Annotated in this window: 51 protein-coding genes; 16 read left to right on the top strand and 35 right to left on the bottom strand. The window is 53.1% G+C overall.

Going from position 1 to position 52,413, the window contains the following annotated elements:
• Positions 1-177: 177 nt before the first annotated feature.
• The 20 genes from fliR to ACUHMQ_RS10740 form a co-directional block, all read right to left on the bottom strand.
• Entirely contained in the window at positions 178-966 is a 789-nt protein-coding gene (gene fliR, locus ACUHMQ_RS10645) for a flagellar biosynthetic protein FliR (protein ID WP_445295444.1), read from the bottom strand.
• 14 nt (positions 967-980) lie between these two features.
• Complete coding sequence (gene fliQ, locus ACUHMQ_RS10650) at positions 981-1,250, bottom strand: flagellar biosynthesis protein FliQ (protein WP_445295445.1); 270 nt, start codon at positions 1,248-1,250, stop codon at positions 981-983.
• Positions 1,251-1,260: 10 nt separating this feature from the next.
• Positions 1,261-1,998 carry a flagellar type III secretion system pore protein FliP gene (fliP, locus tag ACUHMQ_RS10655; protein ID WP_445295446.1) on the bottom strand — a complete coding sequence of 246 codons (738 nt, stop codon included), beginning with the start codon at positions 1,996-1,998 and terminating at the stop codon, positions 1,261-1,263.
• Entirely contained in the window at positions 1,995-2,477 is a 483-nt protein-coding gene (gene fliO / locus ACUHMQ_RS10660; protein ID WP_445295447.1) for a flagellar biosynthetic protein FliO, read from the bottom strand. Before fliO ends, fliP begins: the two co-directional genes overlap by 4 nt.
• Positions 2,478-2,512: 35 nt before the next feature.
• Entirely contained in the window at positions 2,513-2,974 is a 462-nt protein-coding gene (gene fliN / locus ACUHMQ_RS10665) for a flagellar motor switch protein FliN (protein WP_445295448.1), read from the bottom strand.
• Entirely contained in the window at positions 2,964-3,983 is a 1,020-nt protein-coding gene (gene fliM, locus ACUHMQ_RS10670; RefSeq protein ID WP_445295449.1) for a flagellar motor switch protein FliM, read from the bottom strand. Before fliM ends, fliN begins: the two co-directional genes overlap by 11 nt.
• Before the next feature lie 37 nt (positions 3,984-4,020).
• Entirely contained in the window at positions 4,021-4,596 is a 576-nt protein-coding gene (locus ACUHMQ_RS10675; RefSeq protein ID WP_445295450.1) for a flagellar basal body-associated FliL family protein, read from the bottom strand.
• Positions 4,597-4,741: 145 nt separating this feature from the next.
• On the bottom strand, positions 4,742-5,893 hold the full coding sequence (locus ACUHMQ_RS10680; protein ID WP_445295451.1) for a flagellar hook-length control protein FliK: 1,152 nt from the start codon (positions 5,891-5,893) through the stop codon (positions 4,742-4,744).
• 92 nt (positions 5,894-5,985) lie between these two features.
• Positions 5,986-6,432 (bottom strand): flagellar export protein FliJ, encoded by a 447-nt coding sequence (gene fliJ / locus ACUHMQ_RS10685; RefSeq protein ID WP_445295452.1) that lies wholly within the window; start codon positions 6,430-6,432, stop codon positions 5,986-5,988.
• Between the two features lie 42 nt (positions 6,433-6,474).
• Positions 6,475-7,923: a flagellar protein export ATPase FliI gene (gene fliI, locus ACUHMQ_RS10690; protein ID WP_445295453.1), complete on the bottom strand. Its 1,449-nt coding sequence runs from the start codon at positions 7,921-7,923 to the stop codon at positions 6,475-6,477.
• Positions 7,907-8,752 (bottom strand): flagellar assembly protein FliH, encoded by an 846-nt coding sequence (fliH, locus tag ACUHMQ_RS10695; RefSeq protein ID WP_445295454.1) that lies wholly within the window; start codon positions 8,750-8,752, stop codon positions 7,907-7,909. Before fliH ends, fliI begins: the two co-directional genes overlap by 17 nt.
• A gap of 14 nt (positions 8,753-8,766) precedes the next feature.
• On the bottom strand, positions 8,767-9,768 hold the full coding sequence (gene fliG / locus ACUHMQ_RS10700; protein WP_445295455.1) for a flagellar motor switch protein FliG: 1,002 nt from the start codon (positions 9,766-9,768) through the stop codon (positions 8,767-8,769).
• Between the two features lie 8 nt (positions 9,769-9,776).
• A complete protein-coding gene (locus ACUHMQ_RS10705) occupies positions 9,777-9,926 on the bottom strand; it encodes a hypothetical protein (RefSeq protein ID WP_445295456.1) in 150 nt (49 codons plus the stop codon).
• Between the two features lie 18 nt (positions 9,927-9,944).
• Positions 9,945-11,672 (bottom strand): flagellar basal-body MS-ring/collar protein FliF, encoded by a 1,728-nt coding sequence (gene fliF / locus ACUHMQ_RS10710; protein WP_445295457.1) that lies wholly within the window; start codon positions 11,670-11,672, stop codon positions 9,945-9,947.
• 13 nt (positions 11,673-11,685) lie between these two features.
• Positions 11,686-12,009, bottom strand: coding sequence for a flagellar hook-basal body complex protein FliE (fliE, locus tag ACUHMQ_RS10715; RefSeq protein ID WP_445295458.1), 324 nt, complete (start codon positions 12,007-12,009; stop codon positions 11,686-11,688).
• A 74-nt stretch (positions 12,010-12,083) separates the two neighbouring features.
• Positions 12,084-13,490 (bottom strand): sigma-54-dependent transcriptional regulator, encoded by a 1,407-nt coding sequence (locus ACUHMQ_RS10720; protein WP_445295459.1) that lies wholly within the window; start codon positions 13,488-13,490, stop codon positions 12,084-12,086.
• Between the two features lie 131 nt (positions 13,491-13,621).
• Complete coding sequence (locus ACUHMQ_RS10725) at positions 13,622-14,317, bottom strand: chemotaxis protein CheB (RefSeq protein WP_445295460.1); 696 nt, start codon at positions 14,315-14,317, stop codon at positions 13,622-13,624.
• On the bottom strand, positions 14,304-15,992 hold the full coding sequence (locus ACUHMQ_RS10730; RefSeq protein ID WP_445295461.1) for a PP2C family protein-serine/threonine phosphatase: 1,689 nt from the start codon (positions 15,990-15,992) through the stop codon (positions 14,304-14,306). Before ACUHMQ_RS10730 ends, ACUHMQ_RS10725 begins: the two co-directional genes overlap by 14 nt.
• Before the next feature lie 24 nt (positions 15,993-16,016).
• Positions 16,017-16,322 (bottom strand): STAS domain-containing protein, encoded by a 306-nt coding sequence (locus tag ACUHMQ_RS10735; RefSeq protein WP_445295462.1) that lies wholly within the window; start codon positions 16,320-16,322, stop codon positions 16,017-16,019.
• A 62-nt stretch (positions 16,323-16,384) separates the two neighbouring features.
• Positions 16,385-17,566, bottom strand: a complete 1,182-nt coding sequence (locus ACUHMQ_RS10740) for a sensor histidine kinase (protein ID WP_445295463.1) — start codon at positions 17,564-17,566, stop codon at positions 16,385-16,387.
• 259 nt (positions 17,567-17,825) lie between these two features.
• On the opposite strand from ACUHMQ_RS10740, the gene ACUHMQ_RS10745 reads away from it, so the two are divergent.
• The 6 genes from ACUHMQ_RS10745 to ACUHMQ_RS10770 all read left to right on the top strand — a co-directional run bounded on the left by ACUHMQ_RS10745 (position 17,826) and on the right by ACUHMQ_RS10770 (position 24,269).
• A complete protein-coding gene (locus ACUHMQ_RS10745; RefSeq protein ID WP_445295464.1) occupies positions 17,826-18,779 on the top strand; it encodes a chemotaxis protein in 954 nt (317 codons plus the stop codon).
• A 30-nt stretch (positions 18,780-18,809) separates the two neighbouring features.
• Positions 18,810-19,745, top strand: coding sequence for a chemotaxis protein (locus tag ACUHMQ_RS10750; RefSeq protein ID WP_445295465.1), 936 nt, complete (start codon positions 18,810-18,812; stop codon positions 19,743-19,745).
• A 60-nt stretch (positions 19,746-19,805) separates the two neighbouring features.
• Positions 19,806-20,195, top strand: coding sequence for a chemotaxis response regulator CheY (cheY, locus tag ACUHMQ_RS10755; RefSeq protein WP_445295466.1), 390 nt, complete (start codon positions 19,806-19,808; stop codon positions 20,193-20,195).
• Positions 20,196-20,210: 15 nt separating this feature from the next.
• A complete protein-coding gene (cheZ, locus tag ACUHMQ_RS10760) occupies positions 20,211-21,008 on the top strand; it encodes a protein phosphatase CheZ (protein WP_445295467.1) in 798 nt (265 codons plus the stop codon).
• Between the two features lie 31 nt (positions 21,009-21,039).
• Positions 21,040-22,965, top strand: a complete 1,926-nt coding sequence (locus ACUHMQ_RS10765) for a chemotaxis protein CheA (RefSeq protein WP_445295468.1) — start codon at positions 21,040-21,042, stop codon at positions 22,963-22,965.
• A gap of 86 nt (positions 22,966-23,051) precedes the next feature.
• Complete coding sequence (locus ACUHMQ_RS10770; RefSeq protein WP_445295469.1) at positions 23,052-24,269, top strand: EAL and HDOD domain-containing protein; 1,218 nt, start codon at positions 23,052-23,054, stop codon at positions 24,267-24,269.
• A gap of 437 nt (positions 24,270-24,706) precedes the next feature.
• Here ACUHMQ_RS10770 and ACUHMQ_RS10775 read toward each other — a convergent pair whose 3' ends face one another.
• Positions 24,707-25,282 carry a GNAT family N-acetyltransferase gene (locus ACUHMQ_RS10775; RefSeq protein ID WP_445295470.1) on the bottom strand — a complete coding sequence of 192 codons (576 nt, stop codon included), beginning with the start codon at positions 25,280-25,282 and terminating at the stop codon, positions 24,707-24,709.
• A gap of 101 nt (positions 25,283-25,383) precedes the next feature.
• Here ACUHMQ_RS10775 and ACUHMQ_RS10780 point away from each other — a divergent pair, with 101 nt between their 5' ends.
• Positions 25,384-26,319 carry a LysR family transcriptional regulator gene (locus tag ACUHMQ_RS10780; protein ID WP_445295471.1) on the top strand — a complete coding sequence of 312 codons (936 nt, stop codon included), beginning with the start codon at positions 25,384-25,386 and terminating at the stop codon, positions 26,317-26,319.
• A gap of 110 nt (positions 26,320-26,429) precedes the next feature.
• Positions 26,430-28,070, top strand: coding sequence for an electron transfer flavoprotein-ubiquinone oxidoreductase (locus ACUHMQ_RS10785; protein WP_445295494.1), 1,641 nt, complete (start codon positions 26,430-26,432; stop codon positions 28,068-28,070).
• A 96-nt stretch (positions 28,071-28,166) separates the two neighbouring features.
• Here the strand turns inward: ACUHMQ_RS10785 and ACUHMQ_RS10790 are convergent, their stop codons facing one another.
• Positions 28,167-29,423 (bottom strand): WD40/YVTN/BNR-like repeat-containing protein, encoded by a 1,257-nt coding sequence (locus ACUHMQ_RS10790; RefSeq protein ID WP_445295472.1) that lies wholly within the window; start codon positions 29,421-29,423, stop codon positions 28,167-28,169.
• 266 nt (positions 29,424-29,689) lie between these two features.
• Positions 29,690-30,976: a sialidase family protein gene (locus ACUHMQ_RS10795; protein WP_445295473.1), complete on the bottom strand. Its 1,287-nt coding sequence runs from the start codon at positions 30,974-30,976 to the stop codon at positions 29,690-29,692.
• A gap of 668 nt (positions 30,977-31,644) precedes the next feature.
• Here ACUHMQ_RS10795 and ACUHMQ_RS10800 point away from each other — a divergent pair.
• Positions 31,645-33,924 carry an NADP-dependent malic enzyme gene (locus ACUHMQ_RS10800; protein ID WP_445295474.1) on the top strand — a complete coding sequence of 760 codons (2,280 nt, stop codon included), beginning with the start codon at positions 31,645-31,647 and terminating at the stop codon, positions 33,922-33,924.
• A gap of 122 nt (positions 33,925-34,046) precedes the next feature.
• Here the strand turns inward: ACUHMQ_RS10800 and ACUHMQ_RS10805 are convergent, their stop codons facing one another.
• Both ACUHMQ_RS10805 and ACUHMQ_RS10810 read right to left on the bottom strand, forming a co-directional pair.
• A complete protein-coding gene (locus ACUHMQ_RS10805) occupies positions 34,047-34,727 on the bottom strand; it encodes a hypothetical protein (protein ID WP_445295475.1) in 681 nt (226 codons plus the stop codon).
• A 371-nt stretch (positions 34,728-35,098) separates the two neighbouring features.
• Positions 35,099-37,399: a glycogen debranching protein gene (locus ACUHMQ_RS10810; RefSeq protein ID WP_445295476.1), complete on the bottom strand. Its 2,301-nt coding sequence runs from the start codon at positions 37,397-37,399 to the stop codon at positions 35,099-35,101.
• A gap of 318 nt (positions 37,400-37,717) precedes the next feature.
• Here ACUHMQ_RS10810 and ACUHMQ_RS10815 point away from each other — a divergent pair, with 318 nt between their 5' ends.
• Complete coding sequence (locus ACUHMQ_RS10815; RefSeq protein ID WP_445295477.1) at positions 37,718-37,978, top strand: PhaM family polyhydroxyalkanoate granule multifunctional regulatory protein; 261 nt, start codon at positions 37,718-37,720, stop codon at positions 37,976-37,978.
• Positions 37,979-37,993: 15 nt separating this feature from the next.
• Here the strand turns inward: ACUHMQ_RS10815 and ACUHMQ_RS10820 are convergent, their stop codons facing one another.
• The 5 genes from ACUHMQ_RS10820 to ACUHMQ_RS10840 form a co-directional block, all read right to left on the bottom strand.
• Positions 37,994-38,596, bottom strand: a complete 603-nt coding sequence (locus ACUHMQ_RS10820; RefSeq protein ID WP_445295478.1) for a bactofilin family protein — start codon at positions 38,594-38,596, stop codon at positions 37,994-37,996.
• A 477-nt stretch (positions 38,597-39,073) separates the two neighbouring features.
• The gene (locus ACUHMQ_RS10825) at positions 39,074-39,709 is read right to left on the bottom strand and encodes a hypothetical protein (protein ID WP_445295479.1); all 636 of its coding nucleotides are present in this window, start codon (positions 39,707-39,709) and stop codon (positions 39,074-39,076) included.
• 102 nt (positions 39,710-39,811) lie between these two features.
• Positions 39,812-40,195 carry a response regulator gene (locus tag ACUHMQ_RS10830; protein ID WP_445295480.1) on the bottom strand — a complete coding sequence of 128 codons (384 nt, stop codon included), beginning with the start codon at positions 40,193-40,195 and terminating at the stop codon, positions 39,812-39,814.
• A gap of 267 nt (positions 40,196-40,462) precedes the next feature.
• Complete coding sequence (locus tag ACUHMQ_RS10835) at positions 40,463-41,551, bottom strand: fatty acid desaturase family protein (protein WP_445295481.1); 1,089 nt, start codon at positions 41,549-41,551, stop codon at positions 40,463-40,465.
• A gap of 13 nt (positions 41,552-41,564) precedes the next feature.
• Entirely contained in the window at positions 41,565-42,680 is a 1,116-nt protein-coding gene (locus tag ACUHMQ_RS10840) for a ferredoxin reductase (RefSeq protein WP_445295482.1), read from the bottom strand.
• Positions 42,681-42,888: 208 nt separating this feature from the next.
• Between ACUHMQ_RS10840 and ACUHMQ_RS10845 the strand changes: the two genes are divergently transcribed.
• On the top strand, positions 42,889-43,554 hold the full coding sequence (locus tag ACUHMQ_RS10845; protein ID WP_445295483.1) for a TetR family transcriptional regulator: 666 nt from the start codon (positions 42,889-42,891) through the stop codon (positions 43,552-43,554).
• Between the two features lie 77 nt (positions 43,555-43,631).
• Here ACUHMQ_RS10845 and ACUHMQ_RS10850 read toward each other — a convergent pair whose 3' ends face one another.
• From ACUHMQ_RS10850 to ACUHMQ_RS10860, 3 genes are all read right to left on the bottom strand, one after another.
• Positions 43,632-44,501, bottom strand: coding sequence for a pirin family protein (locus ACUHMQ_RS10850; protein WP_445295484.1), 870 nt, complete (start codon positions 44,499-44,501; stop codon positions 43,632-43,634).
• 116 nt (positions 44,502-44,617) lie between these two features.
• A complete protein-coding gene (locus tag ACUHMQ_RS10855; RefSeq protein WP_445295485.1) occupies positions 44,618-45,271 on the bottom strand; it encodes a hypothetical protein in 654 nt (217 codons plus the stop codon).
• A 624-nt stretch (positions 45,272-45,895) separates the two neighbouring features.
• On the bottom strand, positions 45,896-46,756 hold the full coding sequence (locus ACUHMQ_RS10860; RefSeq protein WP_445295486.1) for a pirin family protein: 861 nt from the start codon (positions 46,754-46,756) through the stop codon (positions 45,896-45,898).
• A 191-nt stretch (positions 46,757-46,947) separates the two neighbouring features.
• Here ACUHMQ_RS10860 and tsaB point away from each other — a divergent pair, with 191 nt between their 5' ends.
• Positions 46,948-47,631 carry a tRNA (adenosine(37)-N6)-threonylcarbamoyltransferase complex dimerization subunit type 1 TsaB gene (tsaB, locus tag ACUHMQ_RS10865; RefSeq protein WP_445295487.1) on the top strand — a complete coding sequence of 228 codons (684 nt, stop codon included), beginning with the start codon at positions 46,948-46,950 and terminating at the stop codon, positions 47,629-47,631.
• Positions 47,632-47,639: 8 nt separating this feature from the next.
• On the opposite strand, the gene ACUHMQ_RS10870 is transcribed toward tsaB, so the two are convergent.
• Positions 47,640-47,984 (bottom strand): hypothetical protein, encoded by a 345-nt coding sequence (locus ACUHMQ_RS10870; RefSeq protein ID WP_445295488.1) that lies wholly within the window; start codon positions 47,982-47,984, stop codon positions 47,640-47,642.
• Positions 47,985-48,043: 59 nt separating this feature from the next.
• Here ACUHMQ_RS10870 and rimI point away from each other — a divergent pair, with 59 nt between their 5' ends.
• From rimI to dinB (ACUHMQ_RS10890), 4 genes are all read left to right on the top strand, one after another.
• Positions 48,044-48,562, top strand: coding sequence for a ribosomal protein S18-alanine N-acetyltransferase (gene rimI / locus ACUHMQ_RS10875; protein ID WP_445295489.1), 519 nt, complete (start codon positions 48,044-48,046; stop codon positions 48,560-48,562).
• Positions 48,559-49,419, top strand: coding sequence for a uracil-DNA glycosylase (locus ACUHMQ_RS10880; RefSeq protein WP_445295490.1), 861 nt, complete (start codon positions 48,559-48,561; stop codon positions 49,417-49,419). The genes rimI and ACUHMQ_RS10880 overlap by 4 nt, the downstream gene beginning before the upstream one ends.
• A gap of 110 nt (positions 49,420-49,529) precedes the next feature.
• Complete coding sequence (dinB, locus tag ACUHMQ_RS10885) at positions 49,530-50,003, top strand: DNA polymerase IV (RefSeq protein WP_445295491.1); 474 nt, start codon at positions 49,530-49,532, stop codon at positions 50,001-50,003.
• Positions 50,004-50,156: 153 nt separating this feature from the next.
• Entirely contained in the window at positions 50,157-51,320 is a 1,164-nt protein-coding gene (gene dinB / locus ACUHMQ_RS10890) for a DNA polymerase IV (protein WP_445295492.1), read from the top strand.
• 249 nt (positions 51,321-51,569) lie between these two features.
• Here the strand turns inward: dinB (ACUHMQ_RS10890) and ACUHMQ_RS10895 are convergent, their stop codons facing one another.
• Complete coding sequence (locus ACUHMQ_RS10895) at positions 51,570-52,274, bottom strand: hypothetical protein (RefSeq protein ID WP_445295493.1); 705 nt, start codon at positions 52,272-52,274, stop codon at positions 51,570-51,572.
• Between the last annotated feature and the right edge of the window lie 139 nt (positions 52,275-52,413).

Here is a 52,413-nt window from a genome sequence, read left to right on the forward strand (position 1 = left end):
TTTACGATCCACGCTTCCTTCCCACGCTCGGTCGCCCTCACGCAGTTGCGCTTCACTTCGTTCGCTGTGATCAACTTACGGCGGGACTTCCACCCGCAGGAGTGCGCCCATGCTGGGCGCACATGAACAACGCCCCGTTAGGGGCATCGTATGAATAGAGAAATACCGGTGAAGCTACTACCCACTTATAAAAACCTTGGCCATACGATACGCCAAGCGCGTGGCTTCATCGATAAGCCGATGGATGTGAGGCGGAAACTGAGGTAGCGAAAAGTAGAGTGCTGCCAAGCCCATCGCCAAAGTCAGAGGGAACCCGACAGCAAAGACATTAAACTGCGGCGCAGCGCGGGACATTACCCCGATCGACAAGTTAGTGATCAATAGCGCGCCAAGCACCGGCATAGATAGCAGGACCCCGAGAAAGAAAATCTGCGCCCCGGCATCTACCAACAGCTTGAAGGCAGCTGCTTTGATAGGTTCGGGCGATATGGGTAGCAACATAAAACTGCGGACGATTGTTTCCAGAACCAGTAAGTGCCCATTCATCCCTAGGAAGAGCAATAGCGTCAACAAGCTGGCGAACTGAGCGACCACTGCTGTGTTCGTGCCATGTTGCGGATCATAAAAACTGGCAAAACCCAGCCCCATCTGCAGGCCTGCCAAGTGGCCAGCCATTTCCACCGAGGCAAAAACCAAGCGCATGGTGAAACCAATAGCCACGCCAATCAGGACTTGCTGCACGGCAATAAGCACCCCAATTGGGGAAACCGGTGAAACCGCAGGCATTTGTGGAAGCAAGGGGGCTACTAACAACGTGATCAACAACGCCAGCACAACACGGATGCGACTTGGAATAGCGCGACTGGCATAGAACGGATCAGTAGCGAAGATGCCCAGAATACGGAAGAACGGCCAGATCAGCAGGCCCAACCATGCTTCGATCTGTGCGTCATTGACGGTGAACATTACAGCCCATATACCTAACCCACCATGGTTGGAATCGCTTGGTACAACCTTACGGTGTAATCCATCAGGATTGAGAGCATCCACGGCCCTGCCAACACTGCAACCAGGAATGTGATCAGTAATTTGGGGATAAAGGATAGGGTGGCTTCATTGATCTGCGTCGCGGCCTGAAACACGCTGATAAGTAAACCGACGATCAAACCCGCCAAAAGCATAGGGCCGCCAACGAGAATCAATACCTCGAACGCTCTCTGAATAATCGTGATGACCATTTCTGGTGACATGCCCGCTCTCCTATACGTAGAAGCTTTGCACCAAGGAGCCAATCAGCAGCGTCCACCCATCGACCAGTACAAATAGAATGATTTTGAATGGCAACGAGATGGTAACCGGGCTCACCATCATCATGCCCATTGCCATCAGTACGCTAGCAACCACCATGTCGATGATCAAGAAAGGAATCATGACCAGGAAGGCAATCTGAAAAGCTGTTTTCAACTCACTTGTAACAAACGCAGGCACCAGCACCTTAAGGCTGACATCCTCAGGACCAGCAGGGCGGGCTGTCTGCGATATCTCAATAAAGAAAGCCAGATCCTTCTGACGGGTCTGTTTAAGCATGAACTGCTTCAATGGCTGCGTACCACGCTCAAGCGCCTGATTGAAATTGATTTTGTCCTGACTATATGGCTGGTAAGCATCCACCCAGATTTTGTCCAGCACCGGCGACATGACAAACAAGGTCAAAAACAGAGACAGCCCGACAATGACCTGATTAGGTGGGGCTTGCATCGTGCCCAATGCTTGCCGTAACAGGGAAAGTACGATAACGATCCGTGTAAACGCGGTCATCATCAACAACACAGCCGGGAGAAATGTCAGGCTGGTCAGAAACAACAAGGTCTGGAGTGTCAGGGAATAGCTCTGGCCTCCGCCACTGGGCTGACTGGTCAACAATGGCAAACCTGGATCCGCCGCCAATACAGGCAGCGCCAGTACTACTGCCCCCATCAGCGCGGAACGACGAATCATGGATGTTTCAGCCCCGTTTGATCGCCCTCATCTTTGCCTTGGGATGGTTTACGCGCTTTCAACACTGTCGCCAGGCGCGCAGCAAAAGTACTTGGCAACTCTCCGCTGGCATCTGTTTCTGCCGGCCGCGGCAAGGTATGCAGTACAGACACCTGGGTAGCTGTCACACCAAGCACCAGCCAGGTGTCAGCCAATTCGACAATGACAACCCGCTCTTTCGCGCCAACCATCACGCCACTGACCACACGTAACTGACTGGCGCCAACAAGCTGACCTGGTGCAAAACGCCTTGCCAACCAGGCTGTGCCAAAGATTGCGGCAAGTACAACTGCTAACGCCAGGAAAACCTGGGCAAAGCTGATCAGTGCCGGGCCTGTGGCAGGGGTAGCTTCAGAAGTTTGTGGTATGGATTCAGCAGCAAAGGTGTAAATGGAAGGAACAAGGGATAGTACGAGGGTTAAAAAGGGTAGCGTTCGCATCGGGGCGGATTGGCTCCGGATTTAGGTTGAATAGCTTATTTATGTAGGCGGCGAATACGTTCCGCAGGCGTAATGATGTCAGTAAGCCGAATACCGAACTTATCGTTCACGACCACCACTTCACCTTGGGCAATCAACGTACCGTTAACCAGTACATCCATTGGTTCCCCCGCCAAGCCATCTAATTCAACCACAGAACCCTGTGCCAATTGCAACAAGCTACGGATCGCAATCTTGGTACGCCCCAGCTCCACAGTCATCGTAACTGGGATATCCAGGATCATATCGATGCCGGGAGGTCCAACCGGCTTGTCTGGCTGCGCATCAAAACGACGGAAAATGTCCGCTGGCGCCACATTCTGCATACTTGTCGGCGAGGCGGTAGCAGCCGTTGCAGCTTCCTCCATCGCCGCTGCGGCAGCTGCTTCATCTGCCGTCTGTTGCTCGGCTAAGGCGGCAGCCCAGTCATCCAGCCCCTGTTCTTCTTCATTGCTCATCGTTCAGTTCCTTCGGGGGGGCCTCATCGATTTTCAGGCTATCTGGCGTTGAGATGATCTTGTCGACTTTAAGAGCGTACTGACCATTCATCGTTCCATAGTAGCCCTGCAGCAACGGCACACCATCCACCTCTGCAACAATGGTCTCTGGAATATTGATCCCGATGACGTCGCCCACTTTCAAATCCAGAATGTCCCGAAAGGTGATCTGGGCAGAACCCAAGTGGGCGATCAGGTCGACATCTGAATTCTGGATTTCACTTGATAGCAGCTTAACCCAGCGGTTATCCGACTCCATACGGTCGGCCTGCATCGAGCTGTAAAGCAGGTCACGTAATGGTTCAATCATCGAATAAGGGAAACACACGTGAAAGTCCCCGCCGCCCGAACCCAGCTCAATCTTGAACGTGAATGCCACCACCACCTCGGTTGGCGTAGCGATATTGGCAAACTGGGTGTTCATTTCTGAACGGACGTAGCTAAATTCCGTCTTGAACACCGGCTCCCAGGATTTGCGGTACTCCTCCATGACTACTTCAAGCAGGCGCTGGATGATGCGCTGCTCCGTCGGCGTAAAGTCCCGCCCTTCAACGCGCACATGGTAACGGCCGTCGGACCCGAACATATTGTCCACGACCAGAAAGACCAGGTCCGGATCAAAGATAAACAGACCCGTCCCCCGTAGTGGCTTCATATGGATGAGGTTCAGGTTGGTGGGCACCACCAGATTGCGGATGAATTCGCTGTACTTCTGTACACGCACAGGGCCAACTGAAATTTCAGCGGAACGACGCATGAAGTTAAATATGCCGATGCGCAGATTACGGGCAAAGCGCTCGTTGATAACTTCCAGAGTCGGCATACGGCCGCGAACAATACGTTCCTGCCGACCAATGTCATAGGAACGTATGCTGGAGGAGTCCAGCCCCTCATCCGCGTCCTCATCCTCGCCGGTAACCCCTCGCAGAAGGGCATCGACTTCTTCCTGGGAAAGTATATCGTCGGACATGATTTGCGCCTCGCCCGGCTTTAAATAGCGCCCATAACTACTGAACGATAAAGGACTTGAATTCGACGCTCATCACGCCGTCCTCATCCTCCTTGGCATCCAGCACTTTATTGATGGTCTGTTTCAATTCACCCATCAATGCAACCTTGCCTTCCAGTGTCGCAATCTCTTCAGGCTTTTTGGAACTGAGCAGTAAGTTCACCTGGCTGCTGATACGTGGCAGATAGCTCTTGACCACTTCCTTTTGCTTCTCATCAGCAACCTGAATATGAATCTCGGTTTGCAGAACCGTGCCGCCCAAGAGATTCACCGTATAAGTATCCAACTTGTCGAAGATTGGCGGCCCTGCGTGTTCTTTCTTATCTTTCTTGTCCTTCTTCTTTTTGTCTTTCTCATCTTTCTTATCGCCATCGGAGTGCGATTCGGATGAACTCTGTTCGCCGAAATTCTGGTTGGCGGAAATCGTCATGAACAGCCAGGCTGCGAAAACACCCCCTACCAAGATCACCAGCACCAGCAACCCTATGACAATGTATAAAACCAGATTCTTCTTCGACTTAGGCGCGCTCGCGGCCGGTTCCGCTGCTGGCGCAGGTTTCTTTGCCTCTGCCATAGGAAGGTGTCCTTTTAAAGAAAGCTTGTAGGTATACGTAGGATAGGCAACGGCACCGTGTTTACCTAGCCGCGTTATAAATCAAACCCACTATGCGAACAAACAATGGCGCGGGTTTCACCTAGTAATTTGCTTTCTTGCCACCTCAAACGAACAGATTCACATTACCTGGCAAGCCACTTAGCACCCTTGAACGCCAAACCTGCGGGCTGACGGTCTCTCTAGGCTGGGGCTGTGAACTACCGCGTGAATACTTGCTTGTCTGCTGCTCTGACGGATGATTCCCCTGGTCACTACGGGTCTGCACATTCACCTGCCCTAACTGTATACCGTTTTCCGCCAGCATCTCCTGCAAACGAGGCATGGAGTTTTGCAATGCTTCGCGCACTGGGTTCTGCGCAACAACAAACGTCAAGTTGGCTTGATCCTGGTTTAAACTCAACTTGACCTCCATCGGGCCAAGGTGTGGTGGATTCAACTGCATTTCGACTTCCTGCTGCTGATTACTCACCATCATGACGACTTTGTGCCCAACCGCCCTGTCCCATCCTGTACTGCCTACGGGTTGATTCACCGCATACAATGCCTTGGTATGATCGCCAGACTGGCTCCGGCCGGCTTCCACCCTCACCATACCCTGGCTGAGCTGCCGCGCACCGGCCTCCCCCCCCAAGGTATTGCTTTCCATAAGTTGAGAGAAATGATTTGCTATCTTCGGTAGCTCATCTTTTCCGGTCTCAATCGGCAGTGCCTGCCGGTCAACGGCAAGTTTCGCCGTCAGATCGGTAGCATCAGTACCTTTGTCTGGCTTGCCTTCGAGCAGTACTTTCGCCAAGCCTGCACTCTTTACCAAAGGATCATCGCCAGCCTCTGCCTTGGCCTGCTCCATATCGAGCCCACGGTCGACATATTCCTGCAGCTGTGCCAATAAGAGGGCATTGCCCGCTGCCGCTGCCTGCATCTGCGCTTGCTGAGCCGCAAGCGCGTCATCATTGCCAACCGCTGGCTCATTGCCATCGGTATCTGGTGCCTGTTCAGTCTCTTTGGCAGCCGTAGCATCTACAACCGAGGTCTGATCCTTATCCTTCGCACATGCGGCATCCGTCCCACCAGCCTGCTCTGACGAACGACTGCTTTCATCAGCACGCTTGGTGGGCTCAGATTTACGGCTCTGGATTTGTTGGTTCAATGAATGGCTGAACGCGGTGTTGTCACCGTCTGCAGCATGTGCACCGGGCTTCACAGAAGGGGCGGAAAAGGTGGCAACCAGATTATTGCTACTCGAGGCAACAGCCATGACGATCATCCTTGATAAGTCGATACGGCCTGGTAATACCGGTAAAAACTACCGGCTCCGGATGACTAACAGCAAGGATGGTGCCAACGTCTCTATCGCTCGCTACCACGGCGATAAATGTTACTGGCCGACTCATCGGACAGCCCCTGTTCCCACTTATTCTCACGGCGGGTTTCGCGCGCAGTATGCCTATCGTGCAGGGTCTCAAACGCCTTTACTTCTTTTTCACGTTCTCGCCAGGCCTGCTTTGCGGTTTCGACCTGCACATCGCTGCGCTGCAACTCCACAATCTGCTGTTCCACTGCCGTATCAAGCTTGGCCAGGAAGAGTTGGAAATCAGTCCACTGGTGAATACGCATACCACGGCTCCCAGTTTCGGTAAGTCGTAGGCGGTATTCCTCCCTGTATTGTTCTATCTGGGCGAGTCGCTCACGCATCTGTTGCTGGCGATTCAACGCCACGCTAATAAGACGCGCCGCCTCTTCTCGCTTATCAATAGCGAGCTCCAGCAAGAACGCAAACTGAAAGGGTTTGGACATGATCAGCGCCAGCTAGATGGGCAAGGGATTGGTATGCTGAAATCATGTAGCAAACAATCCTGCTAAATGCATTCTAGCCCCCTCATAAGACTCTCGCTCGAAGATGCCCTGTTGCAAAAACGCTTCCATGGCTGGCATGCGGGCAATGGCTTCATCCAGGAGCGGATCGGAACCCCTCACATACGCGCCGACGTTAATCAGATCACGACTGCGTTGATATCTCGAGTAAAGCTGCTTGAAACGCCGAACCTGATCATACTCATGCGGTTCAATCAGGTCGGTCATCACCCGGCTGATCGATTGCTCGATATCGATAGCCGGATAGTGCCCTGCATCAGCCAGCTGACGGCTTAATACGATATGCCCATCGAGAATTGCCCGGGCGTTGTCGGCAATCGGGTCCTGCGGATCATCACCTTCAGACAGCACGGTATAGAAAGCGGTAATGGATCCGCCTCCCTCACGCCCGTTCCCCGCCCGTTCCACCAATGCAGGTAACTTGGCGAAAACCGACGGTGGGTAGCCCTTTGTTGCCGGGGGCTCCCCAACCGCCAAGGCTATCTCGCGCTGGGCCATCGCATATCGGCTGAGCGAGTCCATGATCAGAAGGACATCCCGTCCCTGATCGCGGTAGTACTCCGCAATAGCGGTCGCATAAGCCGCACCATGCAAGCGCAACAAAGGCGGCGTATCTGCCGGCGCCGCAATCACCACAGACCGGCTCAATCCCTCTTCACCAAGAATATTCTCGATGAAATCCTTCACTTCACGGCCACGCTCGCCGATCAGGCCTACCACCACGATGTCCGCAGTGGTGTAGCGGGCCATCATGCCCAGCAGCACACTCTTACCGACTCCAGAGCCTGCAAACAGACCCAGGCGTTGCCCACGTCCCACCGTCAGTAATGCGTTGATGGCGCGTACCCCGACATCCAGCACATGGTTTACCGGTACGCGATCAAGGGGATTAAAGGGTCGTGAGAATAATGGAACGTAAGTGACTGATTGCAATGGGCCATGGCGATCCAAAGGCCGTCCCAAACCATCCAGCACCCGCCCAAGCAGATTGGGCCCGACAACTGCCAGCCGTCCATGGTCTTCGATACGTCGTTGTTGTGCCTGCAATCCATTCAAGCGCGGCACACGGTTCACGATATCTTCGTAAACCACTACCGAAGCACCAGGCTCAAGGCCATATACCTCTGCCACAGGCATCAGGAACAATCGTTCTCCGTTGAACCCGACCACCTCGGCTTCGACGGAATGACCATTCGGCAGAATGATCTGGCACGATGCCCCCACCGGCAATTTGATGCCAACCGCTTCCATCACCAAGCCCGCTACCCGGGTCAAGCGACCCCGAGGCAACCAAGGCTGCACCTGTTGCACCGTCTCCAGGCAGGACTGGGCATATTCCTGCCAACGGTTTATCGAACCCGAATCAGGATTGGACCCGACTTCATCAGCGGGGGGGTCAGCTTCCAAGCTCATTGTCGTCCGCCAACTCCACGTCGCCACGCCCCAGGGCCTCGACTATGCGTTTCCAGCGGGTCGCTACGGTCAGGTCCAAATCGATATTGGCGCTGCTCATCAGGCAACCACCCCGTTCGATATCCGGATTAGGTTCCAAACGCCATTGTCCGGACAACGCTTCTGTCGCCAACATTACCTTTACCAAGGCGAGGTCATCCGGATGCAATTCCAACTTCAAGCTGCCTTGTAACTCTGGAAGGCTGTTCAAAGCCTCACGAATCACAGCCAGTATCCGATCCGGCTCCACCACCAAAGTGGTTCGCATTACCTGCTTTGCTACAGCCAAGGCGATATCGAGGATGGGCTTGGCCATTTTTTCCTCATAATCCGCCACCGCGGCTTCTACACCGGCTAGCAGTGCCTGGAATTGGGCAACATCGTTCGCGGCGGCAGTACGGCCATGAGTTTGCCCGGTCTCCTTACCTTCCGCGTAACCACTCTCCCGTCCCGCTGCATCGCCTGCAGCCCGCCCCTTTTCAAATCCTTCGGCATGCCCTGCCTGATAGCCTTCTGTACGCGCTGCTTCCCGTAGTGCCTCCAATTCAGCTTCTGGCGTGATTTCCTCTTCGGGAACAGATTCAGCTGCTGCGGTCTCATCCTCTGGTAATTCAGCGGGTTCAACCTCTGCAGCCGGATCAACGGGTGGTTCCTCAGCGGGTTCTTCAAACGAATGAAGATGTGGCCGCTGCACCGAAAAACCGCTGAACTGATCGAACGACCATGGCGCATATCCCTGTTCGGGAACTTCCTCGCTTCGAATGATTTTCTTGGTGCCCCAGGCTTTCATGGCTGGCCCATCGCTTATTCAACAAAGCCTTCACCACCACCCTTGGCGATGGCAATCTGACCTTCGTCGGCCAACCGGCGCACGACCTTGAGGATTTCGCGCTGTTCCGCTTCGACGTCCGACACTTTGACGGCCCCCTTGGCTTCGAAATCATCACGCAACATCTCAGCCGCCCGTTGAGACATATTCTTGAAGATTTTGTTACGCAATGCCTCGCTCGTACCTTTCATGGCGACGATCAGAGAGTCGGATGACACCTCGCGCAGCAGCATCTGGATACCGCGATCGTCGATATCGATGACGTTTTCGAAGGTGAACATCTTGTCCTGAATGCGCTGAGCGAGTTCGGGGTCGTATTCTCGTATCGCATTGATCGCCGAAGCCTCGATCACGCCGGCCATAAAGTTGAGGATTTCCGCGGCCATCCCCTCTCCGCCCATCGCGGACTTCTTGACCCGGTCGGCACCGGAAAGCAACTGCGTCAGCACATCATTCAACTCACGCAATGCAGTGGGTTGTACGCCTTCCAGGGTTGCGATCCGTAACAGCACATCATTACGCAACCGCTCGACAAACTGATTGAGAACTTCCGATACCTGGTCGGGTTCCAGGTGCACCAGAATGGTGGCGATAATTTGCGGGTGTTCGTTCTTGATCAACTCGGCCACAGCGACCGAATCCATCCACTTCAGCGCCTCGATACCGGTATTGTCACCACCCTGCAGGATACGATCCAACAGGTTGGCAGCCTTGTCTGACCCCAGTGCTTTTGTAAGCACTGAACGGATGTATTCATCGGCAGCGCCAAAGTTGGCACGGTTTTGCGTGGAAGCCATGAACTCCGCCACGACTTCTTCCACCTGTTCCCGGGTGACATTGTCCATGCTGGCCATGGCCAGGCCGATCTTCTGTACTTCTTTGGGGCCGAGATATTTGAATACTTCCACCGCTGCCTCTTCACCCAAGCTCATCAAGAGGATGGCACTACGGCGAATAGCTTCATCATTATTGGCCATGCAGGCTCCTAGCGACTGCGGGCGGCCAGCCCGGCTTGTTTGACCCAGCCTTGCAGCACACTTGCTGCGCCTGCCGGGTTCTCCCTGACCACCTTGCGGGCAGCATCCAATAATGCAGCCAGGCGATCAGGTTGAGAGGATGGGTATTGGGGCCGCACGATATGCCACCCATACGGTTATTGCGCTTTCTGATCTGCAGGGTCGGCAGTCAGCCATTCGCGAATCACGGTAGCAACCATGCGAGGGTCTTCCTTCGCCATTTCCTTGGCGCGTTGGATCATTTCGCTGAAGGCCGCGAGGTGCGCACCAGCCTCTGCCTCGGCCACTACTTCCGCTTCGACCTCAGACTGCGCCAATTCCTCTGCGGTAAGGGCTACACCACCATCCTGCCCCGCCAACGCGGCACGCTGTTCGCGATTCGGTCGGATCACATCGCGCAGAATCGGGCGTACCACGCCGAACAAGAGGTAAGCCAGCACCAGGGCGATCAGAATCACTTTGATGAAATCGGTCGTATGGGTGATCAGATATTCGGTCAACTTCTCAAAGAAGGACTTGCCTGCAATCTCCAACAACCTGTCGGCAAAAGCGGCATTGACCACTTTGACGGAGTCGCCGCGCTCCTTGTTATATCCAACCGCCTCTTGCACCAAATTGGTGATCTGGTTGATTTCAGGCTGGGTCAACGGTACCGACTTGATACCGCCATCCTTCTGCGGCACCCGTTTGAAATTCACAACAACCGCGGCATTGACCCGTTTCAGGATGCCGACCTGTTGTTTGACATGCTCGACCTTCTTGTCGACTTCGTAGTTACGCGTCAGTTCTTTACGCGAACTCCCCCCGCCAGGTTCGCTAACGGCAACGCCCGGTGGATTCGGTAGCGTAATGGGGGCACTGGCCGCACCGGGTGGTTGATTCGACAGGGCACCAGGCACACCAGCTGCCTGTGCAGATGCACCACCACTGCCTTCTGAACTTTGTTCGCTGCGGATCGCTGAGGCATTGGGTGGCGAGTTTGGCTTGAAAGCCTCGGTCGCCTGCTCGACTTCCGAAAAGTCCATCTGGACCGTCACCTCAGCCTTGACGTTGTCCGCGCCGACGATCGGTTCAAGAATCTTCTGAATACGTGTAGCCAGCAATTCCTCCTGCTGTTGCACCAAAGCCATCTGGCGCTGATTCAGCGACCCATTTCCGCCATTGAGCAGATCAGGCAGGTTCGACAGCAGGTTGCCGTTCTGATCGACGATCGTCACATTCTTGATGGGCAGGTCCGGAATACTGCTGGATACCAGGTGGATGATGCCGGCAGTTTGTGAGCCGTCAAGCATACGGCCTGGATGCAAGGTCAGCAGCACAGAAGCGGTAGGTTTCTGCTGTTCCCGCAAGAACACAGTCTGTTTAGGCATGGCCAGATGAACACGGGCCGTGGCAACCGCCGACAACGATTCGATCGAGCGCGCCAGCTCCCCTTCAACAGCACGCTGGTAATTAACCTGTTCGCCAAACTGACTAATACCGAATTTCTGGTTATCCAAGAGCTCGAAACCAACCGTTCCGCCTTTAGGCAAACCCTGGGATGCCAGCTGCAGACGGATATTGTGTACGAGATCGGCAGGTACCGAGATCACGCCGCCAGGGTCCAGCTTGTAGGGGATATTTTGCTGTTGCAGCGACTGAATGATCTGACCACCATCCTTGTCAGACACATTGGAAAAAAGGATTTTGTAACCCGGATCGCGCGCCCACAGCACACCAATAACAACAGCCGCCAGGACGGCGGCCGCGATAACGATGGTCAGAAGTTTTCGCGGGTTGGGGAGTTGATTGAAGCGCTGGATGAGATTCGGACGCTCACCCAGTGTGGCTTCTCGGTTTTCAACGGCAAGGACCGCGTCATCCATATATCAGGCGATATCACACCTGCATGTTCATAACTTCCTGGTATGCAGAGACCAGCTTGTTACGAACTTGCACCATAGTCTGAAAGGACAGGCTCGCCTTCTGCAACGAGACCATCACGTCTTGTAGGTTGGCATTGGGGTCGCCCGTTTCGAACGCCTGCTGCTTCACCTGCGAATCAAGCTGCATTTGATTGACTTGATCAAGTGATGATTTCAATACCGACGCGAAATCAGCCCCTTCCGGCAAGGCATCTGCTGCGGACGTGTTGTGGCCTGCCGCCTTCGCGGACATGGCTTTCAACTCTCCCAGAAGATTTTCTATTCCTTGCGCACTCATGATGCACCTCGAAACGACACAAAATTGTATGTGGCTCGCTCAAACAATAGCAAGCAATTGGCACGCCATCACGTTTATTCCTCTTGCCACCCCTCTTCACGGTACTGTTGAAGCTTATAACGCAACGTTCGCTCACTCATCCCCAGTTGCTCGGATGCCAACTTCCGCACGCCGCCCACCGCTTTTAGCGTATCAAGAATATGCTGGCGTTCAAGTGATTTGATATCGGTAATCGCCGGCGTAGTCGATGTAGCGGAAGCCGAAAAGAACGGAGAATGAGCGGCAAGATTTGCCGGCTGCTTTACCAACGAAGAAGAAGCGGCAATTTCTGCCGTGTATTGCGGCAAATCTTGCCGCATATGCGCCGGCAAAAATAAATGTTCCGGCTCGATTTCATCTCCCGGTGCCAAAATCAGCGCCCGTTGCATGACATTCTCCAGTTCCCGGATATTGCCTTCCCACCGATGCGCCGTCAGGGCAGCGGCGGCGGCCGCATTGATCGTAGGCACTCGCCGCTTGCTTGATGCAGCATGCCGGGACAGCATGGCGCGCGCCAAAGGCACAATATCGTGCGGCCGCGCACGCAAACCAGGCAGCATCAACGGAAAAACATTCAGGCGGTAATACAGATCCTCCCTGAAGCGGCCCGCTACTACTTCGGTCGGCATATCGCGATTGGACGTGGACAACACGCGGATATCAATCGGGATCGGGTGCTTTCCACCGACTCGCTCCACTTCGCGCTCCTGCAACACACGAAGCAGCTTGGCCTGCAACTCAAGCGGCATTTCCGAGATTTCATCCAGCAACAGCGTACCGCCATTTGCTTGCTCAAACTTTCCGATATGCAGGGTTGCAGCACCCGTGAATGCGCCTTTTTCATGCCCAAACAAGGTCGATTCCAATAGCTGTTCGGGAATCGCTGCGCAGTTAATTGCAACAAATGGGCCATGCGCACGAAATGAATGGCGATGGATATAACGTGCCAATACTTCCTTGCCCGTACCACTCTCCCCGGTGATCATCACCGCCGCCTCAGACTGGGCTACGCGCTGCGCCATGTCCAACAGGCGCAACATCCCGGGGTCCTCTGCGATAACCGCCTCATCCTCAACCGCCGGCAGCATGTACTTGGCCACTGTCGCCAGCAGGTCGTCCGGTTCAAAAGGCTTGGGCAGATAATGGGCAGCCCCCGCATGTAAGGCGGCAACCGCTTTCTCGATCACGCCGTATGCCGTCATCAACACCACAGGGATATGCGGTTGTTCGGTCTTGATCCGATGCAACAACATTTCGCCATCCATAGGCTGCATCTGTACGTCTGATAACACCAGACCTACTTTGTTACAGGCCAGCGATGCCAAACCTGCCTCTCCATCCTCAGCGGTCAACACCTGGTAACCGGCCAGACCTAACGTATCGACCAGCGCCTCACGCAGGTCGTTATCATCCTCAACGATCAAAATCGGCAATGCGGGCATGGCTATCTGCTCTTACTTAATTATTTTCATCGTAGATAACAGCTGACCATTACTGCTTCGTGTCTCGACCTCTCCTTAAAGCCTTACTTACGCACTCCCCTTTGCAGCCGCTCACAACAACGTGATCACATTCAAGCGCCGCGCAGATAATCCATTATCCGTGTGGACATCGTATCGATTGGCAGCACTTCGTCCACTCCTCCCATCGCAATTGCCTCTTTTGGCATGCCAAATACAACACAACTGGCTTCATCCTGGGCAAAAGTACGGGCGCCGACCTGCTTCATTTCCAACATACCCGTCGCACCGTCGCGCCCCATGCCAGTCAGAATGATGCCTATTGCATTCCGTCCGGCATTATTGGCAGCAGAGCGGAACAATACATCTACAGAAGGGCGATGCCGATTAACGGGCGATGCCTGAGACAATTCACAGACATAGCGTCCGTTGGATAATCCCAACAACAAGTGTGAATGCCCAGGCGCAAGGTAGATATGGCCAGGCAATACCGGTTCGTCATGCTCGGCTTCCTTCACGCGCATGGAACAAAGCGAATCGAGCCTAGCGGCAAATGGTGGGGTGAACATGGCTGGCATGTGCTGCGCTATCAGAATGGCTGGAGTATGCGAAGGCATTGGAATAAGCAGATGCTTCAATGCCTCGGTACCGCCGGTTGATGAGCCGACGATGATCACCGTATCGGCCGGCCTCCGCATAGGATTCACCACCAGCGGTAGCACCGCATCGGCGGTCAGATTCGGCGGGATATCCAATTGCTCTATTTGCTGATTCGTGCGTCGGCCCGCGAGTGGCTCAATGGGGCACATCAAACCGCCCCGACTGATAATAAGCCTCGACCATTCTACCGCTGTCATCGAACTGCAACGAAGCGCACAGTGCACGAACGGATGCAATGGCTAACCCATTTGGTCTGCTGTGATGCTCGGTACCGCTGCTAGTGATGCCCTCTCCGCTATTCGTGATGCAAATCCGCAACATGCCATGGTCGCCCACGTCATAGCCGGACAGCGCGATATCAATATGGCCACCCTGCAACTGACTCAATCGTTGCTCTCGTTCCAACAAGTAGCGCACCACGCTATCGGTATCATCGGCAGGGTCTGGTTGCAAGCCCAAAAGGCCCCGGTCCAACGCATCAAGGAATAACTCCTGAACGACCAGGAAAATATTGGCATGCGCGTGTCGTAAAGGGGGAATCTGCGCCACAAAATCCATCAGGTATTGCACCGTATGCAAATGACGCAACTGCTCGGCACCGAGCGACAAGTCGTATCGCCACTTCGCATCGGTCAAGCTGGGTAAGGCACCCAAAGCAGCTGCTGCTGGCTGAAGTGGCACCATAGCCGGATCAAGGTCAATCATGGCAAGGGAAACATCATCATGGCATCGCATGCCCGCCAGGAAATCGTCCAGTGCTTTGACAGTACGCGTCAAAGCATCGGCCGGCAGGTGGCCAGCACATGCTTCGACCAGCCGTGCCATGCCAAACACCGCGCCAGTTTGATCACGCGCTTCCAACAAGCCATCGGAACACAAGACAAGATTACAGCGCTGGTTGTAGACATAGTGCTCGGTTTTCAAACTGAGCGAGGGTGCCGGCAATATCCCAAGCGGCAGATGCTGCGAGGGCCAACGCTTCAATAACTCCCCATTTGCGCCAAAAAGATGTAGATCGGGGATACCGGCATTCCAGATCTCGATACGGTGCCGGGTAAAGTCAACCGCCACAAAAGCCACGGCAACAAAACGCCCTGCAGGCAACACTTGGCAAACCTTATGGTGCATCTCCACCAGGATATCGGCCAGATCAAAACCCCGGTCCGTCATGGCATAAAAGGGTTCCGTCAGGGGTAGGACATTCAGTGCAGCCGTCAAACCATGGCCAATGCCGTCCGCTAACATCAGATGCAGAACCCGCCCCGGTGTGCGCGCCGCCGCCACCAAGTCCCCCGAAAGGCTTTCCGCAGGCGCAATCCAGCTATGCAATTGCGGATCGGACAGGCGTTCACGACTTACCAGTTGCTCCATCAAATGCCTGGCAACCAGCTTTTCATCTTCTGCACGGTCAAAATACTCGGCAAGCTTACTCGCCTGTTCATGTACTTTGCGATTGAGCTCCAGCGTGCGCTCAATCGCCTTGATCTTCGCTTCAAGTATCCGGAAATTGACAGGTTTGATGAGATAGTCGTCCGCACCCAGTTCCATGGCGTCGGCCAGTTTGTTGACTTCCTCAACGGCAGTGATCAGCACAACAGGCACCCACCGGGAACCGGCAACCGCCTTTATCCTTCGCCCAGCCTCAGCTCCATCAAGCCTCGGCATCAACACATCCATCAGGACCATATCGGGCTGGGTCTTGGCAAAACGCTCCACGGCTTCCAGGCCATCACAGGCAAGAATCAGCTCATGCCCTAATGACTCGACCAGGCGCCCTACCATCAGGCGCACTACTTCAGCATCATCAGCAAGCAAGACTTTCATGGTGGGCCTGGGCTTGCGGCCGGATCAACGGATAGTGAATATCTTGCCGAAGCAGGCAATCTCCAACACTTGCCGCACAGTCTCACGGCAATTCACCAGTGACAAGGATTTTCCTGTTGAGGAAGCTTTCTCCTTCAGCAGCAGCAACATGCCCAATGCCGAGCTGTCGAGATAATCCACCTGTTGGAAATCGACCAGCACTTCACGTACCGAATCTGCGGCAAGCACCTCATCGGACGCCTGGCGAAAATCGCGGTGAGCGCTGAAATCAAATTGCCCAGAGAGCACGAGACGGCCGGTTTGGCCGGAGATTTCGACGATAGCAGTCATAGATTTATCAAGCTTCCGTAACGGAGGTTATCGGTAAAGAATAGTCTTACCAAGATAGGGAGCTATTCCTTGGCTGGCAACAGAATCGTGAAACGAGCCCCTTCGCCGGGCGCGGAATTGACATCAATGTCACCACCATAAGCGGTGATCAGATTACGAACAATAGCAAGCCCTAAGCCAGTACCTTCTTTGCGCGTCGTAAAGAAAGGTTCGAAAAGACGTTCTCGAACACTCTCCGGCATACCGCAACCACTATCACAAATCACAATCTGCCAACTGCTGCCCTCTCTAGCCAGTGACAGTGCGATCTGATCACCCGCGCCAGTAGCTTGCAGCGCATTTTCCAACACATTGACCAAAGCACCCGTCAATTCCTTGCGGTTGGCCTCAATCCAGACCTCAACCTCGGGCAAGACAAGCTGCCAGGTACGTGTGTTGCTAGTATCCTGAGGCTGCACGATCTGGAGCGCTTCCTCCATCACCGCCCGCAATTCCACAGGCTCAAGCAATGCCTGCTGGCCGCGTACAAATTGCAACATATTCTGGATCAGCGTCTCCAAATGCCGCAACCGGGCCAACGACTTCTGGCCGAATTTTACCCGCTCTGTTTCGCCTAACTGGGGTTTGGCCAGATTGGCGGTATAGAGCAATGCCGTAGCAAGCGGCGTACGCAACTGATGAGCAAGGCCCGCCGCCATCTCCCCCATGGCCGCCAGACGTTTGTGCTGTTCAAGCTGGCGACGCAAGCGCCAGCTTTCACTCAAATCATGAATCAATAGAATACGCTCTCCACTGGCCAGTTGGCTGGTTACGATGCTCAAGCGCTTCTCCTGGCCACTGTCTGCCGTAAACAACCAGTCGCTATCAACCGAGGTAGGGACTAGCCCCTCCTGTATTGCCTCGCGCCAATTCTTTCCGATCAATTGCAAACCCAGGATTTCGACAGCGGCAGGGTTCATCGTAATGACCTGCTCCGCGTCATCAAGCTCGACCACCCCACCCGGCAAGGCTGCAAGCAAAGCCTCCAGTCGTCCGGATAGCGCCGCCTTTTCCTCGAACTGTTGCCGAAGCGCACCGTTGGCCACCGCCAATTCGTCGGTCAATGAACTGACTTTCTGTTCAAGCTCCTGATAAGACTCAACTAATTGCCGTGATGCCTCGGTGAACAAGGAAAATGCCTGTTCAAGTTCAGCACGGTCAATCTTATCTTCCGACCTGACTATTTCACTCGAGGGCGCAGCCAATCTGGACTTCCTTGTTGATGCGTATCTTTTGGATTATAAAAGTTCGGAGTCAAAGTGCTGCAACGTAGGGTCTGGCTTGCATTCCAGTAGAGCGGAGCCCATAACGGAAGCACGGCATACGTAAACAGCTTTGGAGCCTTACTGTCTGCTACTTCAGCGCCGGGCAGAGCATTCGAAACAATTGAAATTTCTGGGTAGCGCTTAAAAAGTGGCACTAACCAGATAATAGACACCACAACACCCTCGCGGAGTCGAAACTGTGTCCGACTTGCTCAAAAAAATCGATGCGCGCACCAAGCTTGCCGGTACCAACAAGCTCGAAATACTTTTGTTTACGCTAGGCCTCGATGAGCGTTCCAACCGACGGGAGAATTTCGGCATCAACGTCTTCAAGGTACGCGAAGTCATGCGTACGCCGGAGATTACCCAGGCGCCGGAAATGCCGGACGCCGTTGAGGGCATGGTCAGTCTGCGAGGAAACCTGATTCCGGTGATCGACTTGGCAAAGTACGTTGGCGTGCAAACTAGCAGTAAGCCGGAAATCATGATCGTGTCCGAGTACAACGTGCACACCCAGGGCTTTCTGGTTGAAGCTGTGGATACCATCCTGCGGCTTGACTGGTCCCAGATGCGTGTTCCGCCGGAAATCTTGAACAACAACATGCGTGGATTGGTGACTGCGGTAACCGAGCTGGAATCCGGCAAGCTCGTAATGATGCTGGACGTGGAAAAAGTGCTGGCGGAAACCAACAAGGTTGACGATTCCGCCGAATTCCGCGGCATCCACCCACAACGCGATGTGGTGGGAAAAACCGTCTTCTACGCCGACGACTCGGCAGTCGCCCGCAAACAAATCCAGCGCACACTGGAAGCGCTCGAACTCAATTACGTCGAATGTATCAACGGCAAGCGTGCCTGGGATGAACTGCAGCGTATCGCGTTAACCGCAGAGGCAGCGGGCAAACCGATCAAGGACTACGTCAACATGATCCTGACGGACGTCGAGATGCCGGAAATGGATGGCTACATGCTGACCAAGACAGTCAAAGGCGACCCGCGTTTCGCTGGTATTCCCATACTGATGCATTCTTCGTTGTCCGGTATGTCGAATCAGAAACTCGGTCAATCGGTAGGCGTGGATGCTTACGTCGCAAAGTTTGAAGCACATAAGCTCACAGAAGCCATTCTGAGCATGCTTCGTGGTGCAATGTAATCGGCAAGCCAAAGCGACAAGGGAATCTCAATGTCCTCAGCAAACTCCACTCTGCTCGATAGCGTCGATGCTCGCACCAAGCTTGCGGGCTCGAACAAGATGGAAATTCTCCTGTTTTCGCTAGGCACGCGAGAAACCTTCGGTATCAATGTATTCAAGGTGCGGGAGGTCTCGCAAACCCCAAAGATCACCAAAACACCCAATATGCCCGTGGGTGTGGAAGGTGTGATTTCGCTACGAGGCAATATCATTCCAGTGATTTCGCTCGCCAAATTCATGAGCACAAGCGAGGTCAACCCGCAAGCCGAAGAGACGATGATCGTCACGGAATTTTCCAAGCATACCCAAGGTTTTCTGGTGCATTCCGTTGATCGCATCATTCGGGTGGACTGGAACAAGGTGCGTGCGCCAGAGACCATGCTGGCCGGCAATCAAGCCCTGATCACCGCTATCACCGAGCTTGATGACGGCAAGCTGATTTCCATTCTTGACGTGGAACAGATCCTCGCTACCGTCATCGGCGAAACCTTTGTGCCCGATATTCCCTCTGTTTCGATCGACCAGGAAAAATTCATGTTCTTTGTCGACGACTCAATGGTCGCCCGCAAAGAAATCATCAGCGTCCTCGACAAGATCAGCGTCAAATATCATCAAGCCAATAATGGCGCCGAAGCCTGGGACAAACTTCAGAACATCGCCAACCGTCACCAACATGATGGCGAACCGCTCAGCCAGTCATTGAAACTGATCCTGGTCGACGCGGAAATGCCCGAAATGGACGGCTATGTGCTCACCAAACACATCAAGTCCGATCCGCGCTTTCAGGGTATTCCGGTCGTAATGCACTCCTCGCTCTCATCGAATGCCAACCGAGCCATGGGCAGCAGCGTCGGCGTGGATGCCTATGTTGCTAAGTTCGATCCTTTCGTATTGGCGGAAACGATTACCCCCTACCTGCAAAGCTGACTTAGACGAACCGCGGTTAACCGCGAACCCGGTTGCCTAACGGGATTCATGGAGCAAGACATGTCGGATAAAAATATAAGGTTCCTGGTGGTTGATGACTTCTCCACGATGCGCCGCATCGTGCGTAACCTGCTCAAGGAGCTCGGTTACAGCAATGTGGAGGAGGCAGAAGATGGGCAAGTTGCACTCCATAAGCTCAAATCCACCAGCTTTGATTTCGTCGTGTCGGACTGGAATATGCCCAATATGACTGGGATCGAGTTGCTCAAGGCTGTGCGTGGCGACGCGACGCTCAAGCACCTGCCTTTCCTGATGATTACTGCCGAAGCCAAGAAGGAAAACATTATCGAAGCCGCCCAGGCCGGCGCCAGTGGCTACATCGTAAAGCCCTTCACGGCAGCAACGCTGGACGAGAAGCTCGCCAAAATCTTCCAGTCGATTAATAAGTAGAAACAGGAGTGCAACGTGAGCGATAAAGCTATCAACAGCGGTGACTCCGACGAACTACAGGATCTGTTCGACAGCATCGTCAGTTCCAATAGTGGCCCTTCGAGCAGCGCGCCTGAACCAGAAGCCGCGCCCAGCCCAGCCGCAGCAGAGGCCGCACCGGCCGCCACCCCGATAGATCTCCAGTCGGACCCTGCGCGTTCCATGTTTGCCAGCATTGGGCAACTGACACGCAAGGTTCACGATGCGCTCCATGACATGGGCTACGACAAGTCGCTGGAAAAAGCAGCAGCAGCCATTCCTGATGCGCGTGACCGCCTCTCCTACATTGCGACCCTGACCGAGCAGGCCGCCAACCGGACACTGAACGCGGTGGACTTGGCTCAGCCCATGCAAAACCAGATCGAATCCGAGTCGCAATCGCTTGCCGAGCAATGGGATAAATTGTTCGCCAACCAGCTTTCTGTCGACGAATTCAAACAGCTTGCCACCAGAACCCGTGAGCATCTGAAACAGAGCAGCGACCAAGCTCGCGCAACCAACGAGCAGTTGCTTGAAATCATGATGGCGCAAGATTTCCAGGATCTGACCGGTCAGGTGATCAAAAAGGTTGTCGAGATGGCCAAAGAGATGGAAAGTGGTCTGCTAGAGTTCCTAGTGCAGTTCTCGCCAACCGGTGTGATTAAGCCGATAACCGCCCAACAAGATGCCGAGGGCAGCCTGGAAAATGGTCCTGTCTACAATGCAGAAGGCCGTGCAGACGTTGTGACCAATCAAGAACAGGTAGATGACCTGCTTGCCAGCCTTGGTTTCTGAATCCGGTCAGTAAGGCCAAAAGGACGACGCTATGAGCGACTTTGCCGGCATGGAAGACCTACTCCAGGATTTTTTGACCGAATCCTCGGAGCTTCTTTCTGATGTGGATAACAAGCTGGTCGAGCTGGAAAAGCGACCCGAAGACAAGCATCTGCTGAATGATATTTTCCGCGGTTTCCACACCATTAAGGGTGGCGCAGGCTTCCTGAATGTCGATGCACTGATCAATCTCTGCCATCGCACGGAAAATCTGTTCGACAAATTGCGCAATAGTGAGCTGAAACTCACACCAGAGCTGATGGATGTCATCCTGGCTGCCACCGGTGTCGTCCGCGACATGTTCGGGTCCATGGCCCAGGGCCGTCAACCTGCACAAGCCGACCCCAGCTTGCTCGCACAGTTGGATGCAGCGCTCGAAGGCAAAGCTGTCGCCGAGGCCGCAGTGCCAGCACCGACACCTGCAGCAGCCCCGGCTCCTGCTCCGGCCAGTGGTGGTGGCAACCCCAACGAACCTAATTGGGCTGCTTTGCATCAGGCAGTGACAGGTCAAGCGCCCGCTGCCGCAGCGGCTACACCGGCACCTGCGCCAGCGCCGGCTCCTGCAGTGGTCGCAGCAAAGCCGCCTGCCCCTGTACCCGCCAAAACAACAGGCAAAGCCGAGCCCGGCCTTCGCGCGGCAGCAGCACCCCCTCCCGCCAAGGCACCAGCACCCAGTCAGCAGTTGGCTACCCAGGAAACCACGATACGGATCGATACCAACCGTCTCGACCAGGTACTCAACCTTTCTGGCGAAATCGGCTTGACCAAGAACCGATTGACTACCCTACGCAGCGACATTCTGGGTGGCAAGACCGACAGTGCCACGCTCAAAGCGCTAGATGAAGCGATTGGCCAGCTGGACCTGCTGGTAGGCGATCTGCAAAACGCGGTGATGAAGACCCGCATGCAGCCGATAGGCCGCTTGTTCCAAAAATATCCTCGTTTGGCACGCGACCTTGCACGCCAGCTCGGCAAAGACGTGGAGCTCGTCATCAGCGGTGAAGAAACCGAGCTCGACAAGACTATGCTGGAAGACCTGAACGATCCACTTGTCCACTTGGTGCGCAATGCGGTTGACCATGGCGTGGAAACGATTGAAGAGCGCATTGCCGTCGGCAAGCCCAGCAAGAGTATTGTGCAGCTGACCGCCACCCAGGTCGGGGACCATATCCTTATCGAGATTGTCGACGATGGTAAGGGCATGCGACCAGATATGCTGCGTCGCAAGGCGGTCGAAAAAGGCCTTATCGACACGGAAACCGCCAACAGCATGGACGACAAGCAGGCATTGCAGCTGGTTTTCCTGCCCGGTTTCTCAACCAAAGATCAGATTTCCAGTGTGTCCGGCCGTGGTGTGGGCATGGATGTGGTGAAAACCAATATCCAGAAGCTCAACGGCCGCATCGATATCCAATCCAACGTCGGCGAAGGGTCGCGCTTCTCAATTTCCTTGCCGCTGACACTGGCCATCTTGCCGGTGCTGGTCGTGCGTGTCTGCAACCAACCTTTTGCCGTACCACTTGCCATGGTGCGGGAAATCATCCCGATCCGCTCGGAGCAAATCCAGGAAGTATCCGGGCGTGCCACCATCGTGGTGCGCGACGAGATCCTATCTGTTCGCTCCTTGGCTCGCCTTATCGGTTGGGACGAAACTCAAACACCCCAGTTTGGCGTGTTGATGCAGGCAGCCGAGCACTCCTTCATTCTTGCGATCGACAGCTTCATCGGTCGGGATGATGTGGTAATCAAGCCCCTGCAGAACATCCGGCCACGCGGTATCGCTGGCGCCACTTTGTCCGGCGATGGCTCTGTAGTACTTGTTCTCGATATGGAAAGCATGATCGAAGATTCTCAGCATTCCGATGATTCTGCGATCAAGACGACACACTTTCTTGAGATGTTGTCCAATAAGGGCTAAGTCATAAATTAAAAAACCGGTTGGCGGTCAACATAACGAAGTCCGCCGTTTTACCCCTCACTCGTCTGGGTGCTTCGCGAGGCTACATGCAGAACACTGCCTTTATCGGCCGGCAACCTATATTGAACCGCCAACAGCAGATCATTGGCTACGAGTTGCTGTTCCGACTCGACCAATCGTCAGTCACCGCCGAATTCTCCAGCGATATGCAGGCTGGTACGAATATCCTGGTCAATACCCTGTCGAATATGGGCGCTGACTGGTTGGTGGGCAGCAAGCTGGCGTTCGTCAACGTTGCTACCTCCATGCTGGAAAGCAACTTCCTGGAGCTCTTACATCCTCAACGTGTGGTGCTTGAGATCGTGGAATCCGTCAACGCGACCCCGGAGCTGATGGCTCGCGCCAAGGAGTTGCGTTCCCAAGGGTTTGGCATCGCGTTGGATGACTTCACCTATACCCCGCAGACAGCCCCTTTCCTGGAATTCGCCAACTACGTGAAGCTGGATATCCAGGATCTCGGACTGGAAAATACCAAAGCCCTATCCACAGAGCTGCGCAAGTTCCCGGTCTTGCAGGTGGCCGAGAAAGTGGAAACCAAGGACGAATTCAAATACTGCCTCGATGTCGGGCTTGACTGCTTCCAGGGCTATTATTTCGCCCACCCGGAAACGTTGTCGGCCAAGGTCATCAACCCCGCTTATGCAAACATCCTCGGCCTGTTGAACATGCTGCGGAACAATGCAGAAATCACCGAGATCGAAAACGCACTCAAACGCGACGTGGCGCTCTCGTTCAAGCTGCTTCGGTATATCAATTCAGCAGGCTTCGGTCTTTCGTGTGAAATCCACTCCTTCCGTCACGCAGTCACCATTCTTGGCTATCAGAAACTCTATCGGTGGTTGACGCTGCTGCTGGTCACCGCAAGTTCCGACGCAGGTACCCCACCTGCACTGATGAAGACAGCCGTAACCCGTGGCCGGCTGGTTGAGCTGCTTGGCAGCCACCTGCTTGACGGGACCGACAGGGACAATCTGTTTATCGTCGGTGTGTTCTCGCTGCTCGACGTTATGCTCGACATGCCAATGGATAAGATCCTAGAAACCCTGCTGCTGCCCGACTCGGTATCGGAAGCCTTGCTATCCCGCTTTGGTATGTATGGCCCCTTCCTAGAGCTTGCAGAGGCTTGCGAAGACCCGGATATGGCTGACGTACCTGCCCTGTGCGAGCAACTGCAGATCACCCCTGAAATGCTCAACAAAGCCCATGTCTCCGCCTTGGCCTGGGTGGAAGAGCTGGGCGTCTGATCAGACAACAAACAACTTCACCCTAAATAGACAGAAACGCCAGGTTTACAGCCGTGGCGTTTTGGTTTTGCAGCATTCCAGGGGAGTTTCCAACACCTTATCGCTGACACACAGCGGACTTTGACAGGTTTTCAAACCTGTTCAAGCTCTGTCGCGAGCAATCGTCAGCAGTGTGAAGCGCAGCGTAGAAGCCAGAATGTACTAGGTGTTTAGTCCCACAGTGTGCTGGTCTAATTTATTCCTAGCTACGAAAGGATGACCTACGGGACAGGTTCTTCGTACTTGTTCATGATCCTACTGCGCAGCTGTCAGGGCTTATGTACCGGTCGAAAACCCCCGCAAGGAGTACGCCGTACTGCTACGATGCTTCGTACCAAGAAGTTCGCAGCCTCCTGTTGGCTCAATGTTACCAATCAGGTATGTCTACGGAATTCAGGCTACCTCACACATCTCGCCATACCAACAGGCAACCGCTCTACTTCACATTCAAGGCAATAGACAAGACTTGCCGGCAACCAAGGAAAGTCTTGCAAGCTGTCTACCTCATGCAAACCCAGTTTGGCCAACACCTTGCGTGAGGGCTCATTTTCTGGCCTGACGAGTCCATACACAGCAGCCTCATCCAGCTGTTGAAACGCCAAGTCCAACGCCGCACGCCCCAGTTCTAGGGCAATGCCTTGTCCCCAGGCATCCGGCCGCAAGCGAAAACCCAGATTAAGCCGTTCTTCATCCCCATAAGTGCGCCAGGACAGCCCTCCAAAACCCAATACAGTTTCCGGATCATCCCGTCTGCTTACCACCCACATACCAAAACCATGCTGCGCCCAGTGCAATTGCCAGCGCCACAGCATATGTCCTGCAGCCTCATGCGTTGTCAGAGGCCCCGCAGGGTTATAGCGGTGAGTTGCAGGGTTGCCATAAATCTCAAAGACAGCGGCCAAATCCGACTCTTTCGGCTTACGCAGGTAGAAGCGTTCAGTTTCACATTCAGCGAGGAGGGCTAATTGCGCCATGGTGCTTTTGCAGTGGGTAATTGATCAGGCCCGTGCATTGTCTAGGCACACAAGACATTCAGGAATACGATAATGACTTATACTTTTTATAAGTATTATTTATGTCTCTACTCATCAGCGACTTGGAGCTGTTATGTGAGGTAGCCGAGCGTGGCAGCTTCAGCCAAGCTGCTGCTGCACGTGGCTGGTCGCAACCCCAGGTAAGCCAGCGTATCGCCCAATTGGAATCCGCACTTGGCACATCGTTGTTTCAGCGCCATCGGCGGGGTGCCGTCGCGACGCCAGCATGCCTTGCCTATCTGGACTCGGTTAAACGTGCACTGGTTGAGCTGGACAATGGTCGACGTCATATCCAGGGTGCGCCAGCTTTGCCTGAAGCACGCGTCGGCTGCCCACCATCGCTTGCCTCACTGGTGTTCAGCCCGCTCATTGCAGCCTTGGCCGATGCGCAACTCGAGTTGTTTTGTCATACCGACCACTCGCCAGAGCTCATGGAAAGAGTGCTCAGTGGTCGGCTCAAAGTTGCCTTTGTTTTAAACCGTCCCACCATCAATGGCATTCAACTGGAAGTACTGGCCGACTCACCAATCCTTGCACTGGTAGCAGCTACACACCCCTTGTCCAAGGTTAAGAACACAAGCTTGGCTACTTTAGCCGAGGAACGCATCTCACCACAATGGTGGGGCCCCGACGTGGAGGAACTGATACGCCTTTTGCGGCAGCATCGGCGCGCGCCCTTGCCGCTTCATACGAACCAGCCTGCCACTACAGCCAAAGCGCTGGCCCTGCGTCATGGCTTCATCATCTTTGCACCTGCTATTGCCGTTTTGGATGAGCTAAAGGAAGGACGGTTGGTCCAATTGCCTGTTGTCGATCTACCTGATTGGCGCTGGCAGGTAATGATGGCATACCGATCCGGTAAGCGACCCGATGCCAGCCGAGACCAGATATTGGCTGCAGCACGCACCATGGGACAAGACTGGCGCCAAGCGTTGAACCAATTGGTAGTGGCTAGCACACGAATAGCAAGCGCTTGATTTTTTGACGATACCCCAACCAGTCCCGCATCATTAGACGATTTTTCTTCCCGAGGCGCATCCAGCGCCACACAACAACAGCGAGGAACAACCCCGTGGAACGCGAATTCATGGAATACGACGTGGTGATCGTCGGTGCCGGCCCAGCAGGCCTCTCCGCCGCGATTCGCCTCAAGCAAATGGCTGCCGAGAAAGGCAGCGAGGTCAGCGTATGTGTACTGGAGAAGGGATCTGAAGTGGGCGCCCATATCCTATCCGGCGCCGTGATCGACCCTATCGCCATGAATGAGCTGTTCCCGGATTGGAAAGAACGCGGTGCGCCATTGAATGTCCCGGTCACCGAAGACAAATTCTTGATATTGGAAGCGGACGAGAGTTATCGCATCCCCAATTTCCTGCTTCCACCGTTGATGAACAACCATGGCAATTACATTGTCAGCCTGGGGAATGTCTGCCGCTGGCTGGCGACGCAAGCCGAAGCGTTAGGCGTGGAAATCTATCCTGGGTTTGCCGCTGCGGAAGTGCTGTACCACGATGATGGCTCTGTCAAAGGCGTCGCAACCGGCGATATGGGTGTCGCCAAAGATGGCAGCCACAAGCCTGAATACGCGCGCGGTATGGAACTACACGCCAAATATACGTTGATTGCTGAGGGGGTACGTGGATCGTTGGCAAAGGAAATCCAGGCCAAATTCAGTCTCAGAAAAGGTGTAGATCCGCAGAAGTTCGGTATCGGTATCAAGGAGCTGTGGAAGGTCGACCCAAAGCGACATCAACCAGGGCTCGTCATGCATTCGCAAGGCTGGCCACTTGATGCCAACACAGGCGGTGGCTCTTTCCTCTACCACTTGGACGACAATCAGGTTGTCGTCGGTTTTGTGGTACATCTGAATTACGAAAACCCCTACCTGAGTCCCTACGACGAATTTCAACGCTTCAAAACCCATCCTGCCATTCGCGACACTTTCGAGAACGGTAAACGTATTGCCTATGGCGCACGCGCTATTAATGAAGGTGGCCAGCAGTCGATCCCTAAGCTGGTATTCCCGGGCGGTGCCCTGATCGGTTGCTCGGCAGGCTTTGTGAATGTGCCTCGCATTAAAGGTAGCCACAATGCCATGAAGAGCGGCATGTTAGCCGCCGAAGCGGCTTTTGAAGCCATCTCTATGGGTCGCGCCGGCCATGATGAACTGACCAGTTACTCAACTGCACTGCGCCAGTCGTGGGTTTGGGAAGACTTGGACAAAGTGCGCAACATCAAACCAGCCTTATCGAAATTCGGCCTTTGGGCTGGCACCGTATATGGCGGCTTTGACATGTGGTGCCATTCGATTGGCATACGCTTGCCTTGGACATTTCAGCACAGCAAAGCCGATCATGAATGCCTGAGACCTGCAGATGAATGCAACCCGATTATCTACCCCAAGCCTGACGGTAAACTGAGCTTCGACAAGCTCAGCTCGGTATTCATTTCCAACACCAACCACGAAGAAGACCAGCCAAGCCATCTTACGTTGCGCAACGCCAGCATCCCCGTGAAATTAAACTGGGCGGTGTATGCCGGCCCGGAACAACGCTTCTGCCCTGCTGGTGTATATGAGTTCGTCGGTTTGGAAGAAAGCCAACCACACCTGCAGATCAACGCGCAGAACTGTGTGCACTGCAAAACATGTGATATCAAAGATCCAAGCCAGAACATCAACTGGGTGGTGCCTGAAGGGGGTGGCGGGCCTAATTACCCAAATATGTGAGCTTTTCTTGAGCAATGAACAAAGCCCATTTGGCGTAAACACAAAAGGCCCCATTTCTGGGGCCTTTTATTATGGATCAAGTACTACTCAAACATCTTAATAGGAATAGACACTTCTGCCATTTGCCCCAACACCAACATACCCACCATTTGAGTTTGCCAGAGCCAACACATCAGCAGAACTGTTTGCGGTATTAGTTAGAGTCCAAGCGCCATTACCGTTACCATACAAAATGATACCGCCAGCACCACCAATGACCAACCGGCTACCAGAAACTATCGTATTCAGGTTAGCCAACGTGTTGGATCCATCCCGAGTCCAACTAGCAAGGTCTGGCGACTGCAGCACAGTACCACCATTACCCACGACAACATAAACAACTGCACCGTTAACGGTAGTCTGAGCAATATCATTAAGGGAAGAAGTAGTCGTGCTATTTCGGGCAGTCCAATTAATCGCATCGGTACTGGTCAAAATAATGCCGCCATTACCCAAAACAACAAACTGGCCATTGAGAAAAGCAACTTTGTTGAGAGAACTGGTCCCAACATTGGCATTAAGCGCTGTCCAATTTATCGTCTGCGTTCCAGGTTCTAAAGGGTCGTTAACAAGAACACCGGAAAGGAGCGTACCTCCAATACCGACAGCTACGTAAGTCGAACCACTATAAGCAACGCTATTGAGCCGAACAATGGCTTTCGTATCCGTAGCTTTCCAAGTTGGTGCTGCAGAAGTCGGATTATTGCTGATACGTGCCACACCATTATCGCCAACAGCAACCAAACGGGCACCATCGTTCAGTAAGCCTCGAAGATTCACATTGATACCCGAATTTAATGTGTTCCAGTTGTCGCCTTTCACGGACGAATAAAGCCCGCCACCATTTCCAGCGGAAATCATCGTGCCATTGAAATTAATCAAAGCATTCAAATCCGCCGTACCTGTAACCTTACCTATAGACCAACTATCTCCCGCCGGGCGCGGCTGGACTGCCTGCGAAGGTGCCGCATCACCTGGCACACCTCCTGAACTCGCTGCATTAATAGTGAATGAGTAAATTTGCCCATTGGTCAGCCCTGTAACAACAAAAGGAGGGCGCACATCTATAAATTGGTCCGGCTCAGGAAATGTTGTGTAGTTGGCAGGGGTAATTTGACCAGCACGGGCTTTAAACACTCGGTAAGTCGAGTTGGAATTATTGTTCCACGTCACCGTAGCGCGACCATCACCTGGGGTAACCACTAGATTCGTCGGCGTCGCCTTGGGGTCCTTATCGCCACATGCTGCCAAGGCAAGAATAGGGAGTATTAGGAGTGGCTTTAACCACGCTTTAGAAAAAGTATTGGCCAACATAGATTTCCATCGTCCTTGAATTAACTGAACAGCACAGTAGGAAAGGTGTTCAGACCCATTGCATCATATTCATGCTTGCTGAACAGAAGCTGACTTTGAGCCCATTGCAAGCAAATAGACCTGAAATATCAGAACTTGTTCATGGACCTGTAACGCGCAACTATCATCATGGCGCCATCAGCACAGAAACCGAAATCAACTGCACGTGATCATGAAAAGGTCCTCAGAGCCTGATTTCATAGTCATGATCACAATACCTGTCGCACTTAATACGCATAAACATTGGTGCCTACAGCGCCGACACCTATGTACCCGCCATTGGCACTGACCAGCGCGTACACATCATCGCTTCTCTTGGTCGTTGTCGCGGTCCAGCTGCTATCGCCTTTACCATACAGAATAGTGCCGCTCTGACCCGCAATCACAGCCCGGCTGCCCGCAGCAACCGCAATCGCGTTCAAATCCAACGCTACAGGCGACACCTCCTTGATCCAACTTGTCAGGTTGTCGGACCGTAGAATGACCCCTTTCGCCCCTATCACCAGGTAATTAACCTTGCTGTCGATCACCACGGCGCCGATATCAAGCAGCGCGTCCGTCGCACCACTGGTTTGCTTTGTCCATGTAATGCCATCCGGGCTAGTCAAAATTACCCCGCCGTCACCCAGAACCACGAACTGGCTGCTGAGATAGGCAACCTTGTTCAGATTGTCAGAAACGCCCGACGTCCGAGCCGTCCAAGTAATCGTCGGTGTGGCTGGGGTCGTGGTCGAATCAGTCGCACCTACTCCAGACAGAATCACCCCCCCGGCACCGACTGCCACATAAGCCGAACTACCAGCAGCGATGCTATTGAGCTGAGCCGTCGTATCCGTCTTTGTGACTTTCCATGTGGCTTTATCAGTCAGGAAGTCACTGCTCATCTGCACCGTACCTCCTGCACCAACAGCGATCAACCGGGTAGCGGAAGCCTCATATAACAACCCACGCAGGTCATTCGTGGTACCAGATGCAATCGCCGTCCATTTATCCCCTTTCATGGACGTAAAGAGTGCACCGCCATTACCCGCCGCCAACAAGTTCGCACCGGTATCCACCTTAACCTGGGCCATGATCACCGCGTTCAGATTCGCCGTGCCCGCACTATCACCCGCAGTCCATGCATCCCCTGCCGCACGCGGCACTGCATTCACCGAAGGGGCTGCAGGCCCTGCCGGGCTACCCGACTTGGTGGAATTGAGGGTAAAAGCATAGGTCTTGCCATTGGTAAGGCCTGCGATAACCACACCAGAACGGGCAGGCCACTTTAAATTGGATTCTGGGAAGTCCTTATAGTTATCCGGTGTGAGCGCTTTGTCGGCCTGCGCGCTAAACACCCAATATTCCAAGCTAGCGTCCTCATCCCAGGTAAGCGTGACGCGACCATCCCCAGGGGTTACCACCAAATTCTTCGGTGCATTAGATGGCGCCTTTTCGGTAAGACAAGCCGTCAGCGCAAAAATAGGAAGAAGTAAGACCAGCTTGAGCCATGTCTTGTATAAGGTTTGAAACACCACGAATATCCTTTTCACGAAACAAACCAGCCGTTTTAGGTTTGGCTGGCCACCATAAAACACTTATTACCCGAATACCATTTTTACCCGGCTTTTTCTCTTAGAACCTGTCTAAAGTCTGCTGTGCGTCAGCAATACGGCGTTGAAAACACCCTCGGAATACTCATTCACCACCCGTAAAGTCCGCTTCCTCGGTTGTTTTCGCCTTGTCTTGCTTTAGCTCTCGAGACTTTTAAAAGGTTTCTACAACCCTTGAGGCTCGTAGTCTCCATGTCGGGCTAACCCTTGCGCAAGCGATTTCCTTAGAACCTGTTCGCAATCTTACTGCGCAGCAATGATCAGGTCTCGTCTACTCAGCTTCTAAGCTGCGCTTCACCCTGCAGGCAACCGTTCATGACAAATCATGAAACAGGCTCCAAAAGAGACCTCCAGCAAACAGTTTGGTTGCATTTTCTGGCCACACCGTGGCAATGAATATCTCGACCTACCCTACCTGTGGCAAACCGAAGAAGGAAACAGATTTCCTATTAAATTCATTTGCTTGTGGGATAAATTACCCAGTATTCGATATGCCCGCTACAAGCTGTCGGGATTTCCCACTCGGACTTGGCGACTGAGCAAGCCTATAATCGCGAGCTACCTACCAAAGATGATGTATGGAGTGTGATATGGATGATGAACTACGAAAAAGCGCGCTCGAGTACCACCAGTTTCCACGTCCCGGCAAAATCCAAGTTGCCCCGACCAAACCGCTGTCCAGTCAGCGTGACCTCGCCCTAGCCTACTCCCCTGGTGTTGCCGCTGCCTGCGACGCTATCGTTGAAGACCCGTTGAACGCCTACAAGTACACCGCCCGCGGTAATTTGGTCGCTGTCATCTCCAACGGTACTGCCGTGTTGGGACTCGGTAATATCGGCCCTTTGGCCGGCAAGCCGGTGATGGAGGGCAAAGGGGTCTTGTTCAAAAAGTTCGCCGGCATCGATGTTTTTGACATCGAAGTCGATGAAAATGACCCCGACAAACTGGTCGATATCATCTGCGCGCTGGAGCCTACTTTCGGCGGTATCAATCTGGAAGACATCAAAGCGCCAGAGTGCTTTTATGTCGAGCAGAAATGCCGCGAACGGATGAAGATCCCCGTCTTTCACGACGACCAGCATGGCACCGCCATCATTACCGCCTCTGCAGTACTGAATGGCCTGCGTATCGTCGACAAGGACATCAGCAAAGTACGCCTGGTAGTGTCCGGTGCAGGTGCTGCAGCCATCGCCTGTTTGAACCTGCTGGTGCAACTGGGCATGAACCCTGCCAATATCATCGCCTGTGATTCAAAGGGTGTGGTGCACAAAGCGCGTGAGGATTGGGACAAACTGGATGAGTCGAAAAAACGTTACGCGCAGGATACACAACACCGTACGCTGAAAGACGCCATGGTCGGCGCAGATATCTTCCTAGGCTTGTCCGGTCCTCGTTTGGTAAGCCAGGACATGGTGCGCAGTATGGCTTCGCACCCCCTGATTCTGGCGTTAGCTAACCCAGAGCCGGAAATCCTGCCGCCATTGGCGAAGGAAGCACGGCCCGATGCCATCATCTGTACTGGTCGTTCAGACTACCCAAATCAGGTCAACAACGTTCTGTGCTTCCCCTTCATCTTCCGTGGCGCACTGGATGTGGGTGCATCGACCATCAACGATGAGATGAAGCTCGCCTGCGTACGCGCCATTGCCGATTTGGCCATGGCCGAGCAATCAGATGTCGTTGCAGATGCCTATAGCGGCGAATCGCTGAAATTCGGCCCTGACTACATCATTCCCAAACCTTTTGACCCACGCCTGATCGTCAAGATCGCACCGGCTGTGGCAAAGGCGGCGATGGATTCCGGTGTGGCTACCCGCCCGATTCCCGACATGGCTGCCTACCACGAATCGCTGATGCAATTCGTCTACAAGTCCAACCTGTTCATGAAGCCGGTGTTCAGTGCCGCCAAGAAAGCCAAGGCCCGTGTGGTCTATGCAGAGGGCGAGGACGAGCGTGTATTGCATGCGATTCAGGAAATCGTCGACCTGGGATTGGCTCAACCGATTCTGATCGGCCGCCCCAGCGTGATAGACATGCGCATTGAGAAACTAGGTCTGCGTATTCGCCCCGGTGTGGATTTCGAACTGGTCAACAACGAGAACGACCCACGCTACCGCGAGTACTGGACCGAATATTACCAGTTGCGTATGCGTCACGGTGTCAGCCAGGAATACGCCAAACGTGAAGTGCGGCGCAAGACCACCCTGATCGGCGCCTTGATGATGCGCCGCGGGGAGGCTGAAGCCATGATCTGCGGCACTTACGGTCATTACCAGGATCACCTCAACTTCGTCTGCCAGACCATCGGCCGGCAAGCTGGTACCCACATCTATGGGGCGATGAATGCGCTGATCCTGCCCAAGGGGAATGTGTTCATTACTGATACCTATGTGAACCAGAACCCTACCGCCGAACAATTGGCCGAGATCACACTGATGGCTGCGCAAAGCGTGCGCAACTTCGGCATCGTGCCAAAGGTAGCGCTGCTCTCGCACTCCAGCTTTGGTTCGGTTGATTCACCGACATCGATCAAAATGCGTGAAACCTTGAATATCCTGCGTATGCAAGCGCCGGATCTGGAAGTCGATGGCGAGATGCATGGTGATGCGGCGTTATCCGGCACCATCCGCAAAATGATCATGCCGGAATCGACCCTGAAGGGCGATGCAAACATATTGGTCATGCCGACGCTGGATGCCGCCAATATCGCGTTCAACCTGCTCAAGGCCAGTGCCGCGGATGGCGTCACCATCGGCCCAATGTTGCTAGGCGTTGCCAAGCCGGTGCATATCCTGACGCCAACGGCATCTGTACGCCGTATCGTCAATATGACTGCCCTGGCGGCAGTTGAAGCCGGTCAACGAAGCTGATTACTACCTGCTGCACCCCAAACAAAACACCCCGCAACATGCGGGGTGTTTTGTTTTTATCCAATGCTAAGTGGCTGTTTACAGTTTATCTCAACACTGATCAATTAAATCCAATTGAATTATTATTGCTTCATCAAAGTCACACCGCACTTCTGTAAATTACCGAAGTCATACCCAGACATCTGAATTGAATTACCGATTTGTACGGCACTGACTATTTCACTGTTATTCATACAACCAAACCATGTAGAGCTGTTGTATGTACCTATTTTTCCCCAGGAAAAATTTTCATAACCTGGGATTTTATCAATACCCGCACTTCGTAAATCCAATTCAAATGGATGGCCCGCAATACCACCACTTATCCAAGTAGCTGACATTTGCCCACCACCACTATAACAAGAGAGCGCTGTTTGCATACGGCCGGCACTAAGAATAGCTACACTCGCGTTACAGCTATAATCTCCCGCGGCATCTTTATAAGCGCCAGGAACAAACGTATTGGCAAAAAAAGTAGGTGAAGCCGTTGCCGCGACAGTAGAGCTGGCCGTATTAATCATGCCGTTATCGGTAACACTCAGTGTCACCAGGACATCGTAATAGTTAACCTTACCACTCAAGTCCTTTGTTGGAACACGGTAAATACGAATTCTATTATCTGCACCAACAATATTGGATTTTTCCAGATAAGCTGCTGGCGCAGCAAAGGTGGCTACTGGAATCAAGCTGGCGATAATAGCAGATAGAATGATCTTTTTAAGCATGGCAATACCTCCTGAATCTGTTTTAATGGGTATATTCATTTGCCAACATATCAAACAACATATGAAAGAGAACCACGTTTCCACCTATAAAACGGGCACCCGTCCTCATACAAAAGCACTGGCTTATGCTTCGTGCTATTTGTATTGCTGTATTGGCGTTTGGCAGTCTTAGGCTAGATTACTAATGCTGCCTCTGTGTTACGTTAACAGTGTTTTTATTACCAGCACGCTAGACCTTTTCTGTTACCGGTACAGTTCGCCAACCCTGTACCAATAGTGGACGGGTTGGCTCGAACTATTCGCAACTAATACCGCTAGGATTTATCCAGCTTCGCATCTCGCAAGCATCCCAACGGGTGCGAGATCGTGAACAGATTTGTTGCTTGTGCGGTGAGGCTTCAAACTGGCTACTACTTAGCAATCAACAGCACCACACCTCGGCCACATACACCATAAGGAGCGGACTCCCCCCCAATAGCTTCTTCCATGCCGGGATTTCGTACCTGATCATGCCCTTCCGCCCAACTGCAACTATCAGTTACCCGATGCCAGTTCCGCCCAGCACCAGGCCAAGGCAGCTTGAAAGTCACGCTATCTCGCCAGCCGTTGTAAGCCACATAGATGGCAGCGGCGCTATCTCCCAGTTCAGTACCATCAATCCGCCAGGCAATCGCATGGTTGTCCGCATTATTGAAATACGCAGCGTCGGCCACACCACCATCAGGACGGAACCAATGCAATTGTTCCATCCCATTACTGTTTAGATCAGTGGCTGAATAAAAATTGGCGGGCCGAAGTGCAGAATGCGCCTTACGGAAGGCAATCATCCGTTGAGTGAAGGTTTGGAACTGGGTTTGTTCAGCAGTCCAACGCCAATTCAGCCAGTTGGTCTTCGAGTCGAGGTTATACGGGTTGTTATTACAGTTAATACTGCGCAAGTACTCGTCACCCGCCACCAGCATGGGGGTACCGCCAGAGACCAGCAACAAAGTCAACGCATTACGGGCAGCCTTGCGTTGATCAGAAGCAATCCCATCCTGATTCCAGCTGAAATTGAAGTCTTCACCGCCATCCGATGGGCCGTAGGGCCAAGCTTGCGTATTGTTCTTGCTGTTACAGGTATACAAGTCCTTGAGAGTAAAACCATCGTGCGCAGTAATGAAATTGATTGAATGCCAAGGCTTGCGGCCATCGTCCTGGTACAAGTCGCTCGAACCCGCAATCCGCATGGCCAACTGCCCTGGAGTAATCGTTTCGCCTCCCATTGCATTCTGGTCTTTACGTAAGGTGTCACGATAGATGCCATTCCATTCGGCCCAACCGTCGGGAAAGCCACCCACCTGATAGCTATTGCCACCAATTGCCCAAGGTTCTGCAATCAGATCAACACCACTGCCACCATTACCCGGGCGGGGTGGTAACTCGTTGGTAATACGGTTGATCGCATTCGAAGCATCGTTCTTTTCGAAATTGAAACAACCATGCTCACAGCTGTTGCCCAATATCGATGCCAGATCGAAGCGGTAACCGTCTACCCCCAATGCATCGCGCCAATACACCAATGAATCAATAATCAGGTTCTGTGCTACCAGGTTACGTGCGTTGTAGTTACCGCCCACGCCAGTGTTATCGACATTGCTCTGCTTATCCGAGGTAAGCGAGTAATAAGTCGGGTTATCCAGACCACGCCAACTGTAAAGGTTGTAAGTGTTTTTATCATCTGGGCGCCAAGCACCACCCTCACCGGTATGGTTGTACACCACATCGATCAGTACTTTGATGCCGGCATCGTGAAAAGCCTTCACCATATCCTTGAACTCACGTGTCGGCCCACCTGCGGACTTATCACTGGCATAGCGGCGATCAGGGGCAAAGTAATTCAGGGTCATATACCCCCAATAGTTGTCGCCCAGTGTGGTGGTTGGGTTCAATTCATGGCCATCGTTCTGGGTTTCCTGTACCGGCAGAAATTCAATCGCCGTAATACCCAAGCTAGCCAAATAGGCTGCCTTCATACCAGCACCCTTGTAGGTGCCGCGGTACACAGTAGGTATGCTGTCATCGTTCATGGTAAGGCCACGCACATGCGCTTCGTAGATCACATCATCCTTCAGCGCACGGCTTGGCTTGATGCCGGTGCTACGTGTATCCGGGAGCAGTACGATACCCTTTGGCGCCTCACGGCCATTGTCTACATGCCGATACAGTGGTCCGCTTGCGTATATGGTCCCCTCAGCCAAAAGCTGAGGCGCGGGGTCATGACTCAACTCCAACGCATAAGGGTCGCTTAGAAGCTTATTTGGATTGAAGCGATTCCCTGCCGCATCCACATCGCTGAGAAAGCCCACACTGGAGCCCTTGGTCCAACTGGTGATGTAAGGCCAATTCGGCCCCCAGGCGCGATAACCGTAATAAACGGTACCGGTAAGGCCATATTGCCTAACCAATGTTCCAACTGGCAGCGACACATTCCAAACGCTGTTTGGCCCTGTATTCATGGGAATACGCGCAACTTCCTCTTCCCCCTTAGGGAGGCGGTAGAGATACAGTTCAACCCGGGTAGCACGTGAGGAAAATACTTTGAAGTTCAGCTTGGTCTGGGTCGCATCGTAACGGGCACCAAGTCGATCGGGATCAGCTGCTGCATAGACATGCGGCATGTTGATGACCAAACAGGTCGAGAATGCCAACAGCAGATAGCGAAGTTGCATTTTGTTATCTCCATTTTTTGTGTTCCGAACGGGTAAGTTCATTGCCTACCCGCTCTAAGCGGCCACAACTATCTACACGGCTCGCCATGTAGATCAAGAGACAGCAGTACGGTCTTACTTATTACTGACAAAGCCCCATCTGGAAAAATTCAACGGACTACTCGATAGCTTTCAATCGGCATCACCCTGATGGACTGCCAGCCTGAAGCAGTCATGAACAAAAACACAACAAGACATGCAACAGGCTGAAGGTACGGCACGAGAAAAACGCGGAACTCATGGTGCCCTGCCATAATGAGCCATCTTCGAGGAGGGCCTATGAGCGACCCGAGCAACACCAACCCATTCGCATTCTTCCAGCAATTCTTCAAACCCATGGAAGGCATGCAACCCTTCATGCCCCCCCTGACCGAAGAGGAATGCGCCCGTAAAATCGCTGAATTGCGGACGGTGGAGCAATGGCTAGGCATGCAGGTTGGGATGCTGCAAATGAGCATACGGGCACTGGAATTACAACAGGCAAGCCTCGCAGCCCTCAAGCCGCGAGACAAATCAGCACCAGATTCCCCTGCACGATAAGTGGGGGGCAAATAGTTACGCGGCCTTGCTATTAACTGCCACTATTCCTTTGCCGAGACTGTCATTACGCTTGGGTCCTTCCAGCCGGGTTGTGGTTTGCGCGGCCAGCGTGCATACGTCACCCGACAACTCTCCGCCTTCTGCGACCAGAATCTTGCCGTAACGGACACTGCCGCTCACCCGCCCGGTAGCATGCACAATCAGCTGCTGGCGTACCGTCAGCTCACCTTCAAAGTGCCCATGAATTTCAGCGATATCGATGCTGACCTTACCGGTGAAAGCGCCCTGCTCGGCAATCCGCAGCACCCGGCTGTCCATGGTCGCCTCAACCCGACCTTCAACAACCAAGGTATCGCAATCGAGGATCTCCGCCCCTTTGAGTTTGACATTCGGGCCGACAACCAAGCGATTTGCGCTCTCATTTCCGGTATCGGGCTGAACAAGTACCTGAGCTCCTGTCGCCTCACTCGCAACAACTGGTGCTTCGTTGAGAGCCAATCCAGGGTAAGTACTGTTGGAACTTGTAGGCCTGCTGGTGAGGGTACTTGTGGCCACACGGTTATCCCGTTCGATAGGCGCAGCATTGTTACGTGCAAGGGTATTGGCTTTGGCAAACATTAGGGCTCTCTCTGGCTTTGGGGGAATGTAGCGGCAACCGATCACGGCTTCTGCATACACCCCGAGGATAGGTAAGGGGCGCTCCCCCTTTAGAACTTGCTTACGAGCTGTCACAAACAGATGTCAGCAGGGCATAGAGCAGCGTGGAAACCGGAATGTACGGAGGTACATAAGGCTGCGAACTTCTTGGTGCAAAGCACCGTAGCAGTTCGGCGTCCCCCTTGCGGGGGCTTTTGAGCAACACATAAGCCCTGATCACAGCTGCGCAGCAAGTTCGTAAATGGGTTCTTACAAGAGATGTGCCAGGAGAAACTTCCTCAATCTATTCAGTGAAATAGGCTGGGTTTCGCCAGGCGCTGGCAAATGACACCATTCAGAAAAGTCGTTTCCTAGCGACGGATAATCAGCAATGGGATGTAAGCCACTGATTGAAAAGGCAGTCACCCTGTCGTATTGACACGACGACGTAAAGGCTCTCTATGTTTTGTTAGCTGCTGCCGAATACAGACAACCGAGATGATGCAAAGTAACTATATGGATATAGGCTTGAGTAGTGCTCTTTAACCGCCGTTCGTAGTATCGAGCAAAGCAAAGCGGGCATAGGACCAAGGCCAAGATAGCTTCCAAAGTCATACCAGTAGAGAAGAAAACAACTGCCCCCAACACACAGACTACCAACAAACTACGAAAGAACTTGGAGTCTGCTTCCAACCGGTGGACGTCTTCTGCTGCCGCTGGGCACTTCGCTATCAGCACCGCCCGCGCCCACTGAAATGTATTCAGTGCAGCGCGCTCACTTTCATCGATCAACATGTCGCGAATTCGCGTCGCACAGTAGTACGCACTCGCATTCCCATAGGGGTTCAGCTTTTCCCTCAGCCTGTTATAGGGTCGGTCGATATACGAACCGACGAGAAAAATAAGATGCCCTAGAAAATAGGACCCGGTAAGAAATGCGACCCAGACACCGGCATCGCTTGTGGGACGCGCAATCAGCGGACCAAGTATGAGATGCCCGACTCTTGGGCTAAGGATCGCTGTGGCAATTGCACCCGGCAGCAGAATCGCAAAGAAGTCCACCACCCCGACATAGAACTCGCTGGGGCTAGCCATTTGCTCCTCCTCAGGTGGGCAAACCCGTTTATTGAGTACCTACTCACAGGTTTACGTATACACACCGCACTTTGGATTCAAACGCCTGTGCACAGGACCTTCTTATTTCAGATCCAGCGCACCAATTACGTATTTGAGTTTTTCGAGCTCAGTTGTCTTGGTAAGGAAATGGCTTGCACCCGCAGCCATACAGGCGCCCCGGTAGGCTTCACCTTCGTTATTGGTCATTACAATGAAAACAATATCCGGCAGCTGCGCATGTATCGTCTGCAGCACTGACAAACCCGTGCCTGAGCGCAAATGTAGATCAAGGAAAACACAATCTGGCAGTGTACGCTGAATGCCGGCTATCGCATCCTCAGCCGTTTCAGCCATCCCAACAATGCTGACACCCGGGAGTTCCGCCAGCATTTCGGTCAACACGGCCTGAATAACCCGTGAGTCATCCACGATAAAGATATTGGCTGTGCGCGGTGCAGCGGTCATTTCAACTTACTCTTGATACGGCAATATCCAGCAGCCCAACCATCAGCTAGCTCAACAACCCGAACCGCCAGCAAACCGGCATAGACCTAATATCATCATAGTCTTGAATTGCAGGGTAACAAGTGGCTTTCATAGCTAATGAAACCATGCCCCATAGATTTGGCAGGCATTCCATCTACAAAGCGACTCAAGCGATATACGGCATGATGGGAGAGTGCTATCCAACGCACTCCCCCAGTAGGGCAAAGGTCACGTTTGACTGAGCAATCAAACCACAGCAGGCTTAGGCAGAGGTCGGCTTGGAAATGCGTGGCGTACCAGACGCACCACTACCGTAAAGAATTGGCGGGCAAAGCTGCCGCTGTTGTAATGCTGGCCATAGCGCCGGCATATTTCTCTTACTTCCACCGCGATCGCGCTATAACGCCGGGCTGGAATGGTAGGGAACATATGGTGTTCGATTTGGTGGCTCAGATTCCCGGTAAGAATATGCAAAAGCTTGCTGCCCGTCAGATTGGATGAACCACGCAGCTGGCGTATATACCAAGCACCGCGGCTTTCATTTTCAAGCACCGAAGGTGGAAATACTTCAGCGTGTTCTGTAAAGTGCCCACAAAAGATCACCACAAAAGTCCAGATATTACGCAGCAGATTTGCCAGCAGATTACCCACCAGCACACCCAGGAAATTCGGGCCTGCCAATAACGGGAACACCAAATAGTCCTTCAACACTTGTCTCGATACCTTATGACCTACAGGGGGCAGTTTTTCCAATAGCTTCGGAAAAGGGAGCTTACCCCTGAAGTATCGGTCGATCTTCAAGTCGAAGATGGCAATCGCACCCTGAAAGAATATCGCCTGCAAGGTCGCCCAAAGGGGTTGCAGCAAATAGAACGGCCGCCAGCGCTGCTCGGCAAAAATGCGCACCGTGCCATAGCCAATATCATGGTCGCGACCCAGCACATTGGTAAAGGTGTGATGCTGGTAGTTATGGGTATGTCGCCAAGCGTCACTTGGGCATGCATGGTCCCATTCGTAGGTCTTGCCATTGAATTCTGGGTCATTCATCCAGTCGTACTGGCCATGCATCACGTTGTGGCCCAGTTCCATGTTTTCCAGGATCTTGGCCAAGGCCAGCAACAAAGTGCCCAGGATAAAGGTGGGGGGGAAAAAACCCGCAAACAGCATCAATCGACCTGCCAACTCAGCAATACGTACGCTGCTGCGGATATGACGGATATAGCGGGCATCAACCTCACCTAAATCCGCCTGATGTTTCTTTTGCAACGCATCCAGCTCAGCGCCAAATGCTTCTACTTCTGCAGGGCTGAGTTCACGGTTCTTCACCATCGTCATGGTTCTTGCTTTCTTACAGATCAAGCGTCACATCGCCTACGGGCGCAGTGATACATAAACGGATAGATTCATTGGGTTCTGCAGAGAGTAGCCCCGTCTGCAAATCCCGCACCACACCCGATACCTTTTTGCAGGTACAGGTGTTGCAAATACCCATGCGACAGCCATTTGCTGGGGATAAGCCATGGGCTTCGGCTTGAACCAGCAAGGTTGCGGCTCCATTGCCCTCCATTGCCTTCCTGGCGCGGGCATAGTTCAGGGTCACCGGCTGGTTGGGCGCTGCGGTAAATACCGGGGGTGTAAACGCTTCCATCTGCAAGCCGGCAACACCACCCGCTACATTCAATACTTGGCGTACTGTATTGGTAAAACCATAACTGCCACAGGCCATGACCTGCCAACGCGCCAAACTACCAAGCGTTGCAAGATGTTCAGCACAGAAACGGCCACTTAGCGCACCATCTGAAGTTGGCTCGGCAGTCAACCCAAGCTGTAATCGCCAACGTGGCATACGGCTGAACAAGTCCTCCAATTCCGCCAGATAAGCCATATCACTGCGTTGGCGACCGTAATACAACAGCACTACCTCGCAGCCTGGCGCTTCAAGCTGCAAGCTGCGCAACATGGCCAAAATCGGTGTGATGCCACTACCTGCAGCCAATAGCAATAGCTGATCTGCATGATTGGGCAAGCCGAACTCGCCGGCGGACTGGCCAATTTCCAGGTAGTCCCCTACCTTGAGTTGATCATGTAACCAATTCGAGACGAGGCCCCCTTCGCTACGTTTAACCGCGATCTCCAGCTGCCCGATTCTTTTTGCGGCAGCACAAGGGCTGTAGTAGCGGGTATGGCGCACACCGTTGATCTCCACGGTAAGCGGCACATGTTGTCCGGCACGGGCACCGAGCCAATGGGCGCTGGGCGCAAGCGTAATGGCAACGGTCTGCTTACCCTGCTGGCGTTTGGCAAGTACACGGGCAAACACCCGTTTAAGCGCCAGTTGCGGGTGCAGGCAACCCGCGTAATAGTCGAATACCGACTCACGTAAGAAACCGGCGAGTGGGGTACGTTGCAGGGCAGTAAGTACTGGCAAGGTGAAATTCACCAGCATGGAAGGCAACAAAGCCAAGACTAGGCTCCGATTTGTAAGTGTTTAGTGAACAGTTGTTCACAATGTTGCCGCGCCACCGCATTTCAGTCAACATCTGTTCACTAAATGATGCAATACCTACTGATCGCTCAACGAAATAGCCCACTTCTGCTACATTGCCGCCCAATTCTAGGCAGGGTAGTCCTAGTCGACCTTTATCCCTTCCAGATCACGCTAGGCCTCATCAATGCGCGCAGAAAAAAAACTCCAGACCCGCCAAGCTCTGCTTGATGCCGCGCTGATGCTGATGGAAACCGGTAGGGGCTTCAGTGGGTTGAGCCTGCGCGAAGTAACGCGAGAGGTCGGCATCGTGCCAACTGCCTTCTACCGCCACTTCCCTGATATGGAAAGCTTGGGCCTTGCCTTGGTCGAGGAGGTCAGCAGTTCGTTCCGCGAGGCGATTCGCTTGGTCCGAAGCAATCAATTCGAACATCTTGGTGCGATCAGCGCTTCAGTACAGATTTTTGTCGATTATGTTGTGGCGCATCGGCAGTTATTCTTGTTCTTGGCGCGTGAGCAATATGGCGGTTCCACCGTCATACGGCAAGCCATCAAAGAGATTCAGCAGCGTTTCATCGTTGATTTGATCGACGACTTGAAACAGATGCCCAAGCAGCGTCACCTCAACGTAGCAGACTTGGATATCCTAGCCGATCTGATCGTAAAGACGGTATTTTCCACCCTGCCCGAATTGATCAACCCAGCCGATACTGAAGACAACAGTCAGGGGATTGCACAGGACAGGTTGGAATCCAAGCTGCGCTTTATCTTCATGGGAGCCAAATACTGGCGGGGTGTGCTGTGGGAGCCGGACATGGATGAGGATAATCCCCCCTCACCCAGCCAAGTCTAATACCGAAGCGTCTGTCTACGTTCTTTCGCCGGTAGCCCACCAAAGCCATTCCGGTGGAAGCCAAAAACCACCTTTGCTCAACGTTCGGGCAAAGGAATACGTTCCACCTCGCCAGGAACCGCAGGGAAACGCTCCTCCTTCCAACGCACCTTGGCAGCTTCTATCTTCTCTGTGGTACTCGCAACGAAATTCCACCATATGTAGCGCGGACCATCCAACGGGTCACCGCCCAGCACCAGTAACCGGGTGTCTTCCATTGCTTCCACCCATACCGCTTGGCCTGGCTTAAGTATCGCCAGTTGGCCGGCCTCAACGCGCTCGCCATCAATCTCGACAGCACCACGCGCTATGTATACGCCGCGTTCAGCATGGTCGGCAGGAATATCAAAGCGGGCGTTCCGCTCAAGCTCACCCGCAACATACAAGGTGTCAACATAGGTGTGGACCGGTGAAATATGGCCATAAGCACGCCCCAGGATCACTCGTAGTGTCAGGTCTGGCTGTTCAATCAACGGCAGGCTGCTAGCGGGGTGGTGCCAAAAACCCGGCTCAGCATCCTCATACGCCAAGGGCAAAGCAAACCATGTCTGTATGCCATGCACCTGCTGACCTGTCTGACGAGGCCTGGGAGGTGTCCTCTCCGAATGCACCACACCATGTCCTGCCGTCATCCAGTTCACATCGCCAGGGCGGATGATCTGTTCATTACCCAAACTATCGCGATGCAATATCTCGCCCTCGTACAGATAGGTCACCGTAGCCAAGCCAATATGCGGATGCGGACGTACATCGATACCTGTACCCGCCGCAAAGTCGGCTGGCCCCATATGGTCAAAGAAAATGAAAGGACCTACTGATTGCTTGGGCAAGCAGGGTAAAAGACGACGTACTGAAAAACCACCCAGATCACGTTCGTGTGGTTTTAATAGATGTTGAATGCTGGACATTGGAAAGGCCTAAGGGGTGAGGTCGATAAAAACTTCAGGTGATACAGTTACTGCCCATAAAAACCACAGGGCACCATGCATGGGTGATTCACCGTCGCATGGCGCCCTGCGTCAATTTATTGATTCAAGCGGATCTGATACTCAAGCACATTGCCCCAGATTGGCCGGTAATTGCAGTCTGTAGGCTGGAATTGCCAGGACAGGATGGAACGTGCCTGCCGGGTGACACCGGACATCGGCTGCGTCAAGTAAAGGTTTTGATTCGCAGCAGCGATAACAGCAAACTGCCAGGGAGGATTGACGTTGAATGCCTCATTGGCCAAGTGCACGCTATCCACGCCTACAGGCAGGAAAGTAGCGCCATTGCTCACGCAGTTGAGCACATATTCCCGACTGCCCGCTAAAGGCGCAGCGCCAAAGCCGCCTTTTTGTTTGATGCTGACCGGACAGGCGAACATCCGCCGTTGTGGGTCATAACCGCAGCAGGTCATCTGCTCATACCAAGTACTGCCTTGATATGACGTCTTGCCGCAAAAAGCGGCGGGGCTTACAACTGTGCCATCCTGCACTGCACAGGCAGGCTGATATTGCGCATAAACCGCCTTCTCAAAACGTTGGCGCTCTTCATCGTTCATCTTTTCCCACCCAGCCTGGGTGAACTGTCTGACAATGGCTTCCTTGACGTCATCCCCGCATGCCGGCGCTGCTTGAACTACACCACACAGCAAGCCAGCACTCAGTAATACAGCCAATCTTGTTCGCATACACATGATGGTTTCCTCCTGCAAGATGGATGTAGAGCCACAGTGGAAGCGGCCCCCCCGATCTGATAGGCGACTGGTGTCTGTGCAGGTTTCCGTAGCGCATAGGCCTTAGGCATCGCCCACCTGCCAAACAGCATCGCCAAGTCAAGGTTGTACCGCGTGAATTGAGAGAATCAATCCGCCCTAACGTGGCCGACCAAAGCACCAAAGATTGTGCCAAGCGCGCTCCAACAAGTTTGGTATGAAAGCGCCTGCCCACAGTGTTCGAAGCAGGCTAGGCATCTATGTGCCTTGAAACCCGGTCACGATCTGCAGTAATCAGCTGTCTGCCAAGGGAGGTGCAACATAACGAGCAGAAATGTACATACGTACAGGAAGCGCTCCAGCCGAACAGAATTGCCGCAAGATCGCGTAGGTCCTTATATGTCTTAGTCAGTGGCCTGGGTAGCCAACGCTTGTTTACACGGAAACGCGTCCTCACACGCTACGCCACTTGATCAGGGTTGATATAAGTGCTTGATAAGCGGATATTTAGCTGTCAACTATTACCAAGACCGTGGCTGACAGAGACTTTGAAGTGGTTTGATGCACCCCGCTGATAGCCACTCACGACAGATTCTGAACAGGTTCTTAGATTCGGCCTGCATGAAAGTCTTCCACTGCTCGCATCACTTCCTCCCGCGTGTTCATCACAAAGGGCCCCCACTGCGCAATCGATTCCCGCAATGGCTTACCGGCAATCAGTAACAACCGGACTGCACTACTACCCGCCGATATGCGCACCCGGTCGGCGTCAGGACGGTTTTCCAGAATTCCCATCTGCTTGGTATTCACTACTTGCATATTCTGGCCAACCAACGCTACGCCCTCGTACACATAGACAAAGCTATTGAAGTCATGGGGTAACGCCTGCTCGAACACAGTGCCGGCCGGTAAATGCACATCGAGATAAAGCGGTTCGGTATCCGGCTTTTGCACGGCCCCCTTCACACCATCAACCTCGCCCGCGATCACACGCACAGTCACCCCAGTATCGGTGGTAATGCTGGGTATTCCCGTTGCGGGTATATCACGGTAGCTTGGCGCCACCATCTTGTTCTTACCAGGCAGATTGACCCATAGCTGGAACCCTTGCATCAGTCCTTCCTCCTGTTCGGGCAATTCGCTATGCACCAGTCCGCGCCCAGTAGTCATCCACTGCACGCCGCCGGGGCCCAATAAGCCTTCGTTGCCTGCGCTGTCACGGTGGCGCATACGCCCAGCCAACATATAGGTCACAGTCTCAAAACCGCGATGCGGGTGATCAGGGAAGCCAGCCAAATAGTCATCCGGTTTATCTGAATGAAAGTAATCAAGCATCAGAAACGGGTCGAGCCGCTGCTGCAAGTCCTGCGTCAATACCCTTAGGAGTTTGACCCCAGCACCATCTGAAGTCAGCATGCCATTGACCAGACGTTCAATCTCACGTGGTGTTCTTCGCCATTGCGTCATGATGTTTCCTTCACTGTTCTTAGGCCTCAAGCCTTATCCAGTGCCTATTTTGTGCTTGTATGAAGGCTGGTGATAGCGAAGCATTTCATTCAATCCGTTCAGATTTACTGAACATAAAACCATATCGCTTACCTACCCACGAACCTATGCACTAAGGTCTGGCACAACCAGCATGTTAGAATCCAGCCTCAATGATGAATCTGCTCACACTCGATACCTCCACCGATTACCTCTCGCTAGCCCTGCACTACAAAGGCGAAACCCTGCTACGTGATTGGCACGCGCAGCAGAAGCATGCCGAAATGACGCTGCCACAGATTCAGCAATTACTGGCCGAGGCTGGCGCAAGTTTGCGGGACCTTGACGGCATCGCCCTATCGATCGGGCCGGGTTCCTTCACCGGCCTGCGCATCGGGTGTGGCATTGTGCAAGGATTGGCATTTGGCTTGGACATCCCCACACTGGGCGTCAATACCCTGGCTGCGCTGGCAGCTGATAGTGATGCGGACCACGTATTAAGCGTGCTGGATGCCCGCATGGGTGAGCTGTACCTTGCAGGCTACATCCGTAAAGGGAACGAATGGCAGGAGGTGTTGCCTACCCGAGTATGTGGTCCACAGGCATTGCCGGATTTACCAGACGCGGATTGGGTAGGCGTAGGAAGTGGATTTGCGGTGCTCGGTGATGCATTGCAGGCGCGTTATGCCGGCCAATTGCATGCTGTCGACGCAACCCGTTTCCCCCATGCCAGCGGCGTGCTCAAACTGGCACAACCCAAGTTTGAAGCTGGGCAGGCTGTACCCGCTCATCAACTTGAACTGCTTTATATTCGCGATAAGGTCGCACTTAAGACTAGCGAACGCACCAAAGCCTAAGTTGTTTTTCAAACAGGAATATCGGGAATCTCTTCCACACCAAACGAGTCAACCGCATCTGCGATGTTCAGGTCGATCCGGCTTCGCCGCTTGTAGCAATAGAATTCACGTACTGCCTCAAAACGCGAATAGCCGAGTGACTCAAAAGTAGGCTCGAGCTTTGCCATGACATCCCGCGCCAACTTGATGGCAGACTGTTTGTTGGGCGCGATGAACTCACGCCCATCCAATTCAAAGCCAGCATCCAGCATGGCCCGTTCTATAATCAGCCAGAACATTCGACATGTATCGTATGGCAAACCCAGGTAGTCCAGATTGACCACGAAGGCGATATCGGCGGATTGGTTAGTCATCGGATTGGCGCTGTGTTGATTGATCTTGAGTAAAATCCATCTTTTTCATAGTAGCTGCCATGCGAAAGTTTGCTGGCAAGCCCTGTTTTATTTCCGACGCTCATCTTGTGACAGAATCTCTACGCATCACCATTCGCCCTATCGCGGAATCGGACCTCGAAGCCATGGCTCGGCTGGAGGCAGACCTGCAGTCCTTTCCCTGGACGGCGCTTCAGTTCATCCAGTCTTATAGCGAAGGGCATCGCGGCATGGTTGCCATGGTGCAGGAAGAACTGGTTGGATTTGCAGTTACCCAATTGGTTTTGGACGAATTGTCGCTGCTGACGCTCGGTGTCCGGCGTGATTGGCAGCGGCGGGGTATTGCCCGACAACTGGTAGAGACCGTGACCGAACAGGCGCGCGAGGAAGGTGCCGCTGTGCTGATATTGGAAGTGCGCAAAAGCAATGCGCCCGCCCGTTCGCTTTACCGACGACTCGGGTTTGTCGAAACCGGTTTACGCAAAGGCTATTACCGCGCTGAAGAAGGCCGGGAAGATGCTGTATTGATGGCCTTGACGCTGGATGAAGGTGGAAGATGAACGAGCAATACGTTGAACTGGTCATGGAAGAGTTGGGCCTGCTACCACTATGGGTACGGCCCGAGCTGCTTACGGCTACACCCCATACCGTTACCGCTACACAAGAATCTACTGTATCGACAGCACAAGTAGAAACAGCGGCAGCCACTCCCTCAACAACGGTCATTGCCCCTCCTCCTGTACCCCTTATACCCACCGTTGCCCTCCCGCTTGCCGCCACGCCCATCGCATCCCCTGCGGTCCAACCACTACTCACACGTGACGAACGCGCACAGCGGATATCGACGTTGGATTGGGATACCTTACAGGAGGAAACGACCAGCTGTACCGCCTGTGGCTTGTGCAAGTCGCGCAATAAGGTCGTATTCGGTACCGGTCAGCCACAAAGCGACTGGTTGGTGGTTGGTGAAGCGCCCGGTGCAGAGGAAGATAGACAGGGTAAGCCTTTCGTTGGTCAAGCCGGTAAGCTGCTCGACAGCATGTTGGCCGCCGTCGACCGCTCACGGCAGGAGAATGTCTATATCCTCAATACGCTCAAGTGCCGGCCACCGCAAAACCGTAATCCACAGCCCGATGAAATGGCGCTTTGTGCGCCTATCCTGCATCGGCAAATCGAATTGATCCAACCCAAGGTGATTTTTGCGGTAGGCCGTTTTGCTGTGCAAGCGCTGTTGGGGCGCGAAGCCAGTATTGCCAGCTTGCGCGGCAAGTTGCATGAATACCGTGGTATCCCGGTTGTGGTCAGCTATCACCCAGCCTATCTGCTGCGTAATCTGCCTGATAAGATCAAGGCTTGGCAGGATCTGCTGCTGGCCAGAAACGTGCTGGCTGCTCACGACACAACCGCTGAGCCATAACTGAAACACCTCTAACTAATAAGATTGCAAACAGACTCTTATGTAGCACTTGGCCTGGGGAATAAGGTAGGCGAGAATACGAACGTTCTCCAAACTATTGACTCTCCCCCATGGCTACCCATGCCGATACTGTCCGTAAAATCATCCATATCGATTGCGATTGCTTCTACGCATCGGTCGAGATGCGTGATAACCCCAGTCTGAGCAATCAGCCTGTTGCTGTCGGTAGTCGGCCGGAAGTCCGTGGTGTCATCGCTACCTGCAACTACCTGGCGCGCGAATTCGGTGTACGTTCGGCCATGGCCTCCAGCCTGGCGCTCAAGCGCTGTCCTAACCTCGTATTGCTGCCTACCCGGTTTGAGGCCTACCGCGCTGCGTCACGCCAGATCCACACCATTTACGCCGATTACACCAGCTTGATCGAACCGCTCTCGCTTGATGAAGCCTATCTGGACGTCAGCAATTCCCCCTTGCATCAAGGCAGTGCAAGCCGTATTGCCGCTGAGATCCGTAATCGTATCCGTACCGAGGTCGGTATTACCGCATCCGCCGGCATTGCCGCGAATAAATTCATCGCCTTCTGAGGAGTGGCGCTACTTCTTACCAATGCCTTATCAAATAATCAATCTAACATACGAAACTTGCGTATGTAATAATCCAATAAATGTTAGCTTTCTAGAAATTTCCTACTGGATATGCACAGTATCTATGCTAGTTAATACGCAGACAGCACATAGATGACAAAAGCCAAAGACGTAGTTCAAGAAACCCTTCGACGCGTAGCTCATTTAGATATGGATGCGTTTTACGCATCTGTTGAACTACTACGCTATCCTCAGTTACGTGGCTTACCCGTAGTAGTTGGAGGACAGTCAACCCCCCATCCAGAGCAGGATAAAGCGGGTAACCTCATCTATTCGAAACTTAAGCATTACGTAGGGCGAGGTGTGGTGACAACATCAACCTATGAAGCACGAGCCCAAGGTGTTGTCTCCGCAATGGGAATGATGAGAGCAGCGAAATTAGCACCTGATGCGATTATTCTACCAGCAGACTTTGATGCATACCGGCACTATTCGGCATTATTCAAACAAGCCGTAAAAACCATTACGCCAGAAATAGAAAATCGTAGCATTGATGAAGTATATATAGACCTTAGCTCCAACCCAGACGAGTCTCATTTAATTGCTATGAGGCTCAAAGAAATGATTTTTAAAACAACGGGACTAACCTGCTCTGTAGGAATAGCTCCGAATAAGCTATTGGCAAAACTTTGCTCGGAGCTAAACAAGCCAGATGGCATCACTGTAATAACAGACTCAGACATAAAAAGCAGGATCTGGCCATTAGGCGTGGGCAAAATAAATGGTATTGGACCCAAAGCGGTGGGGAAACTTAACTCTCTCGGAATTGTAACCATCGGGGATTTAGCGTGTTTTGACCTTATCAAACTTCAGAATAGGTTTGGTCGAGTCTACGGCTTATGGTTACATCAGTCTGCAAACGGTTGGGATGATCGCCCAGTCGTTACACACAGTAAGCCAAAATCAGTTAGCCGAGAAACCACATTTGAGTTTGATCTCGACGTTAAGATAGATCGCATAAAATTGACAGATTATTTTTCTCGATTATGCGAGCAACTCTCAGAAGATCTCAAGCGAAAGAGCTGTGTTTGCTATACCATTGGTATAAAATTAAGATTTGCTGATTTCCATACTCTAACTAGGGATATAACATTATCGCAGCCAATCAGTAATCCTAAGGACATAATTCAAGCAGCAAGAGAATGTCTACGCAAAGTATCTTTTCATAATAGGATTAGACTACTCGGAATAAAAGCCACGGGATTATTACAGAGAGATAGTGCTACAAGAGTTCAGCAAGGCGTTTTATTCGACTAGTTAGTCGAGTAGCCCGAGGGAGACTCACCTACAGGCCCTCATGCAACCGGACATGATCTCTCGTTCATCCCGTTCCTATCGTCCAGCCATCCTGGCACAGACAAAGTGCCCAAATGGCCAAGGCTACTCGCAACAATACACTTCATTTTTGAGGCACTCTTACCCAGGCAAACGGCGGCCGGACTTTATTGCTACCGGCCGCACGAAACATCAGCCCAAACCAAAGTGGGCTTAGGAAACCAGGTGCCACTAGCTATTAGCGTTCTTGTAGACGATTCGGTCCGCTTTGCCGTCATGATTCACATCACCCAAGAGCGGTAAGTAACCTGGTCCGCCCCACTTTTGACCATTCCAACTGCACGTGCCACCGCCGGTCAGCATGCAGCTCCATTCACCATCGGATTGACGATAGAGTACACGGTCTGCTTTGCCATCACCGTTGACATCAGTAAGCATTGCCGTGTAGCCCGGCCCACCCCAATACTGGCCGTCCCAATTGCATAAAGCGCTGCTATTTACCTTACATCCCCACCATCCTGTAGAAGCCCAATATAATACGCGGTCCGCTATCTGATCACCGTTCACGTCCCCCAGTAATGGGGTATATTCAATTCCACCCCATTTCTGGCTGTCCCAGTTGCACGATGCTCCATTGCGAAGCCGGCATCCCCATGTACCATCGGTGGCGCGATATAAGACCCGGTCTGAGATACTATCCCCGTCCACATCCGCCATAAATGGACGAAACTCAATACCGCCCCACTTTGTTGCATCCCATTCGCACGCGTTACCATCTGTGATGCGGCAACCCCAATTACCAGCCGGCGTCAAAATTGCGTTAGCAGCCTGACGGCCGGTTCGATCTATTGCTGTGCCCACGTTGTCGGCATAAACCAATACTGACGAAGTCAAGCCGATGGTGACTGCTAGATACCTTGGAAACCGTTTAAACATTTTTCCTACCCCGGTAATCCCCCCGGAAAATAGGGGTGTGCAGAAGTAGAATTTTCTCGGATAGAGGGAGTTCTACAAAATGAAGAAATCGAGATTTTCGGACAGCCAAATCATCACCGTGCTTAAGGAGGCAGAGGCT

It is taken from the genome of Chitinimonas violaceus (assembly GCF_052601015.1).

Coding starts and splice junctions, on each gene's coding strand:
- fliN (WP_445295448.1), bottom strand. CDS start 2,974: ATGAGCAATGAAGAAGAACAGGGGCTGGATGACTGGGCTGCCGCCTTA.
- ACUHMQ_RS10775 (WP_445295470.1), bottom strand. CDS start 25,282: ATGGCGCAATTAGCCCTCCTCGCTGAATGTGAAACTGAACGCTTCTAC.
- fliH (WP_445295454.1), bottom strand. CDS start 8,752: ATGAAAGCCTGGGGCACCAAGAAAATCATTCGAAGCGAGGAAGTTCCC.
- cheY (WP_445295466.1), top strand. CDS start 19,806: ATGTCGGATAAAAATATAAGGTTCCTGGTGGTTGATGACTTCTCCACG.
- ACUHMQ_RS10860 (WP_445295486.1), bottom strand. CDS start 46,756: ATGACGCAATGGCGAAGAACACCACGTGAGATTGAACGTCTGGTCAAT.
- fliP (WP_445295446.1), bottom strand. CDS start 1,998: ATGATTCGTCGTTCCGCGCTGATGGGGGCAGTAGTACTGGCGCTGCCT.
- ACUHMQ_RS10720 (WP_445295459.1), bottom strand. CDS start 13,490: ATGCCCGCATTGCCGATTTTGATCGTTGAGGATGATAACGACCTGCGT.
- ACUHMQ_RS10750 (WP_445295465.1), top strand. CDS start 18,810: ATGTCCTCAGCAAACTCCACTCTGCTCGATAGCGTCGATGCTCGCACC.
- ACUHMQ_RS10800 (WP_445295474.1), top strand. CDS start 31,645: ATGGATGATGAACTACGAAAAAGCGCGCTCGAGTACCACCAGTTTCCA.
- fliE (WP_445295458.1), bottom strand. CDS start 12,009: ATGAGTGCGCAAGGAATAGAAAATCTTCTGGGAGAGTTGAAAGCCATG.
- tsaB (WP_445295487.1), top strand. CDS start 46,948: ATGATGAATCTGCTCACACTCGATACCTCCACCGATTACCTCTCGCTA.
- ACUHMQ_RS10870 (WP_445295488.1), bottom strand. CDS start 47,984: ATGACTAACCAATCCGCCGATATCGCCTTCGTGGTCAATCTGGACTAC.
- ACUHMQ_RS10790 (WP_445295472.1), bottom strand. CDS start 29,423: ATGTTGGCCAATACTTTTTCTAAAGCGTGGTTAAAGCCACTCCTAATA.
- ACUHMQ_RS10785 (WP_445295494.1), top strand. CDS start 26,430: ATGGAATACGACGTGGTGATCGTCGGTGCCGGCCCAGCAGGCCTCTCC.
- rimI (WP_445295489.1), top strand. CDS start 48,044: ATGCGAAAGTTTGCTGGCAAGCCCTGTTTTATTTCCGACGCTCATCTT.
- ACUHMQ_RS10820 (WP_445295478.1), bottom strand. CDS start 38,596: ATGTTTGCCAAAGCCAATACCCTTGCACGTAACAATGCTGCGCCTATC.
- ACUHMQ_RS10830 (WP_445295480.1), bottom strand. CDS start 40,195: ATGACCGCTGCACCGCGCACAGCCAATATCTTTATCGTGGATGACTCA.
- ACUHMQ_RS10735 (WP_445295462.1), bottom strand. CDS start 16,322: ATGACTGCTATCGTCGAAATCTCCGGCCAAACCGGCCGTCTCGTGCTC.
- ACUHMQ_RS10835 (WP_445295481.1), bottom strand. CDS start 41,551: ATGACGATGGTGAAGAACCGTGAACTCAGCCCTGCAGAAGTAGAAGCA.
- fliJ (WP_445295452.1), bottom strand. CDS start 6,432: ATGTCCAAACCCTTTCAGTTTGCGTTCTTGCTGGAGCTCGCTATTGAT.
- ACUHMQ_RS10895 (WP_445295493.1), bottom strand. CDS start 52,274: ATGTTTAAACGGTTTCCAAGGTATCTAGCAGTCACCATCGGCTTGACT.
- fliQ (WP_445295445.1), bottom strand. CDS start 1,250: ATGTCACCAGAAATGGTCATCACGATTATTCAGAGAGCGTTCGAGGTA.
- ACUHMQ_RS10725 (WP_445295460.1), bottom strand. CDS start 14,317: ATGTGCCCCATTGAGCCACTCGCGGGCCGACGCACGAATCAGCAAATA.
- ACUHMQ_RS10770 (WP_445295469.1), top strand. CDS start 23,052: ATGCAGAACACTGCCTTTATCGGCCGGCAACCTATATTGAACCGCCAA.
- ACUHMQ_RS10880 (WP_445295490.1), top strand. CDS start 48,559: ATGAACGAGCAATACGTTGAACTGGTCATGGAAGAGTTGGGCCTGCTA.
- dinB (WP_445295491.1), top strand. CDS start 49,530: ATGGCTACCCATGCCGATACTGTCCGTAAAATCATCCATATCGATTGC.
- ACUHMQ_RS10825 (WP_445295479.1), bottom strand. CDS start 39,709: ATGGCTAGCCCCAGCGAGTTCTATGTCGGGGTGGTGGACTTCTTTGCG.
- ACUHMQ_RS10805 (WP_445295475.1), bottom strand. CDS start 34,727: ATGAATATACCCATTAAAACAGATTCAGGAGGTATTGCCATGCTTAAA.
- ACUHMQ_RS10680 (WP_445295451.1), bottom strand. CDS start 5,893: ATGGCTGTTGCCTCGAGTAGCAATAATCTGGTTGCCACCTTTTCCGCC.
- ACUHMQ_RS10855 (WP_445295485.1), bottom strand. CDS start 45,271: ATGTGTATGCGAACAAGATTGGCTGTATTACTGAGTGCTGGCTTGCTG.
- ACUHMQ_RS10850 (WP_445295484.1), bottom strand. CDS start 44,501: ATGTCCAGCATTCAACATCTATTAAAACCACACGAACGTGATCTGGGT.
- dinB (WP_445295492.1), top strand. CDS start 50,157: ATGACAAAAGCCAAAGACGTAGTTCAAGAAACCCTTCGACGCGTAGCT.
- ACUHMQ_RS10730 (WP_445295461.1), bottom strand. CDS start 15,992: ATGAAAGTCTTGCTTGCTGATGATGCTGAAGTAGTGCGCCTGATGGTA.
- fliI (WP_445295453.1), bottom strand. CDS start 7,923: ATGAGCTTGGAAGCTGACCCCCCCGCTGATGAAGTCGGGTCCAATCCT.
- fliM (WP_445295449.1), bottom strand. CDS start 3,983: ATGTCCGACGATATACTTTCCCAGGAAGAAGTCGATGCCCTTCTGCGA.
- ACUHMQ_RS10815 (WP_445295477.1), top strand. CDS start 37,718: ATGAGCGACCCGAGCAACACCAACCCATTCGCATTCTTCCAGCAATTC.
- fliR (WP_445295444.1), bottom strand. CDS start 966: ATGTTCACCGTCAATGACGCACAGATCGAAGCATGGTTGGGCCTGCTG.
- ACUHMQ_RS10810 (WP_445295476.1), bottom strand. CDS start 37,399: ATGCAACTTCGCTATCTGCTGTTGGCATTCTCGACCTGTTTGGTCATC.
- ACUHMQ_RS10675 (WP_445295450.1), bottom strand. CDS start 4,596: ATGGCAGAGGCAAAGAAACCTGCGCCAGCAGCGGAACCGGCCGCGAGC.
- ACUHMQ_RS10845 (WP_445295483.1), top strand. CDS start 42,889: ATGCGCGCAGAAAAAAAACTCCAGACCCGCCAAGCTCTGCTTGATGCC.
- ACUHMQ_RS10765 (WP_445295468.1), top strand. CDS start 21,040: ATGAGCGACTTTGCCGGCATGGAAGACCTACTCCAGGATTTTTTGACC.
- fliF (WP_445295457.1), bottom strand. CDS start 11,672: ATGGATGACGCGGTCCTTGCCGTTGAAAACCGAGAAGCCACACTGGGT.
- ACUHMQ_RS10780 (WP_445295471.1), top strand. CDS start 25,384: ATGTCTCTACTCATCAGCGACTTGGAGCTGTTATGTGAGGTAGCCGAG.
- fliG (WP_445295455.1), bottom strand. CDS start 9,768: ATGGCCAATAATGATGAAGCTATTCGCCGTAGTGCCATCCTCTTGATG.
- fliO (WP_445295447.1), bottom strand. CDS start 2,477: ATGCGAACGCTACCCTTTTTAACCCTCGTACTATCCCTTGTTCCTTCC.